The following is a 57671-nucleotide window of genomic DNA, read 5'->3' on the forward strand; positions in this document are numbered from 1 at the left end:
GACCACGAAACCACACACGCACCCCACACCAGCAACACCAACGACCCCCAAACCAACTTCACACCCACCGTCACCATGCACCGCCACATCCACTAACCCCCCACCCCCACCCGACCCCCTCCCCCCCTCAGCCCCCGCCCCAGCCCCAGCCCAGACCCGCCCCGCCCCAGCCCAGACCGGACCGGACCGGACCGGGACCACGACCCCACACCCCCACACGACAGCCACCCACCTGACGACCTGACCGCCTGACGGACACAACCGGCCCGCCCCGGTCCGGCCCATCACGGTGCTATCCCACCCCGTCCGCCAGGCGATCACAGGAAACAGGAAGCGTGCTCCAGCCAGCGGTGCGGCCCGACAGGGGGATGTCCCCCGTGTGTTCCCACTGCGCGATGGTCGACGAGAACGGCTCTACCGGTGTCCCGGCCCACGCGCGACAGCACCACGATGGGGGCGAGCCGCCGGCGACCTCCACAAGCCCGCCGACGACCAACGACCGCCGGCCCGCCGCCAGCCGGCGTTCCCTGCGGTCCAAACCGAGAAGGACGTCGACCCCGCCTGCACGCCGACACACAGAGCCGACCCATCGGCGTCGATGTCGACCGCGGCCTGCTGGTCGACTTGTGTCGGCCTGCAGGAGCAGACCGCTTCTGTGGTTCACGATCTCGTACACCCGCGGGCTGCCGTTCACCGAGCCCACGGGGATCAGCCTCCACTGCTGATGGCGCGCCTCATCCCCCTCGTAGGCGCGCTGCGTGGCCACTGCGGTTCCGGTGACACATGCCGACCACGTCCCGGCCAGGTCTTCTCCCAGGTGGTGCCGCCGGCGAACCGCAGAGCGACGCGCACGGCGGCGAGGAGCAAGGCATGAGACTCGCCGGCCGGTCATGCAAGGACGCCGCCCGGCTGCTGCGTGAGGCCGAACGCCGCACGGCACCAGTCGAACCGCTCTCCACGAGGAGGCGTGGCCTCGCCACCGCCTATACCTTCCAGCGGGACGCATCACCCACGGCCGGGACGCCGACGCAAACACGATTGGCGTGGTCGGCCACATGGTCGGTCCGACTTCCGTCTTGAAGCGGCCTCTGGGCGTGCACTAGCCGGACTGCGGACATCTGCCGGACGACATGGTTCACCGTGACGGCGGTCCCTTTCACGCCGCTTGCTTCCCCGCTGCGCGCATCGCATCCCATACCTGTCTCGCATGGATCGGCAGTGCACGGTCGGCGACCACGCATGACACGCCCCTCTCCGCACCCCGCGGACCGCATGAAAGGCCGTTGCATGTCCCCCTTCGGCACAGCGCATCGATGTCCACCAGCACGTGGTGCTCGACTTCTACCGCGACGAGCTCGCCAGGGCCGGCAGCGCCGACGCCGGCGGCCGGGCCCTACCCGACTGGAGCCCCGAGTCGGCACTGCACCTGATGGACCTGTTGGACACCGCCACCGCGATCGTCTCCGTGTCCACGCCCCGAGCAGGCTTCCTCACCGACCCCGCCGCGGCCGCCGACCTGGCCCGACGCCTCAACGATCACAAACCGCCGCGAGGAGCCGCGGACCGGAGCCTGTCCCTGGCCGCCTGTCAGAGTGCAAGCCTCGCGCGCGTGGTCGAGGAGGCCGTGGTGACCCACCGTGGCTGCTGGGCGCCCTCAAGCCCGCCCGCGCGGACGCCGACCTGGTCCTCACCTCGCTGGAGTACGCGCTGGCCAGTCGCGAGGTCGCCCCCGGCGAACTCGTCCACCATGCCGATCACGGCACGCAATATACGTCTATCAAGGTCACAACCCGCCTGGTCAGAGCAGGTGTTCAAGCGTCTATGGGCTCGGTCGGCGACGCCTTCGACAATGCCCTGGCGGAGAACCTGTGGATGCTGATCAAGACGGAGTGCAGCCGCGGCCGGACCTTCGACACCAGAGCCGAGGCGAATCTCGCGATCTTCGAGTACATCGACGGCTTCTACAACCCCCGCCGCATCCAGAAGCGCCTCGGCTACCTCAGTCCCATCGAGTTCGAAGAGAAGCACTACGCCGACCAGGCAGCGGTCGAATCAGTGAACCTGGAACCATGTCAACCCGCCCTGACCAGCTAGTCAGTCACTCCCGCGCAGCGGGGGAACCCCGCTGTGACACCGGCGACCTGAGTGCGCTGCACGGTGATAACGGCCGACCAGGGCCGCCAGACTCTCCCCGGAACGGGTGTGCCCGGCTGCTGCGCTGCCGGGCACGCGCCGTACGGCGTCGCGCACCAGGTCGTCGGTTGTCGGAACGCGGTCCAGATCCTGCCCGGCCTCGATGGCACGTTGCCGTGAGCCTTCACCCGCCCCGTACTCGGCCGCTGCAGCCATCGCGTACAGACTGCGCGCAAGGCCGCCGCGGAGCGGGCAGGGGTGTGTCCGGGAGGGCGCAGATCAAGCGCCGGTGGCCAGCGCGGAACATGGCAAACAGCCCGCTGCGGGGGCCTCCGCCACGGATCGCCCACCGGAAGCCCTTCGGGCCAGTCGCACAGCGTGCGCATGCGACGGCCGGGGCGCTGCGAAGTGGCGGGGCGGCGGCTGCTCTGGGTGGCGAGGTGGTGGTGCAGGTCGTTTGACAGCCGGTGCTCCCCGAACCTCCGCGCCAGGGTGGGCTCGGCCAGCCACAGGTGCAACACCCATCGGTGACGCCGCGGATCCCGCCGGCCGCCCACGTCGGGTGCGTACTCCAGGACGGCGACCGCGCAGTCCCCGCGGTCCCGGCTCCAGGAGGCACGCAGCAGACCGCCGCCGAGGCCAGCCAACTGTCCGGGGCGTCGCCGACGTCGGACACGTGTTACTCGACGGCCGGTGTCCACGTCGCCTCGGAGCGCACCAGCACACGCTCGACGGCCGTTCGTCACTCTGACACGCCGCCGGTCTTCCCTGCCCCGAATCCGGTTGGCCGCCATCCGGAAATCTCGACAAGCTCCCGGCGCGCCACCGCGGCACGAGAGTTCCGGTCGGCCGTCGCACCTGTGCCTACCTGGAGCGCGCCGACGTGGGCGAGGGTGCTGTCCGGGGCCGCGGCGTCCACGGAGGCGGCTGCGCCGTGAGCCCGAGACGCCCGCAGCCCCCCGGCCAGCCCCCCGATCACCACCGCGATCCCCAGCCACACCGAGGATCCCGGCACCCCCGTGCCCGTCGCCGTGCCGGCCGCTGCCGCCGCGAGCGGGGCGATGCCCGTGAGGAGGCCCGCGCGGCCGGCGCCGACGGTGCCTACGGTCGAGTACCAGAGCACGAAGGCGACCGCCGTGACCAGCAGTGCGAGGTAGCCCACGGCCGCCCACTGCGCTCCCGTCAACTCTCCCGCCGCCGTGGGACCTTCGCGTGTCACGCCGAGGACGGTGAACAGCACCGCGCCCAGCCACGACGCGTGCACCGACACCCCCCACGGCGTGTGCCGGCCGAGCACGGGTACCGCCAGCAGCGTGAACGCCGCCTCGCAGCCCAGGGCCAGGGCCGCCCAGGCCACCCCGGCCGCATCCGTACGGCCCGTGCCTTCCACCAGGACCGCGCCCGCCACCACCACGGGCGCCGCCAGCAGCACCTGCCGGCTCGGAGCGCGCCGTTCCAGCAGCGGGCCCAGGACCCCGAGGACCACCGGCACCGACGCCACCGAGACCGCGATCACCGCGGGCTCCGCGTGCGCGACCCCCCGCACCACGGCCACGTTGAACAGCACCAGCCCCGTCACCGCGAGCCCCGCCAGCCACAGCCACTCCCGGCCGCGCGGCCGGACCGGGCGGGTACCGGCGAGCCGGGCGAGGAGCAGCAGGATCGCGGTCGCGGCCGCGTAGCGCACGGCCTGGGCGGTGAACAGCGGCGCGTCGACGAGCGCGTGCGACACGCTGACGCTGCTGCCGACCAGCACCATCCCGACCATGCCGGGGACCAGGGGCGCGAAGGATTCGGAAGGGGTGTCCATGGGTCCACCCTGGCCGCACAATGGACGCCATGGGCAGGTCCAAAGAGCCGTCGGTCGAGGGGTCCAAAATCGCCGCAACGGACGCGCCGGTGAGATCGGCCGGTACGGCTTGCGGGGCCGGCGGCGCGGCCGACGGCCGTCCGTCTCGGCCCGGCGCCTCCCTCGGCTCCGACTTCCTCCAGCTCGACATCGCCGACGCGCCCCCTGGCGGGCGGACCGCCTGGCTCGCCGACCGGCTGCGGTCGGCCATCGCCGACGGCCGGCTGCCGGTCGGGACGCGGCTCCCCGCCAGCCGCGTGCTCGCCGAGGAGCTCCGCGTCACCCGGGGCGTGGTCACCGAGGCCTACCGTCGGCTGTCAGAGTCAGGCCAGATCGCCGGCCGGGGCAGAGGCGGCACGGTGGTCGTCGCCGCCCCGGCGCCCCCGGTGTCTCTCTCAGCACCGCCCGCAGCCTCCTCTGCATCCGGCCGCCCCTCGTCCTCGTCACCCCCCGCCGCCGGGCATCGGGCCTCCCACCCTCGCACCCCCACCCCCGTCCCCGACGCCTTCTTCGCCTCCCCCCACCGCGACGGCCTCGTCGACGCCCTGCGCGGCCTGCCCTGCCGGATCGACCTCTCCCCGGGCGTGCCCGACCTCGCCGCCTTTCCCCGGACCGCCTGGCTGCGCGCCGAACGCGCCGTCCTCGCCGCCCTCACCCCGGCCGACTTCGGCTACGGCAGCCCCCAGGGCGCGCCCGCGCTGCGGCGGGCCGTCGTCGGCTGGCTGGCCCGCAGCCGCGGCATCCGCGCCGACCCGGACGAGGTCGTGGTGGTCGCCGGTGTGGCGCAGGCCCTGGGGCTGCTCGGGCAACTGCTGCGTGCCGACGGCGTCGACCGCGTCGCCGTCGAGGACCCCGGCTCGCTCGGCGCACGCCAGCAGCTGGAGTACGGCGGCCACACGACCGTCCCCGTCCCCGTGGACGTCGGCGGCCTGGACGTCGACGCGCTGCGGGTCTGCGGGGCCCGGGCGGTGCTGATGACCCCGGCGCACCAGTTCCCCACCGGCGTGGTCCTCGACGGGGAACGCCGGCGCGAGCTGCTGCGCTGGGCGGCCGAGGGCGGCGTCGTGATCGAGGACGACTACGACGCCGAGCACCGCTACGACCGGCCCCCCGTACCGGCACTGCGCTCGCTCCTGCCCGACGGGGTCTGCTACGCGGGCAGCGTCTCCAAGCTGCTCGCCCCCGCACTGCGGGTCGGCTGGCTCCTGGTTCCGCCGCGCCTGCGCGACGCCCTGGTCACCGCCAAGCGGTACGCCGACCTCGGCAACGGCATCCTCACCCAACTGGTCCTGGCCCGGCTCATGGACTCGGGCGAGCTCGAACGGCACCTGCGCCACGTCCGGCGCCGCCACCGCAGGCGCCGGGACGTGATGGTGCGGGCCGTCGAGGCACACCTGCCCGGCGCCCGCGTCCACGGGGCGGCCGCCGGACTGCACCTCATGGTCACCTTCGCCGACGGGCCCGGCAGCCGCGTCCGCGACACCGACTTCGCCGCGGCCGCGTTCGCCCGGGGGGTGAAGGCCCATCCCCTGTCCTGGCACCGCCTCACCCCCGGCCCGCCCGGCCTGGTCCTCGGCTACGCGGCGGGCGCCGCCCACGAGATCGAGGAGGGCATCGCCCTCATCGGGGAGGCGCTGCGGGCCCTGCCCGCTGCCGCCTGACCCCGCCGCTGCCGGGGTCACCCACGGACAGCCTGGCGGCCCGGGCCGCGCGCGAGCTGAGCGCCGACACGGACGAGCCGGTCACCGAGGGGGAGCGGGGTCTGCGCCGGGAGGTCCCCGATCTGTGGGGCAGACCGGCGCATCGCCCTCAAGCGGCTCGCCGGCCGGTGCGGCAAAGCCGAGTTCTACTCGCTGGGCACGCCCGCCCACGCCGGCCACCGTGACCGCGAAGGGCGAGTACGCGCCCACGCTCGGAACGGGCGCCTATGCGCGGCGAACGATCAGAGCCGGCACATCCTGTGGCCGTTCGTCGCGGCCTTGCTGATCGCCGCCGTCCGACGTCTCTACGTGCCGTTGCGTCCGGGCCCCCGAGGCTCAGGCGGAACGCTGACGTCAGCGCCGAAGCGGAAGTCCCGGAGTCTGTGACTCCGGGACTTCCGCTGATCTGGCCGTCCCTTCGGAAGACGGCAGGTTCGTCCCCGGCAACGTTCGCCCCCGGCAACCTCTTCGACGAGCGGATCGAGGACTACTCAAAACCACCAAGGGGACCGGGCGAGATAGGTGGGAGGATGCATCACCGGGATGGAGGTAGCCGTCGACGTCGCCCGCGACAACGCCGGACGGTGGCGGCACGCGAGAAGGCGCTGGCCTGGCAGCGGCATGTGCGAGAAGTCGAATGCGGCCTTGCCGGCGGGCCCGGCAGCGACGGAAGCGTGCGGCCGCAGTACGACCCGCAGCGGCACACCCTGGCCGAACGCGAGCAGGCCAAGGCGCAGGAGCTGATACAGCACTCCGGGGAACCGGCCGCAGCGGTCGAACCGGGCCTCGAAGGACGGGTGCCGACCCACGACCTCGCCGATCGCGGCGCAGACACCCTCGTCGATGCGGCTCGCGTCGAGGAACGGAAAGAGCACCGTGACATGCGCCGGCACACCTGCACGGGCCGAAGGGTCAAGCCGGTCACGCCACGCTCGCACCAAAGGCTCCGCCTCCGGAACCCTCACGCACCGCCCGCGGAGAACTTGACGACGGCCAGAGATGTGATCGTCTCGGCGATCTGCTGCGGCGAACCGAGCCGACTGGACGGGTCCGCTCGGTTCGCCGCAGCGAGCATCGCGACCACTTGATCGCCAGCCGTGCCCCGAGGTCTCCGCGTCGGCGTCCCGAAGGCCACCAGAGCCCTGAGGTGACCGCCGGACGCGTCGGTGGGACGGCTCGTTCCTAGGCGACCGTGAGCACGACCTTGCCCCGGATGTGCCCCCGGGCGATGCGCTCGTGCGCCGCCCGGGCATCCGCGAGCGGGAACCTGCTGTCGATCGCGACGCGAATCTTGCCCGCGTCGACCAAGCTCTGCAGTTCGGCGAGCTGCGCGCCGCTCGAGCGGACCGAGACGGCCGTGACCGTGACACCCAGCTTCGCGTTCTCCTCGTCGTCGAACTGGCCGAAGTACACCGGGTAGAGGGACCCGCCGCGCTTGAGGGTGCGCAAAAAGCGCCTGCTGTCGGGACCCCCGACGGTGTCCAGGACCAGGTCGACGTCACGAACGACCTCTTCGGGCCGCTCCTTGGTGTAGTCGATGAACTCGTCGGCGCCGAGCTCGCGCAGGAACGTCTCGTGGGCGCCGGAAGCCACGGCGATGACACGGGCCCCCTTCCACTTGGCCAGCTGGAGAGCGAGGTGCCCCACGCCACCGGCAGCGCCGTTGATGAGCACCGTGCTCTTGCTGTCGAGTGCCATCGGACGGTGCTGGGCCTCCTGGAACGGCGAGGGATGATCGTGCCCGAGCTCGATCAAGAACTGCCACGCCGTCAACCCCGACATGACCAACGCGGCGGCGCGCACGTGGTCGATGCCGGCCAGCTTGCGGGCGAGGTCGGACGCTGGCGCGGTGACGTACTCGGCGTACGCGCTGCTCTGGAGAAGGGTGGGGAAGCGCAGAAGGCCGATCACCTCGTCTCCGACCGTGAAGCCGTTGACGTCTGCGGCGACGGCTTCCACGACGCCTGAGACGTCGGTCCCCGGAATCAGGGGGAGCTGAAACTCGGGCCTGATCTCGGGGGGCATGTCGGGCATCCCTTCACGTGCATACCGGTCAGGAGGGTTGATTCCGACCGCGTGCACGCGCACGAGCACCTCACCCGGCCCCGGCACGGGAACCGGTGCCTCCTCGTGGCGCAGCACCTCAGGGCCGCCAAACTCGTGCAGCCGGATCGCTTTCATGGTCTGTTTTGGCACAGCGCTCTTCCTGCGTCTCTCGCGGGGGCAAATGAAGTGAATCAGCGGTCCACTTTTCCGGACCACTGATCCGAATATATGGACCACTGATCCGAATAGTCAAGAGGGGCAGAAGAGGGCGCCGCCGGGACGGACCGCGACCACCTGTTCGCCGCAGCGGGCACCGCCGTCAGCGAGCAGGGCGTCGACAATCACGGTGCGACATCACGCGCAGGGCGGGCCTCGACCTCGCGAGTCTGCTCCAACTCGGCACGCGTGGGCGTCACTTCGAAGACCTGAAACCTGGCGCGAGCAAGTTTCTGACGACCGCAAGGAGCGGCCGGGCCCGACGGGGAACGTCGCCCTCGAGCCTGCAGGCGAAACCGTCTCGCTCGCGGACCGGCGAACCGGGCCGCGCGCTCCCTGGGGGCGGACCCCGACCGCCGCGAAGCGGCTCACGGCGGCGGCGCGCACGAACAGTACGAGACCCAGGACACTTTGCCCGCTCCCTGCTTCTCGTCGGCCCGGGTCGACTCAGCAGCTACCGCGAGCCGACGGGACCCGGAAGAGACGGTCGGTGCATGGGGCGAGCGGGCGTCGATCGCCGAGTCAAGCGAAGCGTCGGCGGCAGTGCAAACGAGTCGGCGCCATCAGTCCACGCCGTGACCGCGCCCCAGACCCGGGCAAGGGGTCGAGCACCGGCCGCGCGCACCGCGACGCACGAGGCGCGGAGTGCGGATTCGGCGCCCTCGATGACGCCTCGCGCGTCAGGAAGTGACGCAGCAGCGTCGACCTCCGCCCTGCGCGCGATCTCGCGCAGTGACACATCGACGCCCCGTTCGTGCAGCAGCACATCTACCCCTCTTGACTATTCGGATCGGTGGTCCATATATTCGGATCAGTGGTCCGGAAAAACGGACCATTGGTTCAGGTCGGACCGTAGCGGATACCTACTCCCCCTTCGGCGTCACGCCGTCCGCCGCAGCAGCCGGAGGCAACGAGGCCTCGGCCGCGACCACCACCTGTTGAACCGGTGACGCATTGGGCGTAATCCACCGACGTCAAGAAACAAGGACACCCCCCATGAAACTGAAGCTCGAAGTGATCGTGCTGCCCGTTTCCGACATCGACCGGGCCAAGGTCTTCTACGAGAAGGCCGGATTCCGCCTGGACGTCGACTACAAGGCCAGCAAGGGCGTCCGGGTGGTGCACTTCACGCCGCCCGGTTCCGAATGCTCGATCCTCTTCGGCGAGGGTGTTACCCCCGCCGCACCCGGCTCGTTCCAGGGCCTGTACCTCATCGTCTCCGACATTGAGGAGGCCCGGGCGGAGCTCACTGGCCGCGGCATCGAGGTCAGCGAGATCTTCCACGACGCAGGTGGCCTCTTCCACGGCCACGAGGGCGGGGACGTCACTCACCGCCGCCCCGGCCAGGAGCGACTGGCCGGGGCGCACCCCGAGCGCGCCTCCTACGCCTCCTTCGCCACCTTCAGCGACCCCGACGGCAACGGCTGGGTGCTCCAGGAAATCTCGGAGCGCCTCCCCGGCCGCTGACCTCCCCCACAAGCCGCCAAACCACCGTTTAAGGGCTGCAACGGGCCGTGACCGGCCCGGACGACAGCCAGTCCGGACCAGCACCTCTCCGGACCGAAGACCGGCACCGGACCGCCGGGCGAGCGCATGGGTGGGTGCTCTCCGCCGTCCGGCGGTCCGGCTGCCACGGGGCCGCGCTGGCCGCCGCGACCGTCCCAGCCCGTGACTGCCCTGCCCCTCGACCCCGCGCGATGCGAGCCCCGGCGCCATCCAGCGGCAGGCAACAGCGAACGCGGCCGGCAAGGGGCCGCGGCAGTGGAGAGTCCGGCCCAGGCACGCAAGCAATGAGGAACGAAACAGTGAGGAACACAGCAGTGATGAACGAGACGACCCGCACCTACGACGTGATCGTCATCGGCGCTGGGCCGGTCGGCGAGAACGTGGCCGAACGCGCCCGCGCCGCCGGACTCAGCACCGTGATCATCGAGCGCGACCTCATCGGCGGAGAGTGCTCGTTCTGGGCTTGCGACCCCAGCAAGGCGCTGCTGCGGCCGGTGGTGGCACGTGCCGATGCGAGCCGCGTACCCGGACTCGACCCGGCCGTTGCCGGCCCGCTCGACGTCGACGCCGTCCTCGCGCACCGCGACAAGATGTCCTCGTACTGGAAGGACGAGGACCAGGTCGACTGGCTCAACTCCGTCTCCGTGGACCTCCTCCGCGGCCACGGCCGCCTCACCGGCCCCAAGCAGGTGGCCGTGCAGACCCCTGAGGGCGACACCATCACCCTGGCAGCCCGGCACGCCGTCGCCGTCACCACCGGCACACGCGCCGCCCTGCCTCCCATCCCCGGACGCGACACCGTGCACCCCTGGACCAGCCGCGAGGCCACCACCGCCACCAAGGTGCCCGGCCGCCTCGCCATCGTCGGCGGCGGCGTCGTCGCCGTGGAGATGGCCACCGCCTGGCAGGCCCTTGGCTCCCAGGTCACCATGCTCGTCCTCGAGAACGGGCTCCTGGAGCGCATGGAACCCTTCGCCGGAGACCTGGTCACCGAGGGACTGCTCGAAGCAGGCGTCGACATCCGCTTCAACACCAGCGTCACCTCCATGGCCCGCGAGGACGGCGAGGTGCGGATCGGGCTGTCCGACGGTGGTCATCTGGCCGCGGACGAGATCCTGCTGGCGACCGGCCGCGCCCCGCAGACACGCGACGTCGGCCTGGAGAGCGTCGGTCTCACCCCCGGCGACTGGCTGACCGTCGACGACACCTTCCGTGTCACCGGCGTCGACGGCGGCTGGCTCTACGCCGTCGGCGACGTCAACCGCCGCGCCCTGATGACACATCAAGGCAAGTACCAGGCCCGGATCGCCGGCACCGTCATCGGCGCCCGCGCCAAGGGAGAGCCCGTCGACGACGCCCCCTGGGGCGCGCACGTCGCCACCGCCGACACGGCCGCCGTCCCCCAGGTCGTCTTCACCACCCCCGAAGTCGCCTCCGTCGGCCTGACCAGCCGCGAGATCGAACACAGCGGCCGCCGCATCAAGGTCGTCGACTACGACCTCGCCCACGTCGCCGGCGCCCACCAGTACGGCGAGGACTACCGCGGCCACGCCCGCATGCTCATCGACACCGACCGCAACACCGTAGTGGGCGTCACCTTCGCAGGCCCCGGCGTCGGAGAACTCGTCCACTCGGCCACCATCGCCGTCGCCGGCGAAGTCCCCATCGACCGGCTCTGGCACGCCGTCCCCGCCTTCCCCACCCTCGGCGAAATCTGGTTGCGGCTGCTCGAGACCCACCGCGGCTGAACATGCGCCCGCCAGCATGCGGGGCGGTCCTTCCCTGCGCCCGGCGATCCGGCCGTCCGCAGGCAAGGAACGGACCTCCGACGCCCCCCTTCTCGGGGCAATAGCCAGACCCTCCATCACCTTCTCAGGGCACAGCCAGCCCCTCGTCAGAGGGCACAGACCAAGGAAAACGATCATGGATCACACGTTTGGACGACGGGCCACCACCAAGGCCGGCACTTTCGCTGTCGCAGCAGCCACCCTGCTGGCAGTAGGCGGCACCGCATCGGCGACGTCCGACCTGCCCGTCGACCGCACTGCACACGCCTCTCACTCCTCCAGCATCACCGTCCCATGTGGCGACAATCGCGGAGGCGACCGTGACAGCGACCGCGACCGCGAGAGCAGCAACCATCGCATCGACCGCGGCAGCAGCGATCTGTATGTCTACGACAGCCACCGCGAGTGGGAGCGGAACGACCACAAGTGGCACCACAACAACGGCCAGCGGCACTCCTACGACAGCCAGCAGTGCAACCGCTGGAACGCCGACAAGTGGGGCACCGTGAGTGCCAAGGCACACGGACTCAACGACCACACCTCCCGCTGATCCTCGGAGCACAGGGCAGGTATGTGCATGTGCCCGCACACGCGCGGGCACCGACGACGGAGGGCGCGGGTGCACCACTGCTTGCTGCAGTGGTGCACCCGTCATCCCGCGAACCTACAGCTGGAATCATGAGCAGTTACATAGATCAATCGCTTTATACCGAGCTCACCCTCACGCCTGACCAGCAGGTGAAGGTACCGACCCCGGACTGGCTGTCACTGCCTCCGCAGGAGCTGCCGCCGCACCGTGCACTCGGCGGCCAGTGACGCATCAGCACAGACGGCAGTGACGGCCGCAGGGGGTGCTCGCCCCCTGCCTGCGCTGCACGGTACCCTTATCCGGATCAGTGGTCCATGTACTCGGACCGCTGATCCGAATACGTGGACAACTGAACCAAATAATCAAGAGGGACAGATGCGGGCCGATGCCAGGAAGAACCGCGATCACCTACTCGCCGTAGCGGGCGCCGCCATCGGCGAACAGGGCGTCGACGTGTCCATGCGCGACATCGCGCGCAGGGCCGATGTCGGACTCGCGACGCTGCTGCGCCACTTCCCGACGCGCGAGGCGCTGCTCGATGCCCTGCTTCACACGAGCTTCGACGAACTGACCACCAAAGCGAGTGCCCTCGAGACGGCCGACTCGCCCGGCGATGCTCTCGTTTCGTGGTTGCGCGACTGCGTCGGCTGGACAACCGAGTACCGGGGCGCGGTCGTGCTGATGGCAGCCGCCATCGCGGACCCCGAGTCCGCACTCCACGCTTCGTGCGTCACACTGCGCGAGGCCGGTGCACGGCTCCTTGCCCGTGCCCAGGCCGCAGGCCTGGCGCGGACCGACATCGGCGGCGACGATCTGTTCGCACTGGTAGAAGCGCTCGCCTGGATCGGCGATCAACGCTCGCTCGCGCCGCGCGCCGATCACCTCTTCGACGTTGTCGCCAGCGCGATCCTGACCAGCACAGCGAGCAGCGACGCCGAAGGGGGCGCCCGCAGCTGAAATCGTCTCGCACGCGGACCGGCGAACTCGCCGCGGATGCTCGGCAAGAGCGGACCAGCGCCGAGTTCGCCGAGCCGGCCGAGGCCACGGGCAACGATTCCGTGCGCTACAGGGAGCGGACCTGACCGCCGGGAAGCGGCCAGCGAATGCGGAGGTCGCTCTGATACGGCGTCATCCACGTGCTCTCACGGGACGAGCCGCCTAGCATGACTGGCCATCAACTGACGGGCACACGGACAATCGCGATGGCTGGTGCCAGATCGTCCAGGTAGCTGCCGGCGAAGGCCGGGTCACTCGTCCCGGTCTGAGGGACGGCCGAGAACGTACATCTACCTTCCGTCGAGGGTGAAACAGGCGACGATGGTCGACTCTGGCTGTCTCTGTCAGTACGGAGTTTGGGGCCAGCGCGGTAGAGGTCAAGAGTCGCGGCCAGGTACCCATGCCCCGAAGGCCGAGCAGGCTGCGCGGGCCTCCGTCGCACCGTCCAAGCACACAGAAGCGGGAGGCCCCACCAACGTCCCGTGACGCTCGGATGAGGCGGGGATCGTGTGCGTGGCCGGGAAGTACGTCGGACCTCTCCCCCGGTCGGCCAAGCCACCACTGGTCCCATTCGCCTGGGCAGAGCTCGTGGCCTCCGTTGACGCCGAAGGGCGAAATGGCCTCCTTGATCGTGGCACAGTACGGATGGGAATCCGGCGGCAGGCAGAGTGTGACCATCTCGTATGCCATGGACTCCCCTATAGAGTGCTGGGTGAAAGCCCTGGTAGAGGCGGACTCAGTCGATCTTCGCGAGTGTCCGGTGGCCCCGCGATCGGCGCGGAGGTGCTTCCCCATGACCCACGACGACGTGCTACTTCTCCTCGACGAAAAGGGCCGGATAACCCGGTGGGAGCACTCAGCAGAGGAACTGTTCGGTTGGTCCGCCGCAGAGGCAATCGGCCGGTCTGCGGAAGCGCTCATCCGCAGCATCTACACCACCAGCGGAAAGCCCCGCGAGGGATGTCCGGACCCCGGTGCACTGTTGATCAAACCAGCACTCCAGGATCATTCTCTGGTGTGGCGGGTACTCGCGGCGAAGGACGATGCGGCGGCGCAGGACGCGGCCGTCGTGCGGGCGCTCTTCACGCGTGCCCCCATGGGGCTCCGGGTCTTTGACGATCAATTGCGCGTCGTGCTCGCGACTTTCCCCGCGGAGCAGCGCGACACGCCGACCGGGCCTTCGCCGGGCGCGTCCTTCAGCGAGGTGTGCGGCTTCGCCGCTGAGGAGGAGGCTGCGGTGGCGCGCGGTGTCCTGAAAACCGGGAAGCCGGTGGTGAATCGGCTCGTACATAGTGCCGAGAGGTCAGCCAAGCTCGGCCGTCATGTTCTCTCCGCCTCCTACCTGCCCATCGAGGACCTGAGCGGCACAGTACTCGGACTCGTGACATTGACTGCCGACGTCACCGAACGGGAACGAGCGCTAGGGGCCCAGGCGCTGCTGGAAAAGGTGCGCACTCAAATGGGGCACCGGCTCGGCCTCATCGATGTCTGCCAAGAACTGGTCCAGGCAGTGGTGCCTGCCTTCGCGGACACCGCAGCCGTGGAGCTGGTCGACAGCGCGGTCCGCGGCGAGGAACCTCCCACGGTGCCGGTCGGACCAGGTGTGCTGCTGCGCCAAGCGGCCGTTCATGGGCGTCGGTCCGCATCCCAGGTCGGAGCCGTGCACCCCCTGCCAGCCGGTATCCCGTTCTCACACGTCCTCTCGGACCTCCAGCCCCGCCTCGTGCAGGTCGACGCCGGCTGCGCGTGGCTGGCCGACGACCCGGCCAGGGCCGACATCATCGAGAAATCCACGGTGCATTCCCTGATCGTGGCACCGTTGGCGATCGGCGATGAGATCCTCGGCATGGTCAGCTTCTACCGCCGCACCCCTCAAGAGCCTTTCGCTCAGGAAGACCTCGCCGTGGCGTCGGCCGTGTGCGCACATGCAGCACTCTGCGTCGACAGGGCACGCGTGTACATGAGCGAGTGGATCACCATGTCCACGATCCAGCGCAAGATTCTTCCTGGTGAACTGGCTGATCAGCCCTCCGTGGAACTCTCCTGCCTGCACGTTCCCGGCGAAGAAGGCGGTGGCGCATGGTCCGACACGATCGCGCTCCCCGGCGCGCGGACCGCCCTCGTCGTCGGCGACGTGGCGGGAGAAGGCATCCCGGCAGCCATCACGATGGGACTGCTCAGGACAGCCGTTCACACGCTGGCTGCTCTGGACCTGCAACCCGACGAGCTCCTTGCCCGACTCAGCGACACCACAACCCGCCTTCTCGCCGGACGCGCCGCGCTGCCGCCCATGGACCCCCTCCTCCATGAGCCGCTCACCGCGGACTGCGCCATCGCGATCTACGACCCGGTCGAGCTCACCTGCACCATCGCCCGTGCCGGCCTGCCGGAACCTGTGGCGGTCCTCCCCGATGGCACCTCGTCCACCCTCCCCGTCCCTCCAGGGCCGTCGCTGGCCGCCGTGGACACCGCTCCCTTTCCCGCGACGACCATCTACCTGCCCAAGGGGAGCACGCTCGTGATGGGTACGACCGCCCTCGCCGAGGAGGCCATGGCGCCCACAGGTGTGCTGCGTCCCCTCCTGGACGACGCCTGCAACAGCCCCCCATCTGGCGTGCGCGACAGCATCGAGCATGCTTACATGCGGCGTGGCCGCACGGGCGAGACCCTGTTGCTGCTCGCCCGCACCAAGACGCTGCCCGGTGAGCGGGTGATGACCTGCGGTCTGCCGGCAGGACCCGAAGCAGCACCAATCGCCCGCAAAGCCGCCCGCCGACAGCTCCAAGCCTGGGGCCTGGACGACGAAACGGCGTTCACCAACGAGCTCATCGTCAGCGAACTTGTCGGCAACGCGACCCGCTACGGCGCTCCCCCCTTGCAACTCCGCCTTATCCTGGAACGGATGCTGACCTGCGAAGTCAGCGACGCCGCGCCCAGCACTCCGCATGTCAAGCATGCCCGCACCATCGACGAGTCGGGCCGAGGGCTGTTCATCATCGCGAACCTCGCCAAACATTGGGGCACCCGATATACCCCTGAAGGCAAGATCGTCTGGGCGGAACAGTCAACTGGGCTGATGGAAACAAGCTGAGCGCCCGCGCGTGCGAGTACCTTGGCAGCATGCGCGGCGGCCCATGCATCCCGCAGCCTGCCACGCTAACTCTTACCCAGCTTCGGGTGGATCTGAGGAGGTACCCCACCGTTCTGCTGGAGGAAACGGCTTGGCGGCCAGGCCAGTGTAGAACGCATGCATTGCGGCAAGGACGTCATTGCGACGGCGTCATCGTGTCGTCTCCCGACAGCAGTACGACCAACCTCCGCTCGTCGAACTGGACCCACCAGACTTCGCCACGTTGCACAAGTCCTCCAGACACATGACGGCAGACAGACGCTGCGCGACCCTGACGCGCTGTGGAGACGGGTGCGGCCACCGTTGATCATCGGTGTATGAAGACTGAAGATCATGCGGTGGCCGCAGGTCACAGCGTAGACCCTGCCCGCTGGCAGGAGGCGTTCGAGGGCCTGATGGCCCAGATCGCGGGCCGGTTCGCACGGGTCGAACCCCGACGTCGGTCGGGCGGTTGGTGCTCGGGCTGCTGTCGGACCTGCCGCGCAAAAACTGCTGGACCATCGCAGAGTGGGCCGAAGAGAGCACCCCGGACGGCATGCAGCACCTGCTCAGGCGGGCCAAGTGGGACGCCGACCAGGTCCGCGACGACGTGCGGGCCTACGTGGTGGAGCATCTGCGGGACGACCAGGCGGTTCTGGTGGTCGGCGAGACCGGCGACGTGAAGAAGGGCACCGACACTGTCGGTGTCCAGCGGCAGTACACCGGCACCGCGGGCAGGATCGAGAACGCCCAGGTCGCCGTCTATCTGGTCCACGCCGGGCAGCGCGGACACGCCGCGGTGGACCGGGAACTGTACGTTCCGCGTTCCTGGACCTCGGACCCCGACCGCTGCCGGGCCGCCGGACTCGGTGACAAGACCGAATTCGCGACCAAACCGCAGCTTGCCGCCCGCGTGGTCACCCGATTCCTGGACGCTGGCCACCGGGCCGCCTGGGTCGCGGGAGACGAGGTCTACGGCGGCAACCCGACGCTACGCGCCGCGCTGGAAGAACGCGGCACCGGCTACGTCCTCGCGGTGGCCTGCTCGCACGAAGTCACCACAGGCGCCGGGAACTTCCGCGCCGACACACTGGCCAGGAAGGTGCCCAAGAGGGCCTGGCAGAAGCTGGCCGCAGGGAGCGGAGCCAAGGGCCACCGCTTCTACGACTGGGCCGTCATCGACCTCACCGACCCCCGGCCCGGGAGCCGGCAGTTGCTGATCCGCCGCAACCGCAGCACCGGCGAACTCGCGTACTACCGCTGCTACTCGCCGGCCGCCGCAGTGCCGCTGACCACCCTGGTGCGCGTCGCTGGATCAAGGTGGCGGGTCGAGGAGTTTTTCCAGTCCGGCAAGGGCCTGGCGGCCTTGGACGAGCACCAGGTCCGCCGCTACCCGTCCTGGTCCCGCTGGGTCACCCTGGCCATGCTCGCGCACGCCTTCCTCGCCGTCGTCCGCGCGAACGAACACGACCGCGATCCCGCACCAGACGCCCTCATACCGCTCACCTGCAACGAGATCCAACGGCTGTTCATCACGCTCGTCATCCGGCCCGCCTTTGACCCGGTCCACCGGCTCGGCTGGTCCGACTGGCGACGCCGCCACCAGGCCCGATCCCAGACCAGCCACTACCGGCGGCAAGCCGCTCGAACGTGAAGATCACGATTTACGGCTGGAGTACTAGGACATAATTGCCGCTTACCCGACAAAGTCTGGCGCGACGAGCTCGTCGTCCCTGGCGTGTAAGTCGGAGGGGCAAGACCCGGGGGGGGTCGGCACCGGACCGGGCGATTTTCTGGTGACGTACGGTCCGGGGCAGTCGTTGCCCGCGACGGCCGACGACAGCGGCGCCTACGGCGGTGCACAGGGCCAAGCACTCGCGCTGTTGAGTCAACGGCGTCGCGTCCGCTCTCAGCCGTTGAAGACCTCGCTGGTTTTGCAGCGTACTCCCGCGAGCGCGTTTGCCGTATGGCTTTGTCCGCTTCAAAGGACAGCGTTTATCCACCGGCTCGGGAGTCGCTCGTTGCTCGGCGGCGGTGTGAATGTTCATGGGTGAAATGACGTCACTGTACGGCGGGAGGCCCGCGCTGTTCGGCTCGGTGGTGCGGCCATCGGCGGGATAGCCGCTGCAAGAGGGGCACGCCTCGGAGCTGAGACGATGGCGAAGGCGACCGCTAACACCCCGGCGCCAGTAGTGGCCGTTCACCGAGCGGTTCGGAGTACGAGCAGGCCGTCCACGACACGGCGAGCGGCCTGCGTCCTTCGTAGCGTTGCGCTGCCTGCCGTCAGCCCTGGCCGGCCGTGCGGCGCCTGCGCGCGATGAACACTGCGCCAGCGCCGACCAACCACGACCGCGAGACCGACACCCGCGACGACGGGAGTGCTGCTCGACGGCGCCGGTCCTGATCGCGTGGCAACATACGCACTGCCCAGCGGGGCGATCGCGTTCTCACGCACCGGTACCTTGCGCGCCGGGGCGCTGCTTCTGGGCGTCGACGACGGCCCGCTGCAGCACGGCGGTGTATTCGAGGACCGTGCCAGGCTTGACGTCGTCGGCCTGCTTGACCTGGACACCGCGGCTGCCGAGATAGGCGTACGTCTTGCGGTCGAAGATCCATTCGGTGCGATCGCCGCTCTGCTGGTCGACGTGGGCCAGGGCGATGCCCTCGCGTCCCGCGGCGTCCTTGGCATGCTCCACCACCACAACCCCAGGGATCTTGGCCGCGGCCCGGTACAGTGCCGCATTCAGCTTCGCCGGTGCGAGCTGCTCCCTGAGCAGGTCGCCGACAGTGGTGAATGCCTGCTGGGCCGGGGAGTTCCCCTGGCCCTTGGTCTCCTTGTAGATCTTCTTCAGCAGGGCGTCCGGGTCGCTGGGCAGCGTCTTGAGGTAGTCGTAGGAGGGGCCGTTCAAGCTGCGCTCGACGTCGCTGTTGAGGGTGATGCCGCCCTTGGGCTGGTAGCCGGGCTCGTCCAGCCAGCCCTGCTTGCCGTCGGGGGAATTCCATACCTCACGAATATGCAGGGGCTGGACCAAGGTCTTGGACTTGTCTGCGTCGGTGTGCAAGACGGAGAGGTAGGAGACCTTGCTCTTGACGTAGATGTACTGGCCCGGGCCGGGTTCGGGCGTCTTGCTGGCCGAGGCGGCGGTGGCGATGTGCTCGACGGTGGAGGCGAGCTGGGCGGTGCTGCCGGGCTCGATGCGCACGACCGGCGCTTCGACCGGGGGCGGGGTGGCCGCGGTCGTGCCGCTGCCCCCGGAACCGGTCAAGATGGTGAAGGCGAATGCGCCGGCCAGGGCGGCGGCGGTGACCGGGACACCGATCAGCAGGACACGGCGTGCCGGGCGGCGGGACGGCACAGGGGCAGGTGCGGTGCGCTGGATCTCGCTCATCAGGTGCTCCTCGAGAAGCAGGTGACGGTCGAGCGACAGGTGCGGGTCTCCCGGCGCCGGCAGCAACCGGGCCAGTTCCGCGTGGTCCAGCGACTCCTCACGCCGAGACTTCTTGCGGATCATTCGGACCTCTCCTCGTACGACTCGTGTGACCGGGCCGCAGAAGCGCGGCCACCCTGTACTTGTCCGTTGCGCGGTAGCGGTTCCCTGCGTTTTCCCAGTTCTTCGTCGGCCAGCTTGCTCAGCCGTTTGCGGGCGCGGGACAGGCGGGAGCGCACGGTGCCGACCGGGACGCCGAGCACGGCCGCCGCTTCCGCGTAACCGAGCCCGGACCACACGCAGAGCGTGAAGACCTCGCGCTCGCTCCGGGTCAGCTTCTTCAGCACCCGCTGGGCGGCGGCCAGCTGGTCGGCATCGGCTATGCGGCCGACGAGTTCGTCGGCGAAGTCCGGGACCGTCTCCTTGGCCTGCAGGCGCTCCAGGGCCCGCCGGTGGCGACGCGCAGCGCGGGTGGTGTTGCGCAGTACGTTCACGGCGATGCCCATCAGCCAGGGGCGCGGGCTGTCGCCCTCGTCCCGCAGCTTGACGCGCAGCCGCCACGCCTCCAAGAAGGTCAGCGAGACGATGTCCTCGGCGACGGTCCAGTCCCCGGTCACGCGCACCGCGTGCCGGTGGACCAGTCGGGCGTGGTCACGGAAGAGCTCGCGGAACGCCTCGGGGTCGCCTGCCCGTATCCGGGTGTGCAATGAGTAGTCCACGTACATCCTTGTCCACGCGGCAGGGCAGGTTCCCGTGGCGTGCGTCACACGGTCAGGAGACATGGGGCTCCGCGGCCAGGCTCGCACATCACGACCGCCGTCTCCGTGGGCTGAGCGGCATCTCGGGCGGCAGCGAGTACTGGGGGGCACAGCAGTTGAGCAGCAGGGCAGGTGGCGTTGTCAGGTTGAATGGAGGTCTTGTCAGGCGATCGCCGACACGACGTGCTCGGCCGCCGCGACACTTGGTCGAGCTTAAGGACATGGTTCGGCTGATGCTGGAAGGTGTGCCCCTGGCGTGGGTTCCCCCGGCCGACATGATCCGGCAGCTGCTCGCTGCGGGTGACGTTCGTTCCCGCGCGAAGGTCCTCGACGACTCCCGGACGGAGATCCTCGCCTCCTACAGCAAGGCCCTGGTCCGTCACCGACGCGCGACTTACCGCGCAGCGGGCCTTGCTCGAGGAATGCGTGCGGATGATCGAGGGCGGCATGTTCAGCGGTGCGCAGGCCCTTGCCGCGAATGTCTGGGACACCCTCGTTCGCGGACTGGCCTTCGCCAACCCGGCGTGGCTCACCGACAAGGGCTGGTGGCCCGGCTACGCCAAGATCAAGCAGAGCGTCCCCACTGTCGACGTAGACGACGACGCCACGATTGGTCAGTTCCGCAGAGCAGCTGTCTTCCTGCCCTTCGCCCAGACATTGGAGGAGTTCCGGCGACAGCACCCCGTGCCGGAAGGCTTCAACCGGCACGCCACCGCCCACGCTGCCGGCGCCGTCCAGTACACCGCTGCCAACGCCGTGATCGCCCTCATGCTCGCTGTCAGCGTCCTGCGCGAGATCGACGACCAGGACTATTCCGTACTGCTGCACGCCTGACAGGGGGACCCTACGATGACCGAGCCGATAGACGCCGTCCCCACGACATGATGAGAGCCGCCACCATGAGGGCCGCTCCGGTGACGCACCCCGCGAAAGTCAGAGCCTGGTTGAAGTCCTTGAAGCCACACCAGCCCACGGGCAGCGCCGTCGCGAGCAGGACCAGCACAACCCATACCATTTCCGTCCGCGAGCATGGGCATCTCAGGCCTCTTCGCCCCATCACGTACGCGCCGGAGCGGGCCCCTGGGTCAGGCCCTGGGGAAGTCGTCACATGATCACCTTCCTGGCTGCACACCGGAATCCGATCACCATGCTCCGATTGATCCACGCGGTGCACTGAGTGATCCACGCGAGCACTGCCCACATTCCGCCGGGATCACTACACACATTCCACCGGTCGGCCCACTCATCCAGCGCCAAAGCCGTGGGGCTGATCAAGAGGTCGGGGGCTTTCTCCCGGGTGAAGGGGCGGGCGCTGCTTTGGGAGCGTCAGACGCTGCATGCGGCTACTCGTCACGGCGACGCGCCGTCCCGACGCCCCGCCGGCGCCGACGGCCTCGTCACGTGCCTGTCCTGCGGACACCGCTACCGCTCCCTCGGGCCCGCATCGCCCGCGCCCACCGCATAACGGCCGCCGAGTACCGGGCCGAACACCGCCGCCCAGCCACCACCGCGCTCATGGCCACCGGAGTTACGCGCCGCCCTGTACAAGCCAGCCACCCCTCCGGCGATGTCCCCTCCCCGCGCGGCCGCCGTCCTCCCGGTCCCCTCCGCCGCCCGGCCCCGCTCGCCGCGCCGGTTCGTGACCGCCGCCCTACGCTCGGGGCATGCAACGCCGCCCGATGCACATGTCTGCCGAGGCCCAGGACGCTCTGCGCACCGCGCTGGAGGAACTCCGCGCGGAGCTGAAGGTCCCCCTGAGCTTCCCCAAGCGCGTACTCAAAGCGGCCGACAAGGCCGCGGGTGAGGCGCGCTTGCCCGACAAGGACGCCACCCACCTGCCGTTCTTCACGATCGATCCGCCGACCTCGAAGGACCTCGACCAGGCCATGCACCTGGAACGGCGGCCCGGTGGCGGCTACCGCGTGTACTACGCCATCGCGGACGTGGCGACCTTCGTCAGGGCGGGCAGCCCTCTGGACATCGAGGCGCACGACAGGATCGAAACGCTGTACTTCCCCGACCTCAAGGTGCCCCTGCACCCGCCCGTCCTCTCCGAGGGCGCGGCCAGCCTGCTGCCGAACAAGGACCGCCCCGCCCTGTTGTGGCAGCACGACCTCGACGCCCACGGCAATCTGACCGACTCGTCCGTGAGCCGGGCCGTGATCCGAAGTCGGGCCCAGCTCGACTACGCCGGCGCCCAGCAGGCCATCGAGAACGGCACGGCGGAGGAGTCCCTCGCCCTGCTGCGCGAGATCGGCGAGCTGCGGGAGGCCGTCGAAATCGCGCACGGCGGCATCTCGGTGAATCTGCCGGACCAGGAGGTCACCCTCGAGGACGGATCGTTCCGGCTGCGCTACGTGGCGACGCTGCCGGTCGAGGGCTGGAACGAGCAGATCTCCCTCATGACCGGGATGTCCGCGGCCCAGATCATGCTCGACACGGGTACCGGCATCCTGCGGACCCAGAAGGAGCAGGCCGATCAGAACGTGATCAAGCGCCTGCACGACATCGCGAAGGCCCTGGGCATCGTCTGGCGGCCCGGCATCTCGTACGCCACGCTGGTCCGCAAGCTCGATCCCCAGAACCAGCAGCACATGGCCTTCCTCACCGAGGCCACGAGCACGATGCTCAAGGCGGAGTACACCGTCTTCCGCGACAACCAGAAGCCGGCGTACACGATGCACGCAGCGATCGCGGCCCCGTATACCCATTGCACGGCTCCGCTGCGGCGCCTGGTCGACCGGTACACCGGTGAGCTGTGCGTGATGGCGTGCGCGGACAAGGCCCCGCCGAACTGGGTGCTCGATGCCCTGTCCTGCATCCCGTGCGACACGGCACGGGGGAAGGGCGGCCTGGCGGACCGGCAGACCGTGGACCTGGCCGAGGCTGCGGTGCTCAAGGACCGCGTGGGCGAGGTGTTCGACGCCGCGGTCATCGACACCGACGCGGAGCGGGGCAGACCGCGCGAGGGCAAAGTGTTCCTGGCCGACCCCGCCGTGCTGGCCAAGGTCGTCTCGACCAACGGCCTGGATCTCCAGCTCGGATCCAGCATCAGGGCCAGGCTCAAGCAGGCGGACCCCGCCGCGGACGAGGACAAGGTCCTCTTCACCGTCCCCTAAAGACGTCGCTTCTTATGGCTACGGTGCGGAGGGGGCAGCTTCAGGGAAGCCCAGTTCGTCCAGCAGCGCGTCGAACAGCTCCTCCACGAAGGTCTTTCGAGCGCGCAGCAGTTCCTCGATCCGAGGCTGCTGCGCCGTGGCCTGGACACTGGCCGCTGAAGCCCACATGAGAGCGCCTTCGGCGTCGGTCGGCACCTCCGCATCGAGCTCTGCACGCTTTTGTCCGATGGCCTCTTCGAACTCCGAGGTAGCTATCCACAGGCTCACGTCGTCCACGTCCTCGGGTTCCTCAACGAGGAGAGCCGCGGCGTTGTCCAGGTTGAGCCATGCCCGCCAGCGGCGCCCGTTGGTGTCCAGGCCGGTCACGAGGGCGACGCTACTGTCGGAAACATCGGCGACGCAGGCCGGCGCACCGGACCACTCGACCAAGGTGAACAGGTACTCGTCATCCCAGACGCCTTGCTCCAACTGCAGGGTCTGCCAGCCGCCCGGTCGCGGCTCCCACTCATGCACGTCGTCCCTCAGCCCTGGACCGATGCTGCCGAACAGGGGTGCTTCCAGCAATGGGCGCTCGCTGCGCGCAAAGACCAGATGACCGGAAAAGCCCATGGAACCTCCTCGTCGAATACCAGCGCACCCTACGAGCCGTCACTGACACCACCGGCGCCGACCGACTGTCGCTCCGACCGACTGGCTCACCGAATCAGCGGCGGTAGCCGATGAGGGATGCGGCTATGCCGACGAAGGCCAGGAAGTGCTCGGCCTTTCGCTCGTAGCGCCGGTGGAGCCTCCGGCAGCCGGCCAGCCAGGACACGGTTCTTTCGACCACCCAGCGGTGTCTGCCCAGCCGCTGCGAGGACTCGACACCCTTGCGGGCAATGCGGTGGCGGATGCCTCGCCGACGGAGCCATCGGCGCAGGTGGTCATAGTCGTAGCCCTTGTCCGCATGCAGTTTCGCCGGCCTGCGGCGCCGGGGGCCGCGGCGGGAGCGGATGGGAGGGATGCCGCGCACGAGCGGTTGCAGGCCCTGGCTGTCGTGCATGTTCGCACCCGAGATGCCCAGGGACAGCGGCAATCCGTTTCTGTCGGTGATCAGGTGGATCTTCGATCCCAGTTTGCCGCGATCGGTCGGATTCGGTCCGGTCAGTGGCCCCGTTACCTTCTTCGTGGCCTCGCAAGGAGGCTCCCGGCCTTCGGCCCCGGTATGACCTGTGCCCCCAGTCGAGATGATCTGTGGAACGTCAGGGAGCCTGGGTGACTGGACAGACAGCGAAGATCACATCGCGTTGCGAGTGCGGCAGCATGGCGGTGCGAAAGGTGAACCAGTTCATCCTCCACGACGAGTTGTGGTGGGACTCGGACTTCTCTTGCGGTCCTGCGGCACCTACATGTCCGTTCCCGGCGCATCTGCAGTCCCGCCAGGTCTGCGATATGAAGTGAACAAGTTCCGGGCGACCTGCGCAGCAAGCTGCCACAGCCAGGCCAGTGCACACATAAATGGCAACCCGAACAGTACGTCGCCCTCACCGAACAAGCCGGACTACGCACGGTCGCCGAACTCCGCCTTTCAGCCGACCAGTTCAGCGGACCAGGCCTGATCGTCATGGCCCAACGTCCCACCTGACGACAAGGCACCAAAGGCGGATCAGGGGCTCATGCCCGGACACACGAAGCCCTCTTCACTCTCAGATGCGCACTCATCCGCTGGCGGCGACTGCGCTCTGTGTTGTCCGGCGCTGTCGGCCAGTCACCCACCGCCAGTCGGTTGAGAACTTCCATCGGGGTGAAGCTCCAGCCGACGAGGCGCAGTCCGCTCCAGTCGATGCCGATCATGTATCCCTCTCGGGCGGCATCAGGCAGATCGCGATCGCGCCAGGCATCCAGGGACATGGTTTCAACAGGTAGCCCATGCCCCCAGATCTCCGCCGCCCTCTGGGCACGGGCCGAAGTCGAACAGTAGGGAAGACTTCGCGTGCCGTCCGCGGAGAGGGGAGCCGGGCTTCCCTCGTCATCCCGGACAAGCCAGACCACCCCGCTCAGACGCGCGTCTCGGAAGAACGCTGCCGCTTGCGAACCACTCTGACTCATGCCACGTGAGCCTAGCGATCCGCGTCTTCAAGCAGCGGGAACACGTTCGTGATGTTCCCCCACGTCGTCGCGCGGTGGTCTTCCGGGAGCACCGTGCCGTCGAACTCAAGCACCGAGTGCGCGTACTCAGCCATCAGCTGGGCCTTCATGACGCCGCTCCTGGTCCCACCGCCACTGAAGAGCACGCAAGTCCCCTGCGCACCGTCAGCGGCTGCGAATCGGCGGAGCAGATCAGGGGGCGATCTCGTCCGTCACGACACTGTGTTTCTCCAACCACGTCGTCTGGTCCGACGCCGGTGCCGTTACCACCGCCGGCGCCTCGATCAAGAGACGCCGGAGAAACGAGGAACCTGGAGTATCCACAGATGATCCCAGTCCTTTCTGAGCAAAAGATCCACCTGTTCGACCGCCCGGGTCAGCGGCGGCGGGACGCGGCCCGCTCCGCCTGCCGGCGCAGGGCAGCGACCCGGGCCGGGCGTCGGCGCGGCGCCGTAACCGGCCGGTTGCGTACCGTCGACAGGGGTGCCGGGCGGGTGCTGTCGGCGTTCTCCTGACCGGACAGGACGAGGACCGCCGCCACGAGGGTCGCCGCCAGCAGGAGGACCAGGTCGACCCATGCGACCCAGTTCCAGCCGTCCTTCCGGCTCGTCTCGTAAGGCGCGGCGACGTCAGTGAAGAGGAGGTAGCCGAAGGCCAGGTACCGGACGTGCATCTTCTTCGATGCCGTGTCCGCGAGGAAGCAGACGGCCACGACGAGAAGGAGAGGAAGGTTGACGTACCAAGCCACTTGCGGCGCCAGTGAAATGAACACCGCAGCCGTGACAATCGTGCACATCTGATACCCCCCGTATCTCGATCAACGGGACCTTAGCAGCGGTAGCCCCCGGACCAAGTGGGCTCGGACAAAGGGAAGTCGGCGGTGTGGCCACCGGAGATGCCCGACCGTCCTCGGTGAGCCGCGCCGCCTCCGCGCCGCGTACGGCCATCGGCGCTGCCCGGTGGCGGCGCCCTGTGGGCAGATCCCTCGCGGATCAGCGGGCGATCGAGAGCGCGAAAGGCGCGAATCCGCTGGACCGGATCACGTGCGGTACGAACAGGATCGCGGCCTCCGTGGCGCGGGCGGTCCGGATCCCGCCGAGATCGGTGATCCACTCCCTGCGCCAGCCGAGGCTGGCGAGCAGTTCGCGGACGATCCGCTTGGCCTGCGGGTCCTCGCCGGAAAGGAAGGCGTCGGGCGCCCGGGTGAGCGTGGCCGGCGCGGTCATCACCGGGAAGAGCATGGTGTTGAGCGTCTTGACGACGCGTGTTTCGGGGAGTGCTTCCTGGAGTTGCTCGGCGAGGCTCGAGCCGGGGTAGATCAGGTCGGCGGGCAGTCCGTCCGGTCCGTCGAGGGCGGCGTTGGAGACGTCGACGAGGATCTTGCCGCGCAGTTCCTCGCGCAGGGCGACGAGCCGGTCCAGGGAGCCGACGCCCGGCGTGGCGTTGATGACGATCTGGGCTGTGCGGGCGGCGTCGGAGGCGGCACCCGGCGTGCGGTCCGCCACCTCTACCTCGTGGCCTGCGCGGGTGAGGGCTGCGGCCAGGTTGCCGCCGACGCGGCCGTTCCCGAGAACTGTGATCGTGGGCATGATGATCTGTCCCTCCGTGCGTGCGGGTTGTGGTGCGCGGTCAGCGTGAGAGGGTGGCGACGGCCTCGGCATGGACGCCGGGCGCGGCGGCCAGAAAGCCCTCGCTCAGCAAGGTCCAGGGGCGGCCCTCGGCGTCGGAGATCTGTCCGCCGGCCTCGGTGACGAGCAGCGCGCCGGGCAACAGGTCCGCGCGGGCGCCGGCGAACTGCCAAAACGCGTCGATCCGGCCGGCGGCCACGTTCAGCAGGTGCAGGGTCGCGGGCACGGCGGTGCGGACGACGAGTGCGTCGAAGAGCATCGCGGTGATCGAGGAGCCGACGCGCCGTACGACGCTGTCGTCCTCGTCCGGCCGGGCCTGGCTGGTGGCCACGATGCTCAGGCCGAGGTCCGCGGTCCGGGAGACGTGCAGCGGCCGGCCGTCCAGGTGGGCGCCCGCGCCGGTGAGGGCGGTGTAGGTCTCGCCGGTCAGCGGCAGGTGGACCGCAGTGAGCACCGGCTGGTTCTCGCGCACGAGGGTGGCGGTCACCGCCCACTCCGGAAGGGCGTGCAGGTGGTTGATGTTGCCTTCGGCCGGATCCACGACCCACCATTCGCCGGGCGGCAGCGCGCCGCCGTCCAGCTCGTCCTCCACCCATCCGGCGTCCGGGCGCAGGTGCTTGAGGCGGGGGCGCAGGATGTCGAGGGCGGTGTCGTCGTTGGCGGCGAGCGCGCGCATCAGCTCTTCGCGGGTCCGGTAGCGGACCACCTCGCCGAAGCGCCCGCGCAGCGCCGAGCCGGCCGCGCGCACGGCGGTCGCTGTCCGGCCAAGCAGGTCGGCGTCCGAGGCGGCGACGTCGGTGGTTCGAAGCGTTTCGGGCATGGTGAACTCCCATGTGAGCGGGGGGTGATGAGGCCGTCCGGGCCGAGTCGTGCGCTGTGTCCAGCGCTCTGGTCTCGACGGTATCCAGCCCCTTGATTAACCTCAAGTGCATGTAAAGCACGGCTAGGATTACTCTCATGCAATTGGATCTGAACCTGCTGGCCACGCTCGACGCGCTACTGGAGGAGGGCAGTGTGGCGGGCGCGGCCGCACGCCTGCATGTCACCGCCCCCGCGATGAGTCGGAGCCTGGGCCGGATCCGGCGTACGACCGGGGATCAGATCCTGGTGCGCACCGGCCGCACGATGACCCCGACGCCGTACGCGATCGCCGTACGGGAACAGGTGCACGAGCTCCTTCACCAGGTGCACGGGGTGCTGGCACCGAGCCGTGAACTCGATCTGGCGGCACTGCAGCGCACTTTCACCCTCCGCTGGCACGATTCCCTGGTCGCCTTGAGCGGCCCGGCGCTGCTCGCGGCCGTGCGTGCGGAGGCGCCGGGCGTGCGCTTGCGCTTCGTTGCGGAATCGAGCATCGACACACCGGGGTTGCGGCGCGGCGAGGTGGACCTGGAGGCGAACGCCGGCGACCCGAGCGCACCGGACATCCATACCGAGAAGGTGGGCGAGTCCCGCCTCGTCATCGTCGTGAGGCAGGGGCATCCCCTCACCCGTGGCGGGACCGTCACGGCGGATCAGTACGCCGCCGCCGAGCACGTCACCGTCTCGCGACGGGGCAACCTCGGCAATGCCATCGACGACGCCCTCGTGCGGCTCGGTCTCACCCGCCGCGTGGTGGCGACCGCACCCACGGAAGCGGCCGCGCTGGAGTTCGCGCGCGGTTCCGATCTCCTGATCAGCGCCCCCGAAGCCACCACGCGGTCCGCGGTCGCCGACCTCGGCCTGGTCGTGCTCCCCCTACCGCTCGAACTGCCGCTCGCACCAGTCTATCTGTCGTGGCATCAGCGCTACGACACCGACCACGCCCACGCCTGGTTGCGCGGGCTGGCGCGAACCGCGCTGACCATGCGCGGCGCTTCATAGTCGGCGCCGTCCGGCCGCTTCACCCCCACGTCCACGCGGCCGCCTTGGTGACGCACGGCCGGCCGCTGCACGCACCCCCACCGGGGGTGGTCGTCTCGGACGCGTGTGAGTGGTCATGAAGTAGGGTCGGTGTATCGGAGTGGAACGTGCTCTGGACCGTGCAGACAGCCGGTTGGGGAGTACGCGCCCACGCAGTGTCGGACGATCCGCCACTCCTTCCGCGGAAGGAGTGCGTCATGAGGGCAGTGCGGTTCTGCCGGTTCGGCGGTCCGGAGGTCCTGGAGATCGTCGATCTCCCCGATCCCCGTCCGGTGCCGGAGAGATACGGATCAAAGTGCGTGCCGCGAGCATCAACGCCGGCGATTGGAAGAAGCACCAGGGGCCTGATGGACCAAGAACTGCCACCGACCCTGGGGTACGAGGGTGCGGGTCTCGTCGACGAGATCGGTGTCGGTGTCTCGGATGTCACGGTCGGCGACCGGGTTTTCGGAGCCTCGCCGTACGGAGCCGCCCAGGCGGGGTTGGCCGTGCTGTCGCATTGGGCCCCGATCCCGGACTCGCTGGACTACGCGAGGTCTTCAGCGATTCCCGCGGCAGCCGAGACGGCAGCGCGCTCGCTCGACCAACTCGGCGTCACAGCGGGCAGCTCCGTGCTCGTCAATGGGGCATCCGGCGGGGGAAGGTTTCGAGTCCGGGCTCCAGCGCGCTCTATCTCCACGACCTTGTCATCAGTCACCAGATCACCCTCTCAGCCCAGAGAGGCGGAGACCAGTGCCTTCTAGGGGCCGCAAGTACACGAACGCTTCCTCTGTTCCCCGCCCCGCTCGCTGTCGCCGCCGCGGCCGGCGGTCCTACCTGGGCCCGCGCGGGGGCCCAGGGTCTCGCGGAACTCCTTGCCGGAATCGGCGTCATGCTCTTCTACGTCAACCTCAACTCCCTGCAGACCGCGGTCATACCGGACGGCATGCGCAGTCGGGTGGGCCGGCGACTACAGCACGGTCAACTACGGTATCCGTCACATCGGCGCTCTCGTCGGAGGCATTCTCGCCACCGTCACCGGGCTCAGGACAACCCTGATCACCGCTGCCGTCGGAGGAGCGCTGTCGCTGCTCTGGCTGCTCCCCTCACGAGACCACGCATTCGCTCTCTGGTTGACAGAGAACCACTCCTTGCCGATCGGCGGCACCCAGGCTGATAGTCAACCGGCGCCTCAATGACAGGTAGCCCGAGATCGACGCCCACGTCGAACTGGGCACTCCTGCGGGCATCGTGAGTAAACGGACACACGCATTCACGGATCAGCAGAGAAAAGCGCGGCGCTATCAGCTATGGCTTGCAGTCGAAGATCGACGCCCTCACGGTCTCCGAGCGCGAACTCCTGGCGCTCATCGGCGCCGGGCGAACCAACCAGCAGATCGGCGATGACCAGTCAGGAGCCGGCCGCGGGGTTCGGTGCGCACGTGGTGCCGACGCTGGTGATAGCGCCGCGATCGACGGCGCAATGGCTGGTGACCCGCACCTGTGGCGAGCTGCACCCCGCCCTGGAGGCAGAGGGCTTGGAAGCATGGCCTGGGAATATCCAGGATAGCGCGAGGTATCCTCCTCGACGCAGCCCACTGCTGGAGCGACGCCGGCCAGCACGACCGCGCTCTCGCCCCGCAGCGGGAGGCAGCACCGTGGGAGAGCCTTCCTGGCGCGCCACCATGGTCGGCCGCAATGGCCTCGTCGAGTACTTCGCCAGAGCCGCGTCCTTCTCGAAAGCCCGGCCGCCGCATACATCACCGGGTCGACGCTCCTCGTCGGCGGCGGACTCCCGGTGCACCGCTGTACACGTGTCACGCCCCGCTTGTGTGGCGGTGCTCCCGGCTGCGCACGAGACTGGAAAGTGCCAGGTCCTGAAGGCAACGACGCGTGGCGAGACGGGGTGACACATGGTGAGGCACATATCGGAGACTATGGGAGCGTGGGAGGTGGCGGAGCCAGGCCCCGTGGAGGCGGCGCCGCTGCGCTTCGTCGAGAAACCCGTGCCGGTTCCAGGCCCCGACGAACTCCTTGTACAAGTGCGCACCTGTGGCGTGTGCCGGACCGATCTTCACGTCATCGAGGGCGATCTGCCGGTGCACCGGCCCCATGTGACACCAGGTCACGAGGTGGTCGGTCTGGTGATGGCCATGGGTGAGGCAGTCACCGGGTACGCGGCCGGGGACCGGGTCGGTGTTGCCTGGCTGCGGCACACGGACGGTACGTGCGCGTACTGCCGGCGCGGGAATGAGAACCTCTGCCCGGACTCGCAGTACACCGGCTGGGACGCCGACGGCGGCTACGCTGAGTACACGACCGTTCCGTCGGCTTTCGCCTATCCGCTGCCCGGCGGTGTCGAGGATGTCGCACAGTCTCCACTGCTGTGCGCGGGCATCATCGGCTATCGCGCGCTGCGGCGGGCATCGCTGCCCCCGGGCGGGCGACTCGGGCTGTACGGGTTCGGAGGCAGCGCCCATCTATGCGCCCAGGTGGCGCTCGCGCAGGGCGCGGTAGTGCACGTTCTGACACGTGGCGAGGCGTCACAGCGGCTCGCGCTCGAACTGGGCGCGGCGTCCGCCGGCGGAGCCTACGACATGCCGCCGGAACCGCTCGACAGTGCGATCCTTTTCGCACCGGCCGGCGAATTGGTCCCGATCGCGCTGCGTGCCCTGGATCGCGGCGGAGTACTGGCGGTCGCGGGTATCCATCTCACCAACACACCGCCGCTGGACTATCAGCGAGAGCTGTTCTACGAGAAGGAGTTGCGCAGCGTCACGTCCAACACCCGGGCGGACGGCCGCGAGTTCCTGGCGACGGCTGCGCGCTACGGGGTCCGTGCCACCACCCACCCGTGTCCCCTGTCCCAAGCGCCGGACGCGTTGAGGGACTTGAAGACGGGCCGGTTCGACGGAGTAGCGGTGCTGGTCAACGACATTTCGGGCCCGTCATAGCCGTCCCAGACGGGCGTCTCCCATGCTGCGACAGGGGCGGCTGATGCATTTCGACGGGGCGACGATCTTTTGGTACTCGCCGACGAAGGCGCAGCCCTGAGCGACATCGCTCCGAGGGAGCTCATCTCCGTCGCCGATGACGCAGGGAACAGGGTCACCGTCAGCGTCCTGGGGCGCAATGCCAAGTGGGCTGCCGGGATCGATGCAGAGATCGTCGTCGGGACGCCCTTCGTGTCGAGCCCACAACGGCCTGACGACTGGCGGCCCTTGGTCACGTGCTGTGAGTGACGCACGAGGTCTGGACAGGCTCCCGGGGGCGTGCTGTCATGCTTCCGGTTCCTCGTTTCCAACGTTGTAAGTCACCTCTAGCCCCGGTAGGCCCTCGACGCTCGCGCACCATCGGTCGGGCAGGCGGACAGCAATGGCCGTCCGCCCGGCCGTACTCGCTGAGACGCAGTGACAGGAGGATTTGTGAGACGAAGTAAGCCATGGCACCCCCTGGGTCCCGGTCGTCGGCGCCGGCGCGTGCTGGCGTCGACGGCAGCGGCCATGGGCCTCGTCGGCGCGCTGTTCGTGGGTCCCGCCGTCGCCAGTCCTGACAGCGGCTCCGACACGGCCGCCCAAGGCTGGACGCCCAAGACGCCACCGCTCACGACTCCGTGGACGGACGAGGTCGGCCCGGACAACGCCCACCCGGAGTATCCGCGGCCGCAGTTGACGCGTAAGCACTGGCAGAACCTCAACGGCGTATGGCAGTTCGCCGGCGCCCAGGCCGGTGACGCGCCGCCCTTCGGCAAGAGTCTGGACGAGCGCATCCTCGTGCCGTACCCGGTGGAGTCGGCGCTGTCCGGCATTAAGCGCCACGAGGACCGGATGTGGTACCGCCGGACCTTCACCGTCCCGCGCAGCTGGACAGCTGTGCCCGGCCAGCGACTCCTCATGCACTTCCAGGCCGTGGACTACGACGCCAAGGTCTGGGTCAACGGCCACCAAGTCGCCACCCACCGAGGCGGCTACGACGCGTTCTCCGCGGACGTCACCGACGCGCTGAAGGGCGCCGGCCCGCAGGAGGTCGTAGTCGGCGTCACCGACGAGACCGACAAGACCTGGCAGCCGGTCGGCAAGCAGCGCAATGTGGCCGACCGCGGCATCTTCTACACCTCGAACTCCGGCATCTGGCAGACCGTCTGGATGGAGCCGGTGTCCACCGGGCACATCGACTCGCTGCGCACCACGCCGGACCTCGACACCGGCACCGTGTCCGTCACACCGCGCCTCACCGGCGCGGACGGCATGACGGTGCAGGCGACGGCGTACGACGGCGACGAGGCCGTGGGTAAGGTCACGGGACCGGCCGGGTCGACGCTCAAGGTGCCAGTCCCGCATGCCAAGTTGTGGAGCCCCGACTCGCCGTTCCTGTACGACCTGCGGGTCCGACTACTGCGGGGCGGCAAGCCGGTCGACGACGTGGGCTCGTACTTCGGGATGCGCGAGATCGGCACCGCGAAGGGCTCCGACGGCAGGATGCACATCACGCTCAACGGCAAGCAGACGTTCCTGCTATCCACGCTCGACCAGGGGTTCTGGCCGGACGGCATCTACACCGCACCGACCGACGCGGGCCTGAAGTTCGACCTGGCCGAGCACAAGCGGCTCGGCTTCAACACCGTCCGCAAGCACATCAAGGTCGAGCCCGACCGCTGGTACTACTGGGCGGACAAACTCGGCCTGATGGTGTGGCAGGACATGCCGTCGATGAAGGTCGACTTCTCCAAGTCCCGGGCCGAGAACACCCCGCCCGAGGACGCCCGGCAGGAGTTCGAGCGGCAACTGCACACCATGGTCGACCAGCACGCCGGCTGGACCTCGATCATCGGCTGGATACCGTTCAACGAGGGGTGGGGCGAATGGAGCCGTGAGGCCACCGGCCGGATCGCGGACGACGTGGCCAAGCAGGACCCGAGCCGCCTGGTCAACGCCCACTCCGGGGTCAACTGCTGCAACTCGCTGGGCGACTCCGGCAAGGGTGACGTCGTCGACTTCCACCAGTACGTGGGGCCCGCCTCACCCGTACCGGAGGGACGGCGCGTGGCCATCGACGGCGAGCACGGCGGCTTCGGCCTCGAGGTGCCCGGCCACATGTGGTTCGGCGACGGCGGCGCATACGAGATGGAGCCGGACTCGGCGACGCTGACCCGGCGCTACGTCGAGAACCAGCGCGACCTGCTCACCGCCGCCCGGCAGTGCGGCATCTCGGGCAGCGTCTACACCCAGATCACCGATGTCGAGCACGAGGTCAACGGCTTCTTCACCTACGACCGGCAGGTGAAGAAGATGGACTTCGACCAGGTGCGGGACATCAACGAGAAGGTGATCAAGGGCGCCGACGGCTCCGCCCCACCGCCGCAGTTCCCACCCGGGACACCCGGCCTGACCGGTAAGGGCGCCTGGCCCCTGGACGAGGGCAGCGGGACGGTCGCCAAGGACGCAGCCGGTGACCATGACCTGAGCCTGCGTCAGGGCGCCACCTGGGGCACCGGCGCATCCGGCGGGGACCTGCAGTTCGACGGGGTCGACGACCACGCCGAGACGGCGGGACCCGTCCTCGACACCTCCGGCAACTTCACGGTGTCGGCGTGGGTCAAGCTGGACCGTCTCGACGGCTGGCGCACCGCGGTCGGCCAGGACGGGGAGGTCCAGTCGGCCTTCTTCCTGCAGAAGACCGGCGACACCAACAAGTTCGCGTTCAGTACGAGCGGCGGGCGCGCCCTGTCGACGTTCACGCCGCAGACCGGCAAGTGGTACCACCTGGTGGGCGTGCGGAACGCCGAGACGGGCGAGCACTCGCTCTACGTCGACGGTTTGAAGCAGGGCTCGTTCAGTCAGTGCCTGAACCCGGCGTCCGACGGCCCGCTCTCGGTCGGCCGGGCTCGCTTCAACAGCGGCAAGGTCGACTTCTGGCCGGGCGGTGTGGACCAGGTGCGCGTCTGGGACCGGGCACTCAGCAGCGACGAGATCTCCCAGCTGTACGCCTCGGGCAAGTAGCCGAGCGAACACCTCCGCGAGGCCGGGCGGCGCTGTGCCGCCCGGCCCTCGTCCGCCCCGGGTCTGCCGACGGCCTCCGTTTCGAGCTGTGTGACGTCACGTCGCACAACAGGCCGGCATGTCTACGGTGTCGAGCGACAAGGCACAGGCACTCAGACCTGACCACGCTGGGGCGGTGAGAGCTTCCGCGCACGTCACCCATGGGCCGCCGAGCAGAACGAGGGGGTCCGTCGGAAAGTAGCGGGCATGGGACAAGCCTGCCCGCGAGCTGTCGACTTGAGCAGGCACTTGACCCGTCCCCGTCGAGCGGACGCAGGGCGCCTGGTCTCCGCGGTGGCGGCTTGTCGCAGTGGACGGGACGGTCTTCGACGTTCCGGACTCCGCGGCGAACGCTCAGTTCTCTGGGCGTGCTGGCACCATGCGCGGGTAGAGCCGCAGTGCGTATCCTCAGGCGAGGATGGCGTCCTGACCGAGTGCGCCACACACCGTGGTCGGCTTTCTGATCAGCGAGCTATCCCGCCGCCTCCCATATAGAGGGCCAGCTTCCCGGTGCGCTCGAAACTGTCGCCGTAGAGCCGGGTGACGCCGACGGTCGACAGACCCTGGTCCGCGCCCGGCAGCAACCATGCGGAGCTACGAATCTTGTCGTCGCCCGGCGCGGCCACCGTCAGGTCGGCCCGGTGGTCGCCGTCCATGTCGACGAGGCGCACCGACATACCGAAGGCGGCCCGTGCGCTCTTCTTGCCGCCGATGTCGCCCACATCGATGATCTGGGCCCCCGCACCGGTCGGACCGTGTGGACCACCCAGCAGGAACAGCACCTGTTCCGGGCCCGTCTTCGCGTACTTCTTGCTCCGGGGTGAGCCGGCCACCACGTCCGCGTAGCCGTCACCGTTGACGTCGCCGGTGTCCAGGGAGGTGAAGGCGGCGTCCTCATCCTGGGGTTCCTCGCCGGGTACACCCGGGGTGTCTCGGTCGATGGTCGTCGACCGTTTTCTCCTCCCAGGCCCGGCCTTGGAGCCATACACGACGGTCACCGAGCCATGACGCCCCTTGCCGCGCCGGGGACTGAGCACGAGGTCCGCGATGCCGTCCCCGTCCATGTCACCGACCGCTCCTGCCGCCGCGTCGGGGAGGTCGATGTCATCTGGTTGAGCGAGGCCGCCGCCGCGGGTGTGGAAGTAACTGACCGGCCAGCGCTCCCCGAAGCGGGCTGTGCCGAGGGGCTCGTCGTGGTGGAAGGCCATCAGCTCGTCGGCACCGTCACCGTCCAGATCTCCGGCGACGAGGTCACGGTAGTTCGCGGTGTCGATGTCTTTCGCGGGCTGCCTCGGTGCGGACACCGGGCCGGTGCCCGCCGGGGAGCCGTCGTGTTGGAAAGGTCCCTTGAGCAAACCCTTGCGGGAACCGAGCCCGAAGACCAGATCGGCATACCCGTCCCCGTCGAAGTCACCAGCGACGAGCTGCTCCTGCAGGATCGGTTCCAGCGCCCAGGAGACGTGGCTGCCGTCCGTCCCCGGCACCCGGACGCCACTCTTCAGCCCGTCCGGGGAACCCCACATGATGATGACACTCGGTTTCCAGTCGAAGACGGCAGCGGCAAGGTCGGTGTACCCGTCCCCGTCGAAGTCGCGGGCCACCACATCGGTCCCGAAGAACGCCTCGTACCGGGCCTTCCCCGGTATCCCCGCCTCGTTCTGCGTGAGGTACTGGCAGCGGGCGAGACCGGTCCCGTCGCCCGATCCGTACGCCACCGCGATGCTGCCGCCGCCACTGGCGTTCTCCACGTCGCCCAGTGCCCCCATGGCCAGGTCGGGGTGGCCGTCACCGTCGAAGTCAGCGGCGGGCGCGGCACCGGCCGGCACCTGGGCGCCCTTCGCCGGGACGTCGGAGGGCGCGCTGCCGTGAACCACGGTGTGACAGGTGCGGGGTGCGGCGATGCCGTGGCGTCCGGACTGACCCAGAACCACTTCGACCGCGACGACGACCGCGACGACAGGCGCACCGCCCGCGATCACCCACCGACGTTTGCCGCCACACCTCCGCACAGCCCCCTGCTCATCATCTTCGACGTCCATGTGATCAAGCACGTCTCGACGGTACCCACTGGTTCCGGACGCCTGTGTGCGGACGGATCACCGACTTCAGCACCGTAGCCCGCGCTCAGCCGGTCGAGGGCGATCCGCGCCGCTTCGGGAGGCGCCACGGCACACCAGGCTTTCGCATCAGCCCACAGCACTCTGTCTCCTCGCCGAGCGACCTTTCGGGTGCGGTCGCCGAGGATCTCGCGCTGTACCGGGATAAGTTTCGGCGGCGTCTGCCGGAGTCGCTGGAGGAGTTGCGCGGTCCGGCGCGGGGGATCGTGGAGCTGCCGCTACACGTGGCTTGGTCGGGGATGACCTCGCACGACCTGGGCAAGCCTCGTCAGCGTATGGGCCTGTACCGCACTGTCCTGCACGAGGGCCGGCGCGACGATCTGCCCCAATTCCTCAACCTGGACCTTCTCCTGCAGATGTGGCCGGTGCTGCGCACACTCGTCGGTCGCACCGTGCGCTCCGTGTGGGAAGAGGCGTTCCCCCAGCTCGCCGCCCGCGCCCAGGCAGCGGCGTGACGGAGATGCCGGCATCGTCCTCAGGATGCTGGACGCTCGGCGGGGTGTCGGTGGCCGTCCAGCCGCGTGCGTGCAGAGCCCGGACAACAGCGACGAGATAGGGGCGCGCCCGGCGGCCACGCAGCACGGACGCAGCACGCACACTCGCACGACGAGTCAGGCCGGCCGGACAGCCGAGCACAGCAGCGGCCTCTGCGGCCATCACCCCACGCTCCTCCATTGCCAGTTGGTCAGATGGCTACGGCCGCCGTAGGCGAGGATCACGTCCGTCACGCGACGCCATGCAGACCGAACCCGGCCTTCACCGCCTTCACCCCGGTGTCGGCCTTCGGTCGGGGAGGCAGCTCCTTGCCGTCGGCCAGAGCCATCTGCCTCACCGTGGCTATCCGGCACCCCGGCATCCGCAGCGCATCGGCCCGCCGGCCCTTCGGGCGGTTCCCGGCATCAGTACTGGGCCGACGGGTCCTCGGTCTCCTCGTCATCGGGCCCCTGGTGTCCCTCCACCAACTGCTCGATCTCCTGGGGAACCCCGTACAGCGCGTCCAGAACCAGACCCCACGCCCGGCCCCGCAGCTCCTCCGGCACCTCGTTCTCGATCTTCTCCGCGAGCGTGTCGATCTTGGAGTGGGCGTCATACTCGGTGCCTGTGGTCGGTGCGGTCACCACTGCCCACACCAGCCGGCCCACCCCGGCCGCCGCTCGGCCTATGCTGCCGAGCACCGAGCCCACATCCATCTGCACTCCCTCCCCTGACGGTTGTTGTCCTGGCGCAACGAGGACCACCTCAGTATGCGGGGCAGGGACACGTGTTGTTCGGCGAAAGGCTCGACGACCAGGGCAACCCCCGTGCCGTACGACCGCTCGGAGATCGTTCTGTATGGCGTGCGGATGTCCTTCTACCACCGGTGGATGGAGGTCGCCACGATCGGCGCACCGACCCTGGCCATGCCGGCCGGGTTCGACGAGACGGGCCTGCCCATCGGACTGCAGGTCATCGCACGCAAACACGACGACTTCTCCCTCATGGATCTCGCCCACGCCTGGGAACAGCAGACCGGCTTCGCCCGCGGCACCCTGCCGGGACTGCTCACCGCTTGATCCACGGGCCGGCAGCGGTCGCCCTGCGCCAGATGGGCAACCGTTCGCGATCGGCAGGAGTCTAGCGATCGGGGACTGTTCCCTCGGAGACACCGTCCGTTCACTCGCGCCCCCAGCAAAGGATTTCTCCGTGCCGACACCCTCACCAGCCCGTCGCATCTTCCGGTCTTCTGTCGCCGCCCTCGGCGCAGCAGGTCTTATGGCACTGGCCACCGCACCTGCGGCCTACGGCGAGGAGAACACCCCCGACCTGGTCGTCGGGGGCATCGCGCCGGTCAGCGGGCTGAGACCGGGAGACGGCATCGACGTTGCGGCCACCGTGGCGAACAAGGGCACGGTGACGGCCGAGAAGGTGTGGGTCGCCTACTCCGTCACCCGAGGACTCGACTTCGCCCAGGTGCCCTCCAACTGCCAGGTGCAGCACGTGCGGCCCTACGACGAAATGCCCGAGCGGTGGACTGCGGTGTGCACCTTCGACCAGGCGGTGGAACCCGGCGCCGTCTACACGACCGACAGGCCCCTGGGCGTCACGGCTCTGGACCGCGCGCTCAGCGACGAACTGCGCCTGCGCGTCGAGAGTGCTGATCCGGGAGCTGATGACAACGGCAGTGACCCGGTGGCGGGAACCGCATCGCCGGTGAAACTCGTTGCGACGGAGGCCGGGGGCGTGGGGTCGGCGCGCATCGTCGACGTGCCCGTCACCACCGTGAACACGGCCGACTACCAGGTGAGGGGTGCCGCACTGAGGGGGAGCGTCGGGGACACGGTCACGATGAAGGTGAAGTTCACCAACGCCGGACCCGCCTGGGTGTGGCCCAGGGAAGGGGACAAGGCCGTCCGCGTGGTGATCACTCCTCCCACCGGAACGTCGGTCGTCAAGCGCGGCACCTTCTGCCGGGCCGAGGATGGAGCGTACGTCTGCGGCATGCGGTCGCTCTACGAAGGCAGCGGGGAGACCTACACCTTCGACTTGCGCATCGACAAGCGGGTGCCCGGCGCCAAGGGGTCCATAGCCCTGAGCACCGAAGCCCGGCCGTTCGATCCCGACAAGGCCAACGACCAGGCCGACATCACCCTGGACGTCGCGGGCGGTGGCTCCTCCGGCTCGGCAGGCGGCTCGGACGGGTCGGGTGGCGCCGACGGAGCGGTGGGCGGCTCGACCAGCGGCACGGACGGGTCGGCAGGCGGCTCGAACGGCTCGACGGGCACCTCGACCAACGGGTCGGACGGCGGATCGTCCTCCACGGTCACCGGCGGGACGGCGAACAGCGGGACGACGAGCGGCGGCAACCTCGCGGAGACCGGCTCCTCGGCGCTGCCGGCCGCCGGCGTGGCAGCTGCGGTGGTAGCGATGGGAGCCGGCGTGCTGCTCGTCCAGCGCCGTCGCCGCGCCCAGCGGCCCGACTGACCTCTTGCCGATCTGTCCGTGGGCGCCTGGCCCGGTCCAAAGGCGGTGAGCCGGTGCGGGTGCCCACGTCGAGGCGTCGACCGTCTGCCGCTGGACATCGTCACGACGCGGGGATCGCCTGCAGATGCTCGACCTGTGGTGCAGCGGCGAAGTGCGGTCCGGCCAGTGTGCGCCATCGGGCGTAGCCCTCTGAGGCACGGAAGGTGACGGTGTGGTGCTCGACCGTCGTCCATCGGACCAGGAGCCGGTAGCACGAGGGGTGTTCGACACTGCGGTGCAGCTCGGCTACGTGGCAGCCCTCGGGGAGAAGAACGGCAGGGCCTGCACGAAGGCCCTCTCGGAGTCCTGCTCCTGGCCGGGGAGTATCTCGATGTGGGCGATCTCGGTGATCACGGTGTCCGGTTCCTTCGTGCGCTCGGGTCGTCGTTGACTCAGGCGCGGCACGCGGCGGCCTTGTCGTGCTTGGCGTCCACGCGTGCGGTGACGCCGGTTTCGCCGAGGGTGCGGGTGGCGTCGACGGTGGCGTAGATCCACAGGATGCGTAGATCCAGAGAGAGTTCGCGAAGCATCCGGGGTCGTAGGTCGCGGTGAGCCTCTTATAGTCCTCGGGAAGGCGCAGGCCGAGTGTGGATTCGACGCTCGGCCAGTCCACCGGAGGCTGTTCGGTGGGAGGTGGGGGCAGAGCTCACTGAGGTGCTCGAGAGGACCGTCCCTGCGTCGGATCTGTTGTGCTGCGTGGTTCAGGTTCAGGAAGTCCGCTGAGAGGCGGAAGCCGCAGGATGAGCCGGCAATTACGGCGTCGCGGTCTCGCTCGATGCCTCGCGCTCGCAGCACGTTCCCTTGAGGAACCTCACAGCACGTTGCCTTGAGGAAAGATGAGCAGGAGCGGGGATTTTCAGGGATCGCCATCAGTGCCGGAGTCGGGGCCTGGGAGCGAGCGGGCGACGCTGCCGCACCTGGAACGAACGCATTGCGTCCGATCTTCCGTGCGGCATGCGTACGCCGAGCAGGGCAGGGGGCGTCCAGACCATGAAGCGGGGCCCGCGCCGGCTCGGGGATCAGCGCGAGTCCCACTTTGCTCCATCATCCCCGTCCGGCGGGCGCGACAGGTGTCACGTCGGCCGGATGCGCGCCCGCCGCATCGCCGTGGCGCGGCCAGTCGCGTAGCTGGACCGAGCTGACCGCGCCACGATTCGTCAAGGTCGGCAGGACGGCCGGACGCTGAGCAGCTCGGTGCGCAGCATGGGCGTGCCGTCGACGGGCGCCGGGTCCTGCGCAGTTGGTTCGATACCGCCAGCAGCGATCTTGTCGAGCGTCTCCAAGCCGGCGGCACCGACCGTGCCGAACACTGTGTAGTTCGGTCGCAGCGCTGAGTCGCCGTATACGACGAAGAATTGCGAACCGTTCGTGTTCGGGCCGGCGTTGGCCATCGCCAGCAAGCCGCGCCCGTAAAGGCGACGTGCGCCGGTCGGATCGCTCGGTGCCGGCGGCAGGTCCACCGGCAGCTCGTCCTTGTACTTGTACCCCGGCCCGCCTTCGCCGGTGCTGGTCGGGTCGCCGCACTGCAGGACCTTCAGCGTCGGGTACGCCGTCAGCCGATGGCACACCGTACGGTTGTAGAACCGGTGCTGCGCCAGGTGCACGAAGCTCTGGACCGTGCACGGCGCCTTCGCCCGGTCCAGACGAAGCGGGAGCGGGCCCTGGCTGGTCCGGACAGCCACATCGACCGTGCCGTGACTGGGGGTGCGTCGTGGATCGGGCGGCAGGGGAACCGGCCGCGCCGCCGGCTCGTCCGGGGTCTGGGTGTAGTGGCAAGGACCGTGCGTGGTTCGCGGCGGGCCATCGGAAGCGGAGGCGGTGGTGCTGCCCCCGGACACGACCAACGCTGCCGCCGCCAATGCGGTCATGAGAGCTCGGTTCATCCTGCGCACCCTCCGAAAGATCGTCAGATTTGGAGCGGTCGCAGTCTAGGGCGCGGCCTGGCGGGCGAGAACCCGCCCGCAAGCCACATCGGGCATCGTGAGGGTGGTAAGGACCACGAGAGGTCCCTCTGGGCGCCTTGCGTGCCAAAGACGCCGACGGGGCCGGACGCCGGAACGCTGCGGCGGGCCGGGGACGGCAGACAGCATGGGCGTGGGCGGAAAACCTGAGGGCGCGGGAGGCCAGGCGGCCGGATGGAAGCCGGGGCGCGGCGGGTGCCAGGCCGGCACGGCCGGGCGGTGGCGGGCGAATGCCGGCGCTGGCGCGGCGCTGGCGACTCTCCCCAGCTGGCCGGGTCGAGCCCCGTGGGGTCGCTGCTGCTGGTGGGGTTGTCGGCGGCGTAGGTGTAGCCGCCCATCTGGTTGGGGTCGCCGGCCTGGAAGATCGGGTCGGGGGTGAGGAAGCGGCCTATGGCCGGGTCGTAGTTGCGCGCGCGGCCGCCAGCGCCACCACGAGCTACACCTACAACCCCGCAGGACAGGTCGAGTCGATCAAGGACAACGCGAGCAACACCTGGTCGTACACCTACAACCTGCTCGGCCAGAAGCTGACCCAGACCGACCCGAACACCGGCACCACCTCATTCGACAAGTACGACATGGCCGGCAACCTGCTCCAGACCACCGACCCGCGCGGCCAGGCACTGTCCTTCACCTTGTTACGTCGGGCGGGCTTCGCCGCCGCCGGACAGACCAGCGCCCCCGCCACAGGCAACGTCACCTACACCTCCACCACCCACTACACCCCGAACGTCGGGCTGCTCTCCACCACGCACTACCAGGCGGACGGCAACCCGGGATCGCGTTCGCGGTGCCCTGCCGCCACAGCACGATGGAACCGTTGGAGGCGGCAACGACCGCGGTGGAGTCGTTGCGGACTCGGAAGGTGGAACCGGTGGTCGCTGTCAGGCCGGTGGTCCATAGCTGGGCCGCGGCCGTGCTGTAGATGACGAGGTTGCCGTCGGTGCCGAACTTGGCCCAGGCGCCGGAGTGACCGCTGGTGCCGGAGGACCAGATGGTCGCGCCGGTCGCCCGGTCCGCTCAGCGGGCCAGATGCATGATCGTGCTGTCGCCAGATCCTGGAGAACGGTACGGGGGCCGGAGCACGGCCGCAGAGCTGGCCCCGCCAGGAGCTGATCGTGGATCTGCTGCACAAGACGGTCTACGCCTTCGCGACCGGAGTCGTCGCCGACGCCCTGGCCGCCCGCTTCGAGCCCAGCCCGGGACAGGGCATGCTGCGCGCCCGGGCCGCAGCGCGGACGCCGGGCCGCCGGCGCGCCGGGAGGCCTAGCGCGACGGTGGGAGCCGACTGCATGCGAGCCGGACCCGTACGGCTACGAACCCGCCCAGGGGTCCCCCAGTACCCGAGCCGGTGCCCGTGTCGCGTTCAGCGGCCGGCCGCGACCAGTAGGACGAGTGCGGTGAGGACGGCCGCGAGCGTCATCGCTGCTGTGACCGGGAGCGTGCGCGCACGTCGGCCTGCGAACCGCTGCTTGCGGGCGAGCCCGAGTGCCGCCCATGCGGCTTGTGTGAGGACGCCGGTGACGGCGGCGAGGAGTAAGGGCAGGACGCTGTTGGGGAGGCGAGCGGCGCCGGCCGCGAAGACTCCCGCGAGTGGGCTGAGGCAAGCGAGCGTGATCCACGGGGCCATGCGCCGTCCGGGCTGCGTTCCCAGCAGCGCGGCCAGTGCCAGGCCTTCGCCGGCGGCGTGTACGAGGAGCGCGGCCATCACGGCCACCGAGGTGGTCAGGGCTAGGGCTGCTCCTTCGACGAAGCGGTGTACGGCGAGCCCTGCTGCCGCGCCGATGCCGCCCGCACGTTCCCGGGTACAGGGGCAGCCAGTCCGGGTGACGGCGCCCATGAGGGCGAACGAGGCGAGCGCGGTGAACGGCACCGCCCACGGCGGCAGGCCGGCCTCGGCGGCCTCGTCCCACGCGTCGGGCAGCAGATCGAGGACGGCGACGACCAGCAGTATCCCGGACGCGGCGGCCGGCACGAGCACGGTACGGCCCGGTGCCCGCCGCGCTGTCCAGGCTCCCGCCAGGGTGGCCAGGGCCACCAGGGATGCGGCCACCAGCGATGCGGCGGGAGGCAGCTGCCCTGCCGAATCGCCGGCGGGGTGCGCGCCGGCCGCCTCGAAGGCGCAGAGCATGGTTACTCCCTGGTCAGCGGCGGGCCGCGCGGGCGGCGCCCTGGCGCACCGGCGCTGGCCCGGACGTAGGTACCAGCCCTTGGGTCAGCGGTAGCAGTAGGAGTCGGAGGAGGCGTCGCCGCCCTGCAGGCGTGTCTGGTGCACGCGCAGGCCGGCGAAGTCCTCGCCGCGGGGGAAGAAATGACCGTCCACCGACAGCCCGCCGCGTGAGGTGTCGGCGTCGAGTTTGACCATCCAGGGTTCGATGCCCGCGGGATAGAACTGCTCGTCCCAGGCGGCGTACAGGGAGTTGGTCAGGTACACGCGCTGTCCGTCGCGGCTGACCTCGACCATCTGTGCTCCGCCCGTCAGCGGCACGTCGGGTGCCGCGGGGTGCGGCTGGCGGGCGGTGATGCCGCCGAGCCGCACGGCCGCGGTCCGCTTGGGTTGCCGCGGGTCGCTCACGTCGTACTGGATGAGGTCGCCGGTGCCCCACGCGGAGACGTACAGCCACCGGTCGTCCACCGAGAGGTCGATGTCGGTGATCAGTGGGGGTACGGCGCCGAACGGCTTGAGCGCCGGGGGCAGGTCCTCGGCCGGGGCGGGCTCGGCCGGGAGGGTGATCACCTTGGCGACCTGGAAGTCCTCGCCGTCGCGGTGCCACCGCCACACCGAGGCCGACAGGTCCTCGACGTCGACCACGGTGTTGGTGAACCCCCAGGTGGCCTCGGGGTCGTGCGCGGGGCGCAGTTCCAGCACCATCTGGTGGGCGTCGCCCAGGTCGACCTGCTGCAGGTGCCGGCCGGTGTCGAGTTCCCAGAAGTGCAGGCAGTGGCCGTAGCGGCGCTCCAACAGCAGGTCGGGGACGAGACCGTCCTCGATCATGGAAGGGGTTCCCCACTCGCTGGTCACGGCGATGTTCTGGGCCAGGTGCCACCAGACGTCGTAGGCGAGGTGCTGCGGCCCGCGCTCGCTCTCCCAACAGCGCAGCACCTCGAAGCTCTCGTGGTCCAGCAGCGCCACGCCGCCGGGCCCGTCCGCGCCGTCCGCGCCGCCCAGGCAGGACAGGAAGACGCCGTCGGGGCCGCAGTGCAGGGTGTGGGGGCGGGAGTACCCGGCCCGGGCGGCCAGTTCGTCGGGCTCGACCGTCTTGACCAGGCGGGGGCGGGCGGGATCGGGGAGGGTGTCGAAGACGTGCAGCCGGGAGGAGCGCAGTCCGGGGACGATGAGGTAGCGACGCGCGGCGTGTTGGTGGCCTGTGTGTGCCAGCGCGCTCGAGCAGGCGTTCCAGCCGAAGTGGTGCAGTTCGTTGCCCACGCCGGGCACCTCGGCGTGGGCAATCACCCGGCCGTACGCCGCGGAGCCTGGGTCGGTGCCGACGGTGAACAGCGCGTCCGAGCGCGCTCCGGCCGGGTCGAACCCGACGACGTAGGCGAGTTCCTCCCCGGGTGCGGCGACGGCGTCCGCCGGGGTGCGGTAGAGGGTCGGGTCCTGGTGGCCGTCGTGGTCGTGCGGGTGCTCGGTGGTCGTCATGGTGTGTTCCCCACTCGGCGAACACAGGGCCAGGGACCGGGTTAACCCCCGTCACGGACGGGCCGGCTCTCTCGTCCGCCGTTGACGTGCGGTGAAGGACGGATATGCCACTGCTTCCGAGCGTTTCACAGTCCCCCCGGCCCTGCCACGGCGTCCAGCCGTGACGGCGGCACCGCCCTGAAGCCGGGATCGGTGGTCCCGGCGCCGCGGTGCGCAAGCCACCGGTCTTGGCGCGGTGGGGCGGGGCGTGTGAGGCGGGGCTGGGGTGGCATCTGCCGGGTGCGGGTGGCCCGGCCTGACGGGGTGGCCCGCCCAGACGGGGGCAAGTACCACCGAACACGAGGGGCGGTGCCGAAGTGACCGAGACAAGCCCTCCCGCCGCGTGGTGCAGCCCGTGAGAGGCCGCTGGTTTAAGGACACTTCCTGCACGCACGGCTGTGCGTCGGCCGGGGTGGCGGCGGCTGACGCTTCGGTGCGGCGGTCGCCGTTCCGGGTGGCGCCGATGCTGGCGACGACCACGCAGGCGATGCCGGCCGCGGGGGCCAGGCCCGGGCCTCTGACCGAGCACGAGGAAGCCGCTCAGCAGGGCGATGGCGGGTTCGAGGCTCATTACGGTGCCCAAGGCGGAAGTGGTCAGTCGGCGCAGGGCGAGGAATTCGAGGGCGAAGGGCAGCACCGGGCTCAGGACGGCCAGGGCGAGCATGGTCCACGTGCCGACCAGGTCACGCGGGTCGACAGCGTGGGCGCGGCGATGAGCACGCCGATCAGCCCGGCGACGGGCATGGACGGCCAAGCCCTTCAATCCGGTGACCCGGCCCCCGAAGCGCTGGGTGAGCAGGATGTAGGCGGCCCAGCAGGCAGCGGCGGCCAGCGTCAGTGCCGAGCTGGACGATGGACATGTAGGCAACCACCAACCGGCCTGCGCACCGCTGGGACGGGACGGGCGTGAGGGCTTGAACGAACTCATGCGGCTCAGCGACCTAGAGCGTGTCTATTTGGTGGGCTCATCAGTTGATCGGATACGCCTGTCCGATTAGTGATCACTGATGCGATGTGGGGCCGGATCCAGCCGCTGATGCCGGCCGATCAGCTGATCAGGTGGGCCGTCGACGGAACCTGGGAGAAGATCTTCGCAGCCGTCCTCGCGGCGGCAGCCGATGCCGTCGACGACATCGGCTGGACCGTGTCGGTCAGCGGCGCGATCCGGAAGGTGGAGCGGCGGCGGCCACACTCGGCAGGGTTCCGGCGACGAGCGCCAGCACCCCGACGGCGAGACGCGCCCGCGACCGCGGGTGGTGGTGAGGACGGAGTGCGGAGCCACAGGTACCTCGAGGGTTCGCGAGTCGAACGAAGGGTGGTGGTGTGTGGCGTGGGGGGCGGTGTCTTCAGTGCTCCCGCCGACCGGGCGAGGGCACTTGCGGAGGCCTGGTCGGAGGGGTCAGAGGGGTCAGAGGGCGTCCACGCCGCTCACCTTCCAGCCGTCGGAGGTGCGGGTGAGCGTCATGCGCACTCGGTTCAGGTCCAGCCGGGGTTTGGGGACCTGGGTGCTCCGGGTGACCTGGTTGACGAAGAGCAGGACGACGGCACGGTCCGGTGCGGCCGACACGACGGACACCGCCGGGGCACCGCCGTCGATGGGTGTTGCCACGGTCGCCTTCACCACGCCGTGGTACTTCGTCGCGGTGGGCGCCACCACGGCCTGCGTGGTCTTGCCGTACTGGTCGCGGAAGTGCCCGGTCAGCAGGGCGCGGGCCCGGGAGAAGTCCCGGTCCAGGTGCCGGTAGTCGTACGACAGCACGATCGGCGCCGCGGTCCGCGCGGCCGCGAGGGCCTCGCCGCGGGCCTGCTCCGCCTGCCGCCCCTGCCGGTACTGCCACCCGAGTACGGCGGCCGCGGCGAGCGCCGCCACGAGGACGACGCCCAGCACCGCGGGGAACACGCCCCACCCGGCCCTGCGCGAGGGTGCGCCGTCCTCCGGCTTCCCCTCGAACGACTCGGGCGACTCGGGCGGCTCGGGTGACCCGGTCTTCTCGGTCGTCTCGGGCTCCGACGGCTCCTCAGATCCGTCAGCCGGGGGCTGAACGAGCAGATCGCTCCCGGAGGGAGTCCGCTCCTCCCGGCGGCCGGCGCGCTCGGGGCGCGCGGGCCGTCCGGCGCGCTTGGCCGCCGCGCGGGCGGCCGCGGTCATGGTGCGGCGGGCCGGTGAGCCGGTGCCGCGGGTGCGGGCGGTCGGGTTCGGCACGGTGTCTCTCCTCATCGATGGACTCACGGTCGGTCAGCCCACGAACGCGACGTCGGACGTCAGCCAGCGGCCTGACACGCGTGTGAGGTCGAGCTGGAGCCGGTAGGTGCGCGCCTGGCCCTCGGGCGCGGCGGTGTTGGACACCTTGCTGTCGGCCACGACCAGGACTCGGGCCGAGCGCGCGTCGGACCGCACGATGCCCGCTTCCAGCACCTGCCCCTCGGACACCGACTTGTTCTGCGCGACCAGCTTCGTCAGCTGCGCGGTCTGCGCGGTGAACTCCTTCTTGAACTCGCCGGTCGCGCCCTTCAGCACATCGCCGCTGTCCCGGTCGTAGTGCCGGTAGTCGAGCGAGGTGAAGCTCAGCGCCGACTGGCGGGCCGCCGCCAGGATGTCCTGACGGCGCTGTTCGGCCGCCCGCTGGTCGGACAGCTTCAGGCCCAGCCAGACACCCAGCACGGTCGTCAGCACAGTCGCGGCGACGAGCCCCGCCGACAGCAGCCTCATGCTTCCGCCTCTCATGCCATCGGTCCCACGAGCAGCCATTGCCACGACTCCTTTCCGAACACGGTCTGTTCGCCGCCCGTCGAGCCGATCTCGACGGGCGTTCCGTCCGGGCCGGTCACGGTGCCGGTCGCCGGGTCGTAGGGGGCCACGAACGCGACCTGGCCGGCGCCTTGCCGGCCGGTCGTCGCGCCGGGCGCGTTCTGCGCTCCGCGCACGGAGGTCTTGCTGCCGCGCGGCACCGTGCAGCGCGCGTCGGTGTTCGCCGGGCGGGTACTGGTGTCGGCGGGGTCGCGCCGCGAGGTGCCGTAGCCCTGGGTGCACGCGGGAGGGTCGTCGGCGTTCACGGTCATCCCGAAGTGGGTGGTGCCGTCGCCGGGGATGACCGTGTAGCTGCCCGCCACATTGAGCGGGAGCGTGACCAGGGCCTGTTCGACGCCGGGCAGCCGCGCCACGGTGATCTGGCCTCCGCTGATGAGGTTGGCCAGTAGGACCGGCACGTTCGGCCGCGTCGACCTCAGCAGGGAGTCGACCTCCTGAGCGGCGGGCGCCGTGGTGCCGATCAGCCGGCGCAGATCGCCGTCGCTCGACTTCAGCTGTTCGGTGAGGGCGGCCAGATCGCGGGAGAACGACTTGATGGCCGAGCCCTGGTCGGCCTGTGTCTTGAGTACCTTCCGCGAGTCCTCGACGAGCGAGACCGTCTGAGGGAGCGACTGTGACGCCGACTCCACCAGCGCGTCGCCGGAGTCCACCAGCCGGCTCAGGTTCGGTCCGGTACCGGCGAACGCCTTGCCCAGCTCGTCGACGGTGACCCGCAGATCGTCCTTGCCGACGGAGTTGACCAGCCGGTCGAGGCTGAGGACCAGATCGGTGACGGGCAGCGGGGTCCGGGTGCGGCTGCGCGGGATCGGGGTGCCGTCCATGAGGTACGGTCCGCCCGACCGCCGCGGCTGGAGGTCGACGTATTGCTCGCCCACCGCCGAACGGTCGGCCACCACCGCGAGCGTGTCGGCCGGGATCCGCGGGGCGCCGTCCTCGATCTTGAGAGCCACCGAGACCCCGGACCCGGTCAGCCGCAGATCGCCCACGCGGCCCACCGGCACCCCGCGGTAGGTGACCTCGGCGCCGGAGAAAATGCCCCCGGACTCGGCGAAGTCGGCGCGCACGGTGTACCCGCGGTGCAGGACGTCGTCCACCAGGCCCGTGTATCGGGCGCCGACGTACGACACCCCGAGGGCGGTGACGGCCGCGAAGGCGAGCAGTTGGGCCTTGACCGTACGTGTGATCACAGCAGCATCCCCTTCAGCATCAGCTCGGCGAGACCGGGATCGACCCCTGGCGGGAGGCGACGCGAGCCGCCCCCGGTGCCGTAGGCGGCGTGGCACACCGGCGGGCACAGCAGGCTGCTGCCGTCGGATGGCGTCGAGGGCGCGGAGGGCACGGTCGGGGCGGACGGCAGGGACGGGGTGGACGGCAGCGGGGGAAGGGACGGCAGGGACGGGAGAGGGGTGGGAGTGGGGACGCCGGGCAGACGCGGTTTCCCGGGGGCCGGGGACTTCCCGCCCTTGCCGGGCTTGCCAGTGACGTTGCCGTAGAGGTCCGCCAGGTCGAGGTCGGCGGTGATCTTCAGGTTGACGTAGTCGCCCTTGACGGCGTCCGTCGCATTGCGCGGGAACGGGTACGTGGTGAGGATCTCGAGGGAGTCGGGCAGGTCGTCGCCCGCCTTGTTCAGCTCCCGCAGGATGGGCTGGAGCTTCCTCAGGTTCGCGACGGTGTCGTCGTGGGAGGCGTTCACCACCCTGGTGGCCGTCCTGCCGAGCCCGGACAGGGCGGTGAGCATCTTCGTCAGGTCCTTTCGCTGGTCGGCGAGGGCCTTCAGGGCGGGCGGCATGGTGTCGACGGCCAGGGCGATCGTCTTCTTCTCCTTCTTAAGCCGCTTCGCGAGCCGGTCGACGCCCTTCAGCGCGCGCACGATCTCCGCCCGCTGGTCGTCGAGGCCGCCGAGGAACGTGTCGAGCTGCTTCAGCAGGGACCTGACCCGGTCCTCGCGGCCGCTGAGGGCCCTGTTCAACTCGACGGTGATCGTCTTCAGCTGGGCCACCCCGCCGCCGTTGAGCAGCGCGGACAGGGCCGACAGCACCTCCTCGACCTCCGGGTTGCGGCCGCTGCGTGACAGCGGGATGCGGTCGCCGTCGCGGAGCCGTCCGAGGGGCCGCGTGCCGGCCGGCGGGGACAGGGCGACGTACTTCTCGCCGAGCATGCTGGTCTGCCTCAGATCGGCGACCGCGTTACCGGGCAGCTTCACCGAGTCGGCGACCCGGAGCCGCACACGGGCGTGCCAGCCGTCCAGTTCCACCTTCTCGACCGCGCCGACGGTGACGTTGTCGACCTTGACCGCCGACTGCGGCACCAGGTCCAGGACGTCCCGGAACTCGACGGTGACGTGGTAGGCGTGACCGTCCGAGGCGGCGCCGCCGGGGAGCGGGACGTCGTACCAGCCGTTGAACTCGCAGCCGGTCAGCAGCAGCGAGCCGATCGCCGTCCAGGCGGCCATCCGCCCCTTGCGCCGCGCGCTCATGCCGGTGCCTTCAGGATTCCGCCGAGGGTCCTGTCGACCGTGCCCGTCGACAGGGGAGCCGACGGAACCTCGGGGAGGGAGTCGAGGAGCTTCTTCAGCCCGGCACAGTTGTCGTGGTCCTTGCCGGTCGTCTTCAGGATCGAGCAGAGAAGGGATGACGGATCCTGCGAGGCCTGTGCGTTGTTGCGGGTGTCGAGGGTGCCGGCGGCGGGGTTGTAGGCGTTCTGCAGGTTCGACAGGCCCGTGGGGGCGACGGTCAACAGCTCCTCCAAAGCTTTCCGTTGGGTGACGAGGACCTTGGTGACCTTGGCCAGGCCCCGCACGTCCGAGGTCAGCGCCTTCTTGTTGCCCTTCACGAAGCCGGACACGTCGCCGAGCGCGGCGGCCAGGTACTTCAGCGCGGCCGCGAGATCCTTGCGCTCCCCCGCGAGCTGCCCGGCCACGACGGCGAGGTCACTGTTGAACGACCGCACGCTGGTGTCGTCCGCCGCCAGCGCGGCCGTGAACACCTGGAGGTTCCGCACGGTCCCGAACAGGTCGCCGCGCCCGTCGGACAGCGTGGTGACCGCCTGGGACAGGTCCCGCACCGTCCTGTTGAGGTTCTCGCCCTGCCCCTGGAGGTTGTCCGCGCTCACCCCGAGCAGCCGGGACAGCGAGCCCTTCTTGTTGGCACCGTTCGGGCCGAGCGCCTCGGCGGTGGTGTGCAGACTGTCGAAGATCCGGTCGAGTTCGACGGGGACGGCGGTACGGGACTCAGGGATGACGTCTCCGTCCCGCAGCACCGGTCCCTTGCGGTACACCGGCAGCAGCTGCACGTAACGGTCGCTGACCACGGAGGAGTTGACGATGGCGGCCTGTGCGTCGGCGGGGATCCTGCGGCCCCGGTCGTACTCCAGCTCCACCCGTACCCGGTCGCCCTCCGGCGTGATCTTCCTGACCTCGCCGATGCGGACACCGAGGACGCGGACGTCGGAGCCGGGGTAGATGCCGACGGTGCGCGGAAAGTACGCCGTGACGCGGGCGGGGCCGGGGCCCGGCCAGAGGACCACGGCGAGGCCGATGATGATCGCGAGCGCGGTGAACAGGGCGAGAAGTCTGCGGGTCATCGGGTGCCTCCCGTCCTTGGCGTGACCGGGGCGGCGACCAGGTTCTGGATGTAGGAGTCGAACCAGCGCCCGTTGCCGAGGGTGTTGGTGAAGAGTCGTACGTAGGGGGCGAGCAGCCGGACGCTGCGGTCGAGGCTGGTCTGGTTGCGTTCGAGCATCGTCACGAAGGTGTTGAGGTTCTTCAGCGCGGGACCGATCTCCTTGCTGTTGTCGTCGACCAGACCGGACAGCTCGATGCCCAGCAGCGCGGAGCTCTTGAGCAGCGCGTGGATCGCCGTGCGCCGCTTCTCGATCTCCTTGAACAGGGCGTCACCGTCCTTCACCAGCGCGGAGAAGTCCTTGGTGTGACCGGCCAGCACCTTGGTGACTCCGTTCGCGTGGTCGAGGAGCCCGCGCAGCGCCTTGTCACGGGCGGCGACGCTCCGGGAGATCCGCGACAGCCCCTTGATCGACGCCCGCACCTCCTCTGGGGAGTCCTGGAAGGTGACGGAGATCGTGTCCAGTGCCTTCGCCAGCCGGCCGGTGTCGACCTCCTCGGTGGTGGTCGTAAGGTCGCTGAAGGCCTGGACGACGTCGTAGGCCGACACGGTCCGCCGGAGCGGGATCTCGCCGCCCGCCTTCAGCTGACCGGGTCCCTTCGGGTACAGGGCCAGGTACTTGGCGCCGAGGATCGTCTTGACCCGGATCGCCGCACCCGTGTCGGTACCGAACGCCGGGCGGCCCTTCACTTTGAAGGTCACCTTGACGTGGTCGCCGTCCAGGTCGACGGCGTCGACCTTGCCGACCTTGACCCCGGCGATCCGCACCTCGTCGCCCGGCTTGAGTCCGCCGGCCTCCGAGAAGGCCGCGCTGTAGGTGTCACCGCCGCCGATCAGCGGCAGGCTGTCGGCGTTGAAGGCGGCAACGGTGAGCAGCGCGAGGACGGTGAGGCCGACCGCGCCGACGACGACCGGACTGCGCTCCCGGAAGGGCTTCGGACGTAGCCGCCCGAGCCGGATCCTGGGCAGCTTCGGCGGCAGTACGCGCACCTTTACGAGGGGTTCGGGGCGGGGTGCGCGCCTGGGTAGCAGCCTGGGGAGTTTCGGCAGCTTCGGCGGCAGGACCCGGACCCTCACCAGCGGCTCGGGGCGGGGTGCGCGCCTCGGCAGCAGCCTGGGAAGCCTCGGCAGCTTCGGCGGCAGGACACGCACCTTCACCAACGGCTCGGGGCGGCGGGCGGTGCCCCGCCCGATGCGCGTGCTCATCCGCCGCACCTCGCCCGTGCCACGTGCATGTCCGGGGTGATCACCTGCTTCGTCTTCGGCAGCACGATCCGGCCGTCGAAGTCGCAGAGGTAGAAGTTGAACCACGAGCCGTACGAGGCGGTGCCCGTCAGTTTCTCGAGCTTGTTCGGCAGCCGCTTCAGGACGCCCTCCACGGTGTTCTCGTTCTTGTTCAGCGTTCCGGTCAGATCGCCGATCCCGGCGATGTCGTCCTTCAGTGGTGGACGCGCGTCCTTCAGCAGCCCCGACGTCACGTCCGTGAGGTCGCCGATGCTCACCAGCGACTCCCCGATGGGCCTGCGGTCGGCGGACAGCCCCGACACCACCCGGCGCAGCTGCGTGAGCAGACCGGAGAACCGGGAGCCGCGCTTGTCGAGCGTCTCCAGGACGGTGTTGAGGTTGCCGATCACCGACCCGATCAGCTCGTCGCGGTCGGCGAGGGTGCTGGTGAGCGAGGCCGTGTGCGCGAGCAGGCTGTTCACCGTGCCGCCCTCGCCCTGGAGGGTCCGGACGATCTCGGTGGCGAGCTGGTTGACGTCGCTCGGGCTGAGCGCGGCGAACAGCGGCTTGAAGCCGTTCAGCAGGGCGTTGAGGTCCAGTGCCGGCTGGGTCCGGGAAAGCGGGATGGTGCCGCCAGGGCGCAGCCGGGCGGTGACGTCGCCCGGGCCCTCGGTGAGCGCGACGTACCGCTGCCCGACCAGGTTGCGGTAGCGGACGACCGCGCGGGTCCCGGCGAGCAGCGGCCGGTCCGCGCTGACGGTGAAGGTGACCTCCGCCAGGGTCCGGTCCTTGATCCGGATACCCTCGACCTCCCCTACCCGCACTCCGGCCACCCGGATGTCGTCGCCGGTCTCCAGCCCGGTGACGTCGGTGAACACCGCGTGGTAGGTCTCCTTGGAGGTGAGGGAGACGTTGACGATGGTGGCGGCGAGCAGCGCCGTCGCCGCGATCGTGACCAGCGCGAAGAGGCTGAACTTGACCAGCGGGGCGGCGGTCTGCCGGGCTCCTGACCTGCTCAAGCGACACTCACCGCCGTTCCGCGCGCGAGCGGCCCGAACAGCAGAGTCGCCACGGGCGGCACCTGGTCCGCGGGGACGCCGATGACGGGGGCCACGAGGGAACCGACGGCCCGCTGCTCGGCCCGGGTGGCGGACACGCCGGAACCTCCGGGAGGTGTGCCGCCGGAACCTCCGGCCGACGTGCCGTCGTGGAGACGGGGCTTCGGCCCGGGCACCTGCGGATGCGGCAGGCCGCGGCAGTCCGGTCCGGACCGCTCGCCGTACACCGGCTCCTCGCCGGGCCGGTACGCGCCCTGGGGCCGGACGACCTCGAGGGTGATCCGCATCTCGCCGCCCCGGAACGCGTCCTCGGACGCCTTCTCCTGCCGGACCAGGCCCTGCGACAGGCACGGGTACTCCGGGGAGTAGCGGGCGAACAACTCCAGCGTGGGGCGGGAGACCCGGCCCAGGGTGATCAGCCGGTCGCCGTTCTCGGTCAGGAAGTCGTTCGCGGTGCCCGCCACGGAGGCGGTCGCGCGCAGAGCCGATGCCAACTGGTCCTTCTTCTCGACGATCGTCCGGCTGGTGGTGACCGTGTTGCGCAGAATGCGCATCAGGTCCGGGGCGGCGTCGCCGTACAACTCGGCGACGTCCGCGAACCGCGTGATGTCCTCCTTGAGGGAGGGCATGTGCGGGTTGAGGCGGCGCAGATAGCTTTCGACCCGGGCGAGGTTGCCGCCGATCCGGTCGCCGCGCCCCTCCAGTGCGGTGGCGAACGCCGAGAGCGTGGCGTTGAGTTCACCCGGCCGGACCGTGCGCAGCAGCGGCAGCAGGTCGTTCATCAGCTGCTGCACCTCGATGCCGACCTTCGTGCGGTCCTGGGGGATCACGTCACCCGCACGGATGGGCCGGGCCGGCGGGTGCGCGGCGCCGGCGGGAGCGACCAGGTCGACGTACTTCTCGCCGAACAGCGTCTTGGGCAGCAGCCGCGCGTGCACGTCCGAGGGGATGTACGACACGTACTGCGGCTTGAGCGCTATGTCGAGGGTCGCCTTCGTGCCGTCGGCGTGCACCGCGCGCACCTCGCCGACCAGCAGCCCGCGCAGTTTGACGTCGGCGCGCGGGTCGAGCTGGTTGCCGAGGGCGTCGGCCTTCAGCGTGACGGGCACGACGGAGGTGAACGCCTGCTGGTAGACGGCCACCGCGAGCGACAGCAGCAGCGCGAGCACGGCGAGGAACGCGATGCCGTACAGCCTGAGCCTCGTTCTGTGCGTGTGCACCGCTCTCACCCCGCTATCCGTACGGTCGTGTTGGCGCCCCAGATCGCGAGGCTCAGGAAGAAGTCCAGGACGTTGATGGCGACGATGGAGGTCCGCACCGCCCGGCCCACCGCGACGCCGACACCGGCCGGGCCGCCGCTCGCGTGGTAGCCGTAGTAGCAGTGCACCAGGATGATCAGCAGGGCGAAGACGATCACCTTGCCGAAGGACCAGAACACGTCGACGGGCGGCAGGTACTGGTGGAAGTAGTGGTCGTACGTGCCGGTCGACTGCCCGTAGTAGCCGGTGGTGATGGTGCGGGCGGCCAGGTACGAGGACAGCAGCCCGATAACGTACAGCGGGATCACCGCGACGAAGCCGGCGATCATCCGCGTCGTCACCAGGAACGGCAGCGACGGGACGCCCATCACCTCCAGCGCGTCGGTCTCCTCGCTGATCCGCATCGCGCCGAGCTGCGCGGTGAACCCGGCGCCGACCGTCGCGGACAGCGCGAGTCCGGCCACCAGCGGGGCGATCTCCCGGGTGTTGAAGTACGCCGACAGGAACGCCACGAAGTTGGAGGTGCCGAGCTGGTTGAGGGCCGCGTAGCCCTGGAGGCCGACCTCGGTGCCGGTGAAGAAGGACAGGAACGCGATCACGCCGACCGTGCCGCCGACGACGGCCAGCGCGCCGCGCCCGAAACTCACCTCGGCGAGCAGCCGCAGGATCTCCTTCTTGTAGCGGCGCAGGGTGCGGCCCGTCCAGGCCAGGGAGCGTCCGTAGAAGGACAGCTGCGCGCCCAGCTCTTCGAGCGAGCGCAAGGGGCGATCGAGGAGTTCTCGTGGTCTCATCGGCTAACCCCTCTGCGGGACGACCTGGAAGTACACGGCGGTCATCACGAAGTTGGTCACGAACAGCAACATGAAGGTGATCACCACGGACTGGTTGACGGCATCGCCCACGCCCTTCGGGCCGCCCTGCGCCGTCAGCCCCTTGTACGAGGCGACGATCGCCGCGATGGCCCCGAACACCAGCGCCTTGATCTCCGCCGCCCACAGGTCGGACAGCTGGGCGAGGGTGGTGAAGGACGCCAGGTAGGCGCCGGGCGTGCCGTGCTGGAGGACGACGTTGAAGAAGTAGCCGCCCGCGACACCGACCACCGAGACGAGGCCGTTGAGCAGCACGGCCACGACCATCGACGCCAGCACCCGCGGTACTACGAGCCGGTGGATCGGGTCGATGCCGAGCACCTGCATCGCGTCGATCTCGTCCCGGATCTTGCGCGCCCCGAGGTCCGCGCAGATCGCCGTGCCGCCGGCGCCCGCGATCAGCAGCGCGGTGACGATCGGCGAGGCCTCCCGCAGCACGGCGAGCACGGACGCGGCACCGGAGAAGGACTGCGCGCCCAACTGCCTGGTCAGGCTGCCGATCTGCAGCGCGATGACCGCCCCGAAGGGGATCGAGACCAGAGCCGTCGGCAGGATCGTGACACTCGCGACGAACCACGCCTGCTGGATGAACTCCCGCGCCTGGAAGGGCCGTCGGGGCAGGGACCGGACGACGTCCAGCGCCATCGCGAAGAGGCTGCCAGAGTGCCGGAGCGCCCCCGTCGGGGAGAACCTCATGGGCCCGTCACCCCCGTCGCGCGCAGCTCCGTCTCACGTCTCGCGATCGCCTCCCAGCGGGGCGGGCGGGTGATGCCGGGGCCGGGGAGCAGCCGGGGAGCGGGCGCGTCGGCCGGGTCGTCCTCGTCGATCTGGGCCAGCTCCTGCTCGACCTGGGCCGCGTCCTTCTCCTCCGCCATGCCGATCGGCCCCTGCATCCGGCCGTTCAGGAACTGCCGTACGACGGGCTCGTCACTGGCCAGCAGCTCCTCGCGGGGCCCGAACATCACCAGCTCGCGCCGGAAGAGCAGCCCGATATTGTCCGGGACCTGGCGGGCGGAGGCGATGTCGTGGGTGACGATCAGGAAGGTCGCGTCGATCTGCGCGTTGAGGTCGACGATGAGCTGGTTGAGGTAGGCCACGCGGACCGGGTCCAGGCCCGAGTCCGGCTCGTCGAACAGGATGATCTCCGGGTCGAGGACCAGGG

Annotated in this window: 48 protein-coding genes and 5 pseudogenes (1 of these 53 running past the window's edge); 20 read left to right on the forward strand and 33 right to left on the reverse strand. The window is 69.8% G+C overall.

Going from position 1 to position 57671, the window contains the following annotated elements:
- Positions 1–1587 precede the first annotated feature (1587 nt).
- Positions 1588–1758 (reverse strand): hypothetical protein, encoded by a 171-nt coding sequence (locus ACFVVO_RS34835; RefSeq protein ID WP_390060442.1) that lies wholly within the window; start codon positions 1756–1758, stop codon positions 1588–1590.
- A gap of 63 nt (positions 1759–1821) precedes the next feature.
- Between ACFVVO_RS34835 and ACFVVO_RS34840 the strand changes: the two genes are divergently transcribed.
- Entirely contained in the window at positions 1822–2094 is a 273-nt protein-coding gene (locus ACFVVO_RS34840; protein WP_390060444.1) for an IS3 family transposase, read from the forward strand.
- Positions 2095–2875: 781 nt separating this feature from the next.
- Here the strand turns inward: ACFVVO_RS34840 and ACFVVO_RS34845 are convergent.
- Positions 2876–3943, reverse strand: a complete 1068-nt coding sequence (locus tag ACFVVO_RS34845) for an EamA family transporter (protein WP_390060445.1) — start codon at positions 3941–3943, stop codon at positions 2876–2878.
- 20 nt (positions 3944–3963) lie between these two features.
- Here ACFVVO_RS34845 and ACFVVO_RS34850 point away from each other — a divergent pair, with 20 nt between their 5' ends.
- The gene (locus tag ACFVVO_RS34850) at positions 3964–5643 is read left to right on the forward strand and encodes a PLP-dependent aminotransferase family protein (protein ID WP_390060447.1); all 1680 of its coding nucleotides are present in this window, start codon (positions 3964–3966) and stop codon (positions 5641–5643) included.
- Positions 5644–6173: 530 nt separating this feature from the next.
- On the opposite strand, the gene ACFVVO_RS34855 is transcribed toward ACFVVO_RS34850, so the two are convergent.
- A complete protein-coding gene (locus ACFVVO_RS34855; RefSeq protein WP_390060449.1) occupies positions 6174–6575 on the reverse strand; it encodes a 2'-5' RNA ligase family protein in 402 nt (133 codons plus the stop codon).
- Positions 6576–6864: 289 nt separating this feature from the next.
- Complete coding sequence (locus tag ACFVVO_RS34860) at positions 6865–7863, reverse strand: NADP-dependent oxidoreductase (RefSeq protein ID WP_390060561.1); 999 nt, start codon at positions 7861–7863, stop codon at positions 6865–6867.
- A 1077-nt stretch (positions 7864–8940) separates the two neighbouring features.
- Here ACFVVO_RS34860 and ACFVVO_RS34865 point away from each other — a divergent pair.
- The 6 genes from ACFVVO_RS34865 (at position 8941) to ACFVVO_RS34890 (ending at position 15913) form a co-directional block, all read left to right on the forward strand.
- Positions 8941–9411, forward strand: coding sequence for a VOC family protein (locus ACFVVO_RS34865; protein ID WP_390060450.1), 471 nt, complete (start codon positions 8941–8943; stop codon positions 9409–9411).
- 356 nt (positions 9412–9767) lie between these two features.
- Positions 9768–11198 (forward strand): dihydrolipoyl dehydrogenase family protein, encoded by a 1431-nt coding sequence (locus ACFVVO_RS34870; RefSeq protein ID WP_390060452.1) that lies wholly within the window; start codon positions 9768–9770, stop codon positions 11196–11198.
- A 175-nt stretch (positions 11199–11373) separates the two neighbouring features.
- Positions 11374–11787 carry a hypothetical protein gene (locus ACFVVO_RS34875; RefSeq protein WP_390060454.1) on the forward strand — a complete coding sequence of 138 codons (414 nt, stop codon included), beginning with the start codon at positions 11374–11376 and terminating at the stop codon, positions 11785–11787.
- 128 nt (positions 11788–11915) lie between these two features.
- Positions 11916–12053, forward strand: coding sequence for a hypothetical protein (locus tag ACFVVO_RS34880; RefSeq protein WP_390060455.1), 138 nt, complete (start codon positions 11916–11918; stop codon positions 12051–12053).
- Between the two features lie 148 nt (positions 12054–12201).
- Positions 12202–12783, forward strand: a complete 582-nt coding sequence (locus ACFVVO_RS34885; RefSeq protein WP_390060457.1) for a TetR/AcrR family transcriptional regulator — start codon at positions 12202–12204, stop codon at positions 12781–12783.
- 832 nt (positions 12784–13615) lie between these two features.
- Positions 13616–15913: a SpoIIE family protein phosphatase gene (locus tag ACFVVO_RS34890; RefSeq protein ID WP_390060459.1), complete on the forward strand. Its 2298-nt coding sequence runs from the start codon at positions 13616–13618 to the stop codon at positions 15911–15913.
- A gap of 196 nt (positions 15914–16109) precedes the next feature.
- Here ACFVVO_RS34890 and ACFVVO_RS34895 read toward each other — a convergent pair.
- Positions 16110–16181: pseudogene (locus tag ACFVVO_RS34895) on the reverse strand (type II toxin-antitoxin system PemK/MazF family toxin); the annotation flags it as partial.
- 166 nt (positions 16182–16347) lie between these two features.
- Between ACFVVO_RS34895 and ACFVVO_RS34900 the strand changes: the two are divergent.
- Positions 16348–17585 (forward strand): annotated as a pseudogene (locus ACFVVO_RS34900) (IS701 family transposase).
- A gap of 793 nt (positions 17586–18378) precedes the next feature.
- On the opposite strand, the gene ACFVVO_RS34905 reads toward ACFVVO_RS34900, so the two are convergent.
- A complete protein-coding gene (locus tag ACFVVO_RS34905) occupies positions 18379–19443 on the reverse strand; it encodes a CU044_5270 family protein (protein WP_390060461.1) in 1065 nt (354 codons plus the stop codon).
- Positions 19440–20084 (reverse strand): RNA polymerase sigma factor, encoded by a 645-nt coding sequence (locus tag ACFVVO_RS34910; protein ID WP_390060463.1) that lies wholly within the window; start codon positions 20082–20084, stop codon positions 19440–19442. The genes ACFVVO_RS34905 and ACFVVO_RS34910 overlap by 4 nt, the downstream gene beginning before the upstream one ends.
- Before the next feature lie 459 nt (positions 20085–20543).
- Between ACFVVO_RS34910 and ACFVVO_RS34915 the strand changes: the two genes are divergently transcribed.
- Complete coding sequence (locus ACFVVO_RS34915) at positions 20544–20951, forward strand: hypothetical protein (protein WP_390060465.1); 408 nt, start codon at positions 20544–20546, stop codon at positions 20949–20951.
- An 830-nt stretch (positions 20952–21781) separates the two neighbouring features.
- On the forward strand, positions 21782–23236 hold the full coding sequence (locus ACFVVO_RS34920) for an RNB domain-containing ribonuclease (RefSeq protein ID WP_390060467.1): 1455 nt from the start codon (positions 21782–21784) through the stop codon (positions 23234–23236).
- An 18-nt stretch (positions 23237–23254) separates the two neighbouring features.
- On the opposite strand, the gene ACFVVO_RS34925 is transcribed toward ACFVVO_RS34920, so the two are convergent.
- From ACFVVO_RS34925 to ACFVVO_RS34955, 7 genes and pseudogenes are all read right to left on the reverse strand, one after another.
- Positions 23255–23845, reverse strand: coding sequence for a hypothetical protein (locus ACFVVO_RS34925; protein ID WP_390060469.1), 591 nt, complete (start codon positions 23843–23845; stop codon positions 23255–23257).
- A gap of 94 nt (positions 23846–23939) precedes the next feature.
- Positions 23940–24398, reverse strand: a pseudogene (locus ACFVVO_RS34930) (IS5 family transposase); the annotation flags it as partial.
- A 491-nt stretch (positions 24399–24889) separates the two neighbouring features.
- Entirely contained in the window at positions 24890–25324 is a 435-nt protein-coding gene (locus ACFVVO_RS34935; RefSeq protein ID WP_390060470.1) for a DUF2750 domain-containing protein, read from the reverse strand.
- 11 nt (positions 25325–25335) lie between these two features.
- Positions 25336–25554 carry an ElyC/SanA/YdcF family protein gene (locus ACFVVO_RS34940; RefSeq protein WP_390060563.1) on the reverse strand — a complete coding sequence of 73 codons (219 nt, stop codon included), beginning with the start codon at positions 25552–25554 and terminating at the stop codon, positions 25336–25338.
- A gap of 185 nt (positions 25555–25739) precedes the next feature.
- Entirely contained in the window at positions 25740–26075 is a 336-nt protein-coding gene (locus ACFVVO_RS34945) for a hypothetical protein (RefSeq protein ID WP_390060471.1), read from the reverse strand.
- A 280-nt stretch (positions 26076–26355) separates the two neighbouring features.
- Positions 26356–26952 (reverse strand): NADPH-dependent F420 reductase, encoded by a 597-nt coding sequence (locus ACFVVO_RS34950; RefSeq protein ID WP_390060473.1) that lies wholly within the window; start codon positions 26950–26952, stop codon positions 26356–26358.
- 40 nt (positions 26953–26992) lie between these two features.
- Entirely contained in the window at positions 26993–27811 is an 819-nt protein-coding gene (locus tag ACFVVO_RS34955; RefSeq protein ID WP_390060474.1) for an inositol monophosphatase family protein, read from the reverse strand.
- A gap of 137 nt (positions 27812–27948) precedes the next feature.
- Here ACFVVO_RS34955 and ACFVVO_RS34960 point away from each other — a divergent pair, with 137 nt between their 5' ends.
- The 5 genes and pseudogenes from ACFVVO_RS34960 (at position 27949) to ACFVVO_RS34980 (ending at position 34871) form a co-directional block, all read left to right on the forward strand.
- Positions 27949–28854 (forward strand): LysR family transcriptional regulator, encoded by a 906-nt coding sequence (locus ACFVVO_RS34960; protein WP_390060476.1) that lies wholly within the window; start codon positions 27949–27951, stop codon positions 28852–28854.
- Between the two features lie 236 nt (positions 28855–29090).
- Positions 29091–29528, forward strand: a pseudogene (locus ACFVVO_RS34965) (zinc-binding alcohol dehydrogenase family protein); the annotation flags it as partial.
- Between the two features lie 1281 nt (positions 29529–30809).
- A complete protein-coding gene (locus ACFVVO_RS34970) occupies positions 30810–31826 on the forward strand; it encodes a zinc-binding alcohol dehydrogenase family protein (RefSeq protein WP_390060477.1) in 1017 nt (338 codons plus the stop codon).
- A 69-nt stretch (positions 31827–31895) separates the two neighbouring features.
- Positions 31896–32114: a DUF5959 family protein gene (locus ACFVVO_RS34975; protein ID WP_390060479.1), complete on the forward strand. Its 219-nt coding sequence runs from the start codon at positions 31896–31898 to the stop codon at positions 32112–32114.
- 183 nt (positions 32115–32297) lie between these two features.
- On the forward strand, positions 32298–34871 hold the full coding sequence (locus tag ACFVVO_RS34980) for a LamG-like jellyroll fold domain-containing protein (RefSeq protein WP_390060481.1): 2574 nt from the start codon (positions 32298–32300) through the stop codon (positions 34869–34871).
- 503 nt (positions 34872–35374) lie between these two features.
- On the opposite strand, the gene ACFVVO_RS34985 is transcribed toward ACFVVO_RS34980, so the two are convergent.
- Positions 35375–36889 (reverse strand): FG-GAP repeat domain-containing protein, encoded by a 1515-nt coding sequence (locus tag ACFVVO_RS34985; RefSeq protein ID WP_390060483.1) that lies wholly within the window; start codon positions 36887–36889, stop codon positions 35375–35377.
- Between the two features lie 206 nt (positions 36890–37095).
- Between ACFVVO_RS34985 and ACFVVO_RS34990 the strand changes: the two genes are divergently transcribed.
- A complete protein-coding gene (locus tag ACFVVO_RS34990; protein WP_390060565.1) occupies positions 37096–37482 on the forward strand; it encodes a hypothetical protein in 387 nt (128 codons plus the stop codon).
- Between the two features lie 444 nt (positions 37483–37926).
- Here the strand turns inward: ACFVVO_RS34990 and ACFVVO_RS34995 are convergent, their stop codons facing one another.
- Complete coding sequence (locus ACFVVO_RS34995; RefSeq protein ID WP_390060484.1) at positions 37927–38217, reverse strand: hypothetical protein; 291 nt, start codon at positions 38215–38217, stop codon at positions 37927–37929.
- Positions 38218–38370: 153 nt separating this feature from the next.
- Here ACFVVO_RS34995 and ACFVVO_RS35000 point away from each other — a divergent pair, with 153 nt between their 5' ends.
- Positions 38371–38580 (forward strand): amidase family protein, encoded by a 210-nt coding sequence (locus ACFVVO_RS35000; protein ID WP_390060486.1) that lies wholly within the window; start codon positions 38371–38373, stop codon positions 38578–38580.
- Between the two features lie 199 nt (positions 38581–38779).
- Complete coding sequence (locus tag ACFVVO_RS35005) at positions 38780–39988, forward strand: hypothetical protein (protein WP_390060488.1); 1209 nt, start codon at positions 38780–38782, stop codon at positions 39986–39988.
- A gap of 431 nt (positions 39989–40419) precedes the next feature.
- Here ACFVVO_RS35005 and ACFVVO_RS35010 read toward each other — a convergent pair whose 3' ends face one another.
- From ACFVVO_RS35010 to ACFVVO_RS35020, 3 genes are all read right to left on the reverse strand, one after another.
- Complete coding sequence (locus ACFVVO_RS35010) at positions 40420–40557, reverse strand: hypothetical protein (protein ID WP_390060489.1); 138 nt, start codon at positions 40555–40557, stop codon at positions 40420–40422.
- Positions 40558–41184: 627 nt separating this feature from the next.
- A complete protein-coding gene (locus tag ACFVVO_RS35015; RefSeq protein ID WP_390060491.1) occupies positions 41185–41895 on the reverse strand; it encodes a peptidylprolyl isomerase in 711 nt (236 codons plus the stop codon).
- A 38-nt stretch (positions 41896–41933) separates the two neighbouring features.
- Positions 41934–42449, reverse strand: coding sequence for an RHS repeat domain-containing protein (locus tag ACFVVO_RS35020; protein WP_390060567.1), 516 nt, complete (start codon positions 42447–42449; stop codon positions 41934–41936).
- On the opposite strand from ACFVVO_RS35020, the gene ACFVVO_RS35025 reads away from it, so the two are divergent.
- Positions 42345–42917: an RHS repeat domain-containing protein gene (locus tag ACFVVO_RS35025; protein WP_390060569.1), complete on the forward strand. Its 573-nt coding sequence runs from the start codon at positions 42345–42347 to the stop codon at positions 42915–42917. The two genes, ACFVVO_RS35020 and ACFVVO_RS35025, sit on opposite strands and share 105 nt — an antisense overlap.
- 437 nt (positions 42918–43354) lie before the next feature.
- On the opposite strand, the gene ACFVVO_RS35030 is transcribed toward ACFVVO_RS35025, so the two are convergent.
- The 14 genes and pseudogenes from ACFVVO_RS35030 to ACFVVO_RS35095 form a co-directional block, all read right to left on the reverse strand.
- Complete coding sequence (locus ACFVVO_RS35030) at positions 43355–44119, reverse strand: hypothetical protein (RefSeq protein WP_390060492.1); 765 nt, start codon at positions 44117–44119, stop codon at positions 43355–43357.
- Positions 44120–44203: 84 nt separating this feature from the next.
- A complete protein-coding gene (locus ACFVVO_RS35035) occupies positions 44204–45631 on the reverse strand; it encodes a selenium-binding protein SBP56-related protein (RefSeq protein ID WP_390060494.1) in 1428 nt (475 codons plus the stop codon).
- Between the two features lie 607 nt (positions 45632–46238).
- A pseudogene (locus ACFVVO_RS35040) lies at positions 46239–46598 on the reverse strand (hypothetical protein); the annotation flags it as partial.
- Between the two features lie 480 nt (positions 46599–47078).
- Entirely contained in the window at positions 47079–47873 is a 795-nt protein-coding gene (locus ACFVVO_RS35045) for a hypothetical protein (RefSeq protein WP_390060496.1), read from the reverse strand.
- A 33-nt stretch (positions 47874–47906) separates the two neighbouring features.
- Positions 47907–48380 carry a hypothetical protein gene (locus ACFVVO_RS35050; protein ID WP_390060498.1) on the reverse strand — a complete coding sequence of 158 codons (474 nt, stop codon included), beginning with the start codon at positions 48378–48380 and terminating at the stop codon, positions 47907–47909.
- Positions 48381–48391: 11 nt separating this feature from the next.
- Complete coding sequence (locus ACFVVO_RS35055) at positions 48392–49666, reverse strand: MCE family protein (RefSeq protein WP_390060500.1); 1275 nt, start codon at positions 49664–49666, stop codon at positions 48392–48394.
- Complete coding sequence (locus ACFVVO_RS35060) at positions 49663–50955, reverse strand: MCE family protein (RefSeq protein ID WP_390060502.1); 1293 nt, start codon at positions 50953–50955, stop codon at positions 49663–49665. The genes ACFVVO_RS35055 and ACFVVO_RS35060 overlap by 4 nt, the downstream gene beginning before the upstream one ends.
- Entirely contained in the window at positions 50952–52061 is a 1110-nt protein-coding gene (locus tag ACFVVO_RS35065) for an MCE family protein (protein WP_390060503.1), read from the reverse strand. Before ACFVVO_RS35065 ends, ACFVVO_RS35060 begins: the two co-directional genes overlap by 4 nt.
- On the reverse strand, positions 52058–53080 hold the full coding sequence (locus ACFVVO_RS35070) for an MCE family protein (protein ID WP_390060571.1): 1023 nt from the start codon (positions 53078–53080) through the stop codon (positions 52058–52060). Before ACFVVO_RS35070 ends, ACFVVO_RS35065 begins: the two co-directional genes overlap by 4 nt.
- Positions 53081–53301: 221 nt before the next feature.
- Complete coding sequence (locus ACFVVO_RS35075) at positions 53302–54342, reverse strand: MCE family protein (protein WP_390060505.1); 1041 nt, start codon at positions 54340–54342, stop codon at positions 53302–53304.
- Positions 54339–55601, reverse strand: a complete 1263-nt coding sequence (locus ACFVVO_RS35080) for an MCE family protein (protein WP_390060506.1) — start codon at positions 55599–55601, stop codon at positions 54339–54341. Before ACFVVO_RS35080 ends, ACFVVO_RS35075 begins: the two co-directional genes overlap by 4 nt.
- 5 nt (positions 55602–55606) lie before the next feature.
- Entirely contained in the window at positions 55607–56431 is an 825-nt protein-coding gene (locus ACFVVO_RS35085) for an MlaE family ABC transporter permease (RefSeq protein ID WP_390060508.1), read from the reverse strand.
- A 3-nt stretch (positions 56432–56434) separates the two neighbouring features.
- The gene (locus ACFVVO_RS35090) at positions 56435–57205 is read right to left on the reverse strand and encodes an MlaE family ABC transporter permease (protein ID WP_390060510.1); all 771 of its coding nucleotides are present in this window, start codon (positions 57203–57205) and stop codon (positions 56435–56437) included.
- Positions 57202–57671 carry the 3' portion of an ABC transporter ATP-binding protein gene (locus tag ACFVVO_RS35095; RefSeq protein WP_390060511.1) on the reverse strand. Its footprint extends 460 nt past the window's final position, so the window shows 470 of its 930 coding nt (coding positions 461–930); its start codon lies beyond the right edge, outside the window — the gene reads right to left on this strand; the stop codon is at positions 57202–57204. Before ACFVVO_RS35095 ends, ACFVVO_RS35090 begins: the two co-directional genes overlap by 4 nt.

Origin of the sequence: Streptomyces sp. NPDC058145 (assembly GCF_042884245.1) — a bacterium.
GTDB lineage: Bacteria > Actinomycetota > Actinomycetes > Streptomycetales > Streptomycetaceae > Streptomyces.

Coding starts and splice junctions, on each gene's coding strand:
- ACFVVO_RS34840 (WP_390060444.1), top strand. CDS start 1,822: ATGGGCTCGGTCGGCGACGCCTTCGACAATGCCCTGGCGGAGAACCTG.
- ACFVVO_RS34845 (WP_390060445.1), bottom strand. CDS start 3,943: ATGGACACCCCTTCCGAATCCTTCGCGCCCCTGGTCCCCGGCATGGTC.
- ACFVVO_RS34850 (WP_390060447.1), top strand. CDS start 3,964: ATGGACGCCATGGGCAGGTCCAAAGAGCCGTCGGTCGAGGGGTCCAAA.
- ACFVVO_RS34860 (WP_390060561.1), bottom strand. CDS start 7,863: ATGAAAGCGATCCGGCTGCACGAGTTTGGCGGCCCTGAGGTGCTGCGC.
- ACFVVO_RS34865 (WP_390060450.1), top strand. CDS start 8,941: ATGAAACTGAAGCTCGAAGTGATCGTGCTGCCCGTTTCCGACATCGAC.
- ACFVVO_RS34870 (WP_390060452.1), top strand. CDS start 9,768: ATGAACGAGACGACCCGCACCTACGACGTGATCGTCATCGGCGCTGGG.
- ACFVVO_RS34875 (WP_390060454.1), top strand. CDS start 11,374: ATGGATCACACGTTTGGACGACGGGCCACCACCAAGGCCGGCACTTTC.
- ACFVVO_RS34880 (WP_390060455.1), top strand. CDS start 11,916: ATGAGCAGTTACATAGATCAATCGCTTTATACCGAGCTCACCCTCACG.
- ACFVVO_RS34885 (WP_390060457.1), top strand. CDS start 12,202: ATGCGGGCCGATGCCAGGAAGAACCGCGATCACCTACTCGCCGTAGCG.
- ACFVVO_RS34890 (WP_390060459.1), top strand. CDS start 13,616: ATGACCCACGACGACGTGCTACTTCTCCTCGACGAAAAGGGCCGGATA.
- ACFVVO_RS34905 (WP_390060461.1), bottom strand. CDS start 19,443: ATGATCCGCAAGAAGTCTCGGCGTGAGGAGTCGCTGGACCACGCGGAA.
- ACFVVO_RS34910 (WP_390060463.1), bottom strand. CDS start 20,084: ATGTACGTGGACTACTCATTGCACACCCGGATACGGGCAGGCGACCCC.
- ACFVVO_RS34920 (WP_390060467.1), top strand. CDS start 21,782: ATGCAACGCCGCCCGATGCACATGTCTGCCGAGGCCCAGGACGCTCTG.
- ACFVVO_RS34925 (WP_390060469.1), bottom strand. CDS start 23,845: ATGGGCTTTTCCGGTCATCTGGTCTTTGCGCGCAGCGAGCGCCCATTG.
- ACFVVO_RS34935 (WP_390060470.1), bottom strand. CDS start 25,324: ATGAGTCAGAGTGGTTCGCAAGCGGCAGCGTTCTTCCGAGACGCGCGT.
- ACFVVO_RS34950 (WP_390060473.1), bottom strand. CDS start 26,952: ATGCCCACGATCACAGTTCTCGGGAACGGCCGCGTCGGCGGCAACCTG.
- ACFVVO_RS34955 (WP_390060474.1), bottom strand. CDS start 27,811: ATGCCCGAAACGCTTCGAACCACCGACGTCGCCGCCTCGGACGCCGAC.
- ACFVVO_RS34960 (WP_390060476.1), top strand. CDS start 27,949: ATGCAATTGGATCTGAACCTGCTGGCCACGCTCGACGCGCTACTGGAG.
- ACFVVO_RS34970 (WP_390060477.1), top strand. CDS start 30,810: ATGGGAGCGTGGGAGGTGGCGGAGCCAGGCCCCGTGGAGGCGGCGCCG.
- ACFVVO_RS34995 (WP_390060484.1), bottom strand. CDS start 38,217: ATGGATGTGGGCTCGGTGCTCGGCAGCATAGGCCGAGCGGCGGCCGGG.
- ACFVVO_RS35000 (WP_390060486.1), top strand. CDS start 38,371: ATGTCCTTCTACCACCGGTGGATGGAGGTCGCCACGATCGGCGCACCG.
- ACFVVO_RS35005 (WP_390060488.1), top strand. CDS start 38,780: ATGGCACTGGCCACCGCACCTGCGGCCTACGGCGAGGAGAACACCCCC.
- ACFVVO_RS35010 (WP_390060489.1), bottom strand. CDS start 40,557: ATGCTTCGCGAACTCTCTCTGGATCTACGCATCCTGTGGATCTACGCC.
- ACFVVO_RS35015 (WP_390060491.1), bottom strand. CDS start 41,895: ATGACCGCATTGGCGGCGGCAGCGTTGGTCGTGTCCGGGGGCAGCACC.
- ACFVVO_RS35030 (WP_390060492.1), bottom strand. CDS start 44,119: ATGCTCTGCGCCTTCGAGGCGGCCGGCGCGCACCCCGCCGGCGATTCG.
- ACFVVO_RS35035 (WP_390060494.1), bottom strand. CDS start 45,631: ATGACGACCACCGAGCACCCGCACGACCACGACGGCCACCAGGACCCG.
- ACFVVO_RS35050 (WP_390060498.1), bottom strand. CDS start 48,380: ATGAGGCTGCTGTCGGCGGGGCTCGTCGCCGCGACTGTGCTGACGACC.
- ACFVVO_RS35060 (WP_390060502.1), bottom strand. CDS start 50,955: ATGAGCGCGCGGCGCAAGGGGCGGATGGCCGCCTGGACGGCGATCGGC.
- ACFVVO_RS35065 (WP_390060503.1), bottom strand. CDS start 52,061: ATGACCCGCAGACTTCTCGCCCTGTTCACCGCGCTCGCGATCATCATC.
- ACFVVO_RS35085 (WP_390060508.1), bottom strand. CDS start 56,431: ATGAGACCACGAGAACTCCTCGATCGCCCCTTGCGCTCGCTCGAAGAG.
- ACFVVO_RS35090 (WP_390060510.1), bottom strand. CDS start 57,205: ATGAGGTTCTCCCCGACGGGGGCGCTCCGGCACTCTGGCAGCCTCTTC.